Source organism: Brevibacillus gelatini (assembly GCF_003710935.1).
Lineage (GTDB): Bacteria > Bacillota > Bacilli > Brevibacillales > Brevibacillaceae > Brevibacillus > Brevibacillus gelatini.
On the sequence record NZ_RHHS01000033.1, the window covers coordinates 1 to 57671 of the forward strand.

General features: G+C 52.4%; 55 protein-coding genes and 2 riboswitches (1 of these 57 running past the window's edge). Of the genes, 43 read left to right on the top strand and 12 right to left on the bottom strand.

What is annotated here, in order from left to right; genetic code table 11:
- Positions 1-101: 101 nt before the first annotated feature.
- From EDM57_RS14235 to clpP, 3 genes are read left to right on the top strand one after another with little or no spacing between them, the layout of a single operon-like run.
- Entirely contained in the window at positions 102-695 is a 594-nt protein-coding gene (locus tag EDM57_RS14235) for a winged helix-turn-helix domain-containing protein (protein WP_122905403.1), read from the top strand.
- Positions 692-949: a hypothetical protein gene (locus EDM57_RS14240; RefSeq protein WP_122905404.1), complete on the top strand. Its 258-nt coding sequence runs from the start codon at positions 692-694 to the stop codon at positions 947-949. The genes EDM57_RS14235 and EDM57_RS14240 overlap by 4 nt, the downstream gene beginning before the upstream one ends.
- A 42-nt stretch (positions 950-991) precedes the next feature.
- The gene (clpP, locus tag EDM57_RS14245) at positions 992-1573 is read left to right on the top strand and encodes an ATP-dependent Clp endopeptidase proteolytic subunit ClpP (RefSeq protein WP_122905405.1); all 582 of its coding nucleotides are present in this window, start codon (positions 992-994) and stop codon (positions 1571-1573) included.
- Between the two features lie 92 nt (positions 1574-1665).
- On the opposite strand, the gene EDM57_RS14250 is transcribed toward clpP, so the two are convergent.
- Entirely contained in the window at positions 1666-2904 is a 1239-nt protein-coding gene (locus EDM57_RS14250; protein ID WP_246005815.1) for an MFS transporter, read from the bottom strand.
- Positions 2905-3014: 110 nt separating this feature from the next.
- Here EDM57_RS14250 and EDM57_RS14255 point away from each other — a divergent pair, with 110 nt between their 5' ends.
- Together EDM57_RS14255 and EDM57_RS14260 are read left to right on the top strand one after the other, a co-directional pair.
- Entirely contained in the window at positions 3015-4847 is a 1833-nt protein-coding gene (locus EDM57_RS14255; RefSeq protein ID WP_122905406.1) for an ABC transporter substrate-binding protein, read from the top strand.
- Positions 4848-5101: 254 nt separating this feature from the next.
- Positions 5102-5536 (top strand): metal-dependent hydrolase, encoded by a 435-nt coding sequence (locus EDM57_RS14260; RefSeq protein WP_122905407.1) that lies wholly within the window; start codon positions 5102-5104, stop codon positions 5534-5536.
- A gap of 54 nt (positions 5537-5590) precedes the next feature.
- On the opposite strand, the gene EDM57_RS14265 is transcribed toward EDM57_RS14260, so the two are convergent.
- On the bottom strand, positions 5591-7237 hold the full coding sequence (locus EDM57_RS14265; protein WP_122905408.1) for a DUF6583 family protein: 1647 nt from the start codon (positions 7235-7237) through the stop codon (positions 5591-5593).
- A gap of 289 nt (positions 7238-7526) precedes the next feature.
- Between EDM57_RS14265 and EDM57_RS14270 the strand changes: the two genes are divergently transcribed.
- The 3 genes from EDM57_RS14270 (at position 7527) to EDM57_RS14280 (ending at position 11056) form a co-directional block, all read left to right on the top strand.
- Positions 7527-8447: a LysR family transcriptional regulator gene (locus EDM57_RS14270; protein ID WP_122905409.1), complete on the top strand. Its 921-nt coding sequence runs from the start codon at positions 7527-7529 to the stop codon at positions 8445-8447.
- 122 nt (positions 8448-8569) lie between these two features.
- Entirely contained in the window at positions 8570-9673 is a 1104-nt protein-coding gene (locus tag EDM57_RS14275) for a citrate synthase/methylcitrate synthase (protein WP_122905410.1), read from the top strand.
- Positions 9674-10027: 354 nt separating this feature from the next.
- The gene (locus EDM57_RS14280; protein WP_122905411.1) at positions 10028-11056 is read left to right on the top strand and encodes an NADH:flavin oxidoreductase/NADH oxidase; all 1029 of its coding nucleotides are present in this window, start codon (positions 10028-10030) and stop codon (positions 11054-11056) included.
- 104 nt (positions 11057-11160) lie between these two features.
- On the opposite strand, the gene EDM57_RS14285 is transcribed toward EDM57_RS14280, so the two are convergent.
- From EDM57_RS14285 to EDM57_RS14310, 6 genes are all read right to left on the bottom strand, one after another.
- The gene (locus EDM57_RS14285) at positions 11161-12495 is read right to left on the bottom strand and encodes a DUF4129 domain-containing protein (RefSeq protein ID WP_122905412.1); all 1335 of its coding nucleotides are present in this window, start codon (positions 12493-12495) and stop codon (positions 11161-11163) included.
- A complete protein-coding gene (locus tag EDM57_RS14290) occupies positions 12492-13682 on the bottom strand; it encodes a DUF58 domain-containing protein (RefSeq protein WP_122905413.1) in 1191 nt (396 codons plus the stop codon). The genes EDM57_RS14285 and EDM57_RS14290 overlap by 4 nt, the downstream gene beginning before the upstream one ends.
- A gap of 4 nt (positions 13683-13686) precedes the next feature.
- Positions 13687-14625 (bottom strand): AAA family ATPase, encoded by a 939-nt coding sequence (locus EDM57_RS14295; RefSeq protein ID WP_122905414.1) that lies wholly within the window; start codon positions 14623-14625, stop codon positions 13687-13689.
- 52 nt (positions 14626-14677) lie between these two features.
- Positions 14678-15904, bottom strand: a complete 1227-nt coding sequence (locus tag EDM57_RS14300) for an MFS transporter (RefSeq protein ID WP_246005816.1) — start codon at positions 15902-15904, stop codon at positions 14678-14680.
- Entirely contained in the window at positions 15904-16959 is a 1056-nt protein-coding gene (locus EDM57_RS14305; RefSeq protein WP_122905416.1) for an ArsR/SmtB family transcription factor, read from the bottom strand. The genes EDM57_RS14300 and EDM57_RS14305 overlap by 1 nt, the downstream gene beginning before the upstream one ends.
- A 203-nt stretch (positions 16960-17162) precedes the next feature.
- A complete protein-coding gene (locus EDM57_RS14310; RefSeq protein ID WP_122905417.1) occupies positions 17163-18467 on the bottom strand; it encodes a homocysteine synthase in 1305 nt (434 codons plus the stop codon).
- A gap of 90 nt (positions 18468-18557) precedes the next feature.
- A riboswitch (SAM riboswitch) is annotated at positions 18558-18666 on the bottom strand.
- Positions 18667-18949: 283 nt separating this feature from the next.
- On the opposite strand from EDM57_RS14310, the gene EDM57_RS14315 reads away from it, so the two are divergent.
- Positions 18950-19261 (top strand): rhodanese-like domain-containing protein, encoded by a 312-nt coding sequence (locus tag EDM57_RS14315; protein WP_122905418.1) that lies wholly within the window; start codon positions 18950-18952, stop codon positions 19259-19261.
- A 115-nt stretch (positions 19262-19376) separates the two neighbouring features.
- A complete protein-coding gene (locus EDM57_RS14320) occupies positions 19377-20000 on the top strand; it encodes an SCO family protein (RefSeq protein WP_122905419.1) in 624 nt (207 codons plus the stop codon).
- A 1-nt stretch (position 20001) separates the two neighbouring features.
- Here the strand turns inward: EDM57_RS14320 and EDM57_RS14325 are convergent, their stop codons facing one another.
- Positions 20002-20340 carry a YqzG/YhdC family protein gene (locus EDM57_RS14325; protein ID WP_122905420.1) on the bottom strand — a complete coding sequence of 113 codons (339 nt, stop codon included), beginning with the start codon at positions 20338-20340 and terminating at the stop codon, positions 20002-20004.
- A gap of 356 nt (positions 20341-20696) precedes the next feature.
- Here EDM57_RS14325 and rnjA point away from each other — a divergent pair, with 356 nt between their 5' ends.
- From rnjA to pstB (EDM57_RS14425), 20 genes are all read left to right on the top strand, one after another.
- Positions 20697-22367: a ribonuclease J1 gene (gene rnjA, locus EDM57_RS14330; protein ID WP_122905477.1), complete on the top strand. Its 1671-nt coding sequence runs from the start codon at positions 20697-20699 to the stop codon at positions 22365-22367.
- A gap of 89 nt (positions 22368-22456) precedes the next feature.
- Positions 22457-22885 (top strand): BrxA/BrxB family bacilliredoxin, encoded by a 429-nt coding sequence (locus EDM57_RS14335; protein WP_122905421.1) that lies wholly within the window; start codon positions 22457-22459, stop codon positions 22883-22885.
- Between the two features lie 165 nt (positions 22886-23050).
- On the top strand, positions 23051-24055 hold the full coding sequence (locus EDM57_RS14340; RefSeq protein WP_122905422.1) for an LCP family protein: 1005 nt from the start codon (positions 23051-23053) through the stop codon (positions 24053-24055).
- A gap of 160 nt (positions 24056-24215) precedes the next feature.
- A riboswitch (SAM riboswitch) is annotated at positions 24216-24335 on the top strand.
- 109 nt (positions 24336-24444) lie between these two features.
- Entirely contained in the window at positions 24445-25458 is a 1014-nt protein-coding gene (locus tag EDM57_RS14345) for a methionine ABC transporter ATP-binding protein (protein WP_122905423.1), read from the top strand.
- Positions 25459-26124 (top strand): methionine ABC transporter permease, encoded by a 666-nt coding sequence (locus EDM57_RS14350; protein ID WP_122905424.1) that lies wholly within the window; start codon positions 25459-25461, stop codon positions 26122-26124.
- Positions 26125-26181: 57 nt separating this feature from the next.
- Positions 26182-27021, top strand: a complete 840-nt coding sequence (locus EDM57_RS14355) for a MetQ/NlpA family ABC transporter substrate-binding protein (RefSeq protein ID WP_122905425.1) — start codon at positions 26182-26184, stop codon at positions 27019-27021.
- A gap of 187 nt (positions 27022-27208) precedes the next feature.
- Entirely contained in the window at positions 27209-28852 is a 1644-nt protein-coding gene (locus tag EDM57_RS14360) for a peptide ABC transporter substrate-binding protein (RefSeq protein WP_122905426.1), read from the top strand.
- A 331-nt stretch (positions 28853-29183) separates the two neighbouring features.
- Entirely contained in the window at positions 29184-30809 is a 1626-nt protein-coding gene (locus tag EDM57_RS14365; RefSeq protein ID WP_122905427.1) for a peptide ABC transporter substrate-binding protein, read from the top strand.
- 226 nt (positions 30810-31035) lie between these two features.
- A complete protein-coding gene (locus EDM57_RS14370; RefSeq protein WP_122905428.1) occupies positions 31036-32679 on the top strand; it encodes a peptide ABC transporter substrate-binding protein in 1644 nt (547 codons plus the stop codon).
- 145 nt (positions 32680-32824) lie between these two features.
- Complete coding sequence (locus EDM57_RS14375; protein ID WP_122905429.1) at positions 32825-34420, top strand: peptide ABC transporter substrate-binding protein; 1596 nt, start codon at positions 32825-32827, stop codon at positions 34418-34420.
- Positions 34421-34561: 141 nt separating this feature from the next.
- Positions 34562-34819, top strand: a complete 258-nt coding sequence (locus EDM57_RS14380; protein WP_122905430.1) for a hypothetical protein — start codon at positions 34562-34564, stop codon at positions 34817-34819.
- Positions 34820-34912: 93 nt separating this feature from the next.
- Positions 34913-35332 carry a hypothetical protein gene (locus EDM57_RS14385; RefSeq protein WP_122905431.1) on the top strand — a complete coding sequence of 140 codons (420 nt, stop codon included), beginning with the start codon at positions 34913-34915 and terminating at the stop codon, positions 35330-35332.
- A 178-nt stretch (positions 35333-35510) separates the two neighbouring features.
- The gene (locus EDM57_RS14390) at positions 35511-37187 is read left to right on the top strand and encodes an N-acetylmuramoyl-L-alanine amidase (protein ID WP_122905432.1); all 1677 of its coding nucleotides are present in this window, start codon (positions 35511-35513) and stop codon (positions 37185-37187) included.
- 14 nt (positions 37188-37201) lie between these two features.
- Positions 37202-37753, top strand: a complete 552-nt coding sequence (locus EDM57_RS14395; protein ID WP_122905433.1) for a GerMN domain-containing protein — start codon at positions 37202-37204, stop codon at positions 37751-37753.
- A 154-nt stretch (positions 37754-37907) separates the two neighbouring features.
- On the top strand, positions 37908-38246 hold the full coding sequence (locus EDM57_RS14400) for an aspartyl-phosphate phosphatase Spo0E family protein (RefSeq protein WP_246005817.1): 339 nt from the start codon (positions 37908-37910) through the stop codon (positions 38244-38246).
- Positions 38247-38400: 154 nt separating this feature from the next.
- A complete protein-coding gene (locus EDM57_RS14405) occupies positions 38401-39723 on the top strand; it encodes a helix-turn-helix domain-containing protein (protein WP_122905434.1) in 1323 nt (440 codons plus the stop codon).
- Positions 39724-40145: 422 nt separating this feature from the next.
- The gene (locus tag EDM57_RS14410; RefSeq protein WP_122905435.1) at positions 40146-41093 is read left to right on the top strand and encodes a phosphate ABC transporter substrate-binding protein; all 948 of its coding nucleotides are present in this window, start codon (positions 40146-40148) and stop codon (positions 41091-41093) included.
- A gap of 94 nt (positions 41094-41187) precedes the next feature.
- Complete coding sequence (gene pstC / locus EDM57_RS14415; protein WP_122905436.1) at positions 41188-42135, top strand: phosphate ABC transporter permease subunit PstC; 948 nt, start codon at positions 41188-41190, stop codon at positions 42133-42135.
- Positions 42136-43026, top strand: a complete 891-nt coding sequence (gene pstA / locus EDM57_RS14420) for a phosphate ABC transporter permease PstA (RefSeq protein ID WP_122905437.1) — start codon at positions 42136-42138, stop codon at positions 43024-43026.
- 15 nt (positions 43027-43041) lie between these two features.
- On the top strand, positions 43042-43815 hold the full coding sequence (gene pstB, locus EDM57_RS14425) for a phosphate ABC transporter ATP-binding protein PstB (protein WP_122905438.1): 774 nt from the start codon (positions 43042-43044) through the stop codon (positions 43813-43815).
- A gap of 72 nt (positions 43816-43887) precedes the next feature.
- On the opposite strand, the gene EDM57_RS14430 is transcribed toward pstB (EDM57_RS14425), so the two are convergent.
- Positions 43888-44097, bottom strand: coding sequence for a hypothetical protein (locus tag EDM57_RS14430; RefSeq protein WP_211338250.1), 210 nt, complete (start codon positions 44095-44097; stop codon positions 43888-43890).
- A 13-nt stretch (positions 44098-44110) separates the two neighbouring features.
- Entirely contained in the window at positions 44111-46111 is a 2001-nt protein-coding gene (locus tag EDM57_RS14435; protein ID WP_122905439.1) for a methyl-accepting chemotaxis protein, read from the bottom strand.
- Between the two features lie 210 nt (positions 46112-46321).
- Between EDM57_RS14435 and pstB (EDM57_RS14440) the strand changes: the two genes are divergently transcribed.
- The 6 genes from pstB (EDM57_RS14440) (at position 46322) to EDM57_RS14465 (ending at position 51624) form a co-directional block, all read left to right on the top strand.
- Positions 46322-47074 (top strand): phosphate ABC transporter ATP-binding protein PstB, encoded by a 753-nt coding sequence (gene pstB / locus EDM57_RS14440; RefSeq protein ID WP_122905440.1) that lies wholly within the window; start codon positions 46322-46324, stop codon positions 47072-47074.
- A 76-nt stretch (positions 47075-47150) separates the two neighbouring features.
- A complete protein-coding gene (locus tag EDM57_RS14445; RefSeq protein ID WP_122905441.1) occupies positions 47151-48437 on the top strand; it encodes an arsenic transporter in 1287 nt (428 codons plus the stop codon).
- Between the two features lie 133 nt (positions 48438-48570).
- Positions 48571-48963 carry a hypothetical protein gene (locus tag EDM57_RS14450; protein WP_122905442.1) on the top strand — a complete coding sequence of 131 codons (393 nt, stop codon included), beginning with the start codon at positions 48571-48573 and terminating at the stop codon, positions 48961-48963.
- 6 nt (positions 48964-48969) lie between these two features.
- Positions 48970-49569, top strand: a complete 600-nt coding sequence (locus tag EDM57_RS14455) for a gluconate 2-dehydrogenase subunit 3 family protein (RefSeq protein ID WP_122905443.1) — start codon at positions 48970-48972, stop codon at positions 49567-49569.
- A gap of 49 nt (positions 49570-49618) precedes the next feature.
- Positions 49619-51193 (top strand): GMC family oxidoreductase, encoded by a 1575-nt coding sequence (locus EDM57_RS14460; RefSeq protein ID WP_122905479.1) that lies wholly within the window; start codon positions 49619-49621, stop codon positions 51191-51193.
- A 95-nt stretch (positions 51194-51288) separates the two neighbouring features.
- On the top strand, positions 51289-51624 hold the full coding sequence (locus tag EDM57_RS14465) for an ArsR/SmtB family transcription factor (RefSeq protein ID WP_122905444.1): 336 nt from the start codon (positions 51289-51291) through the stop codon (positions 51622-51624).
- A gap of 21 nt (positions 51625-51645) precedes the next feature.
- Here EDM57_RS14465 and EDM57_RS14470 read toward each other — a convergent pair whose 3' ends face one another.
- Positions 51646-51897: a glutaredoxin family protein gene (locus tag EDM57_RS14470; protein WP_122905445.1), complete on the bottom strand. Its 252-nt coding sequence runs from the start codon at positions 51895-51897 to the stop codon at positions 51646-51648.
- Between the two features lie 300 nt (positions 51898-52197).
- Between EDM57_RS14470 and EDM57_RS14475 the strand changes: the two genes are divergently transcribed.
- The 7 genes from EDM57_RS14475 to alr all read left to right on the top strand — a co-directional run.
- The gene (locus tag EDM57_RS14475; protein WP_122905446.1) at positions 52198-52815 is read left to right on the top strand and encodes an S-layer homology domain-containing protein; all 618 of its coding nucleotides are present in this window, start codon (positions 52198-52200) and stop codon (positions 52813-52815) included.
- A 382-nt stretch (positions 52816-53197) separates the two neighbouring features.
- Positions 53198-53365, top strand: a complete 168-nt coding sequence (locus EDM57_RS14480) for a gamma-type small acid-soluble spore protein (protein ID WP_122905447.1) — start codon at positions 53198-53200, stop codon at positions 53363-53365.
- 130 nt (positions 53366-53495) lie between these two features.
- A complete protein-coding gene (acpS, locus tag EDM57_RS14485) occupies positions 53496-53882 on the top strand; it encodes a holo-ACP synthase (protein ID WP_122905448.1) in 387 nt (128 codons plus the stop codon).
- A 240-nt stretch (positions 53883-54122) separates the two neighbouring features.
- Positions 54123-55160, top strand: a complete 1038-nt coding sequence (locus EDM57_RS14490) for an outer membrane lipoprotein-sorting protein (RefSeq protein WP_122905449.1) — start codon at positions 54123-54125, stop codon at positions 55158-55160.
- A 204-nt stretch (positions 55161-55364) separates the two neighbouring features.
- Positions 55365-56183 (top strand): hypothetical protein, encoded by an 819-nt coding sequence (locus EDM57_RS14495; protein WP_122905450.1) that lies wholly within the window; start codon positions 55365-55367, stop codon positions 56181-56183.
- A gap of 246 nt (positions 56184-56429) precedes the next feature.
- A complete protein-coding gene (locus tag EDM57_RS14500) occupies positions 56430-56870 on the top strand; it encodes a hypothetical protein (protein ID WP_122905451.1) in 441 nt (146 codons plus the stop codon).
- 2 nt (positions 56871-56872) lie between these two features.
- Positions 56873-57671, top strand: partial view of an alanine racemase gene (gene alr, locus EDM57_RS14505; RefSeq protein WP_122905452.1) — the 5' portion only. It continues 404 nt past the right edge of the window; only the first 799 of its 1203 coding nucleotides appear in the window; the start codon lies at positions 56873-56875; its stop codon lies beyond the right edge, outside the window.

Here is a 57671-nt window from a genome sequence, read left to right on the forward strand (position 1 = left end):
ACTATGGCTTGACTCACACCGGGCTTGCCCAGCATTTGACAAATGGAACCTCACGTAATAAACTATTTTTACGTAAATGTTGAATGTCATGAGGTGTTGTTGTGGCCCACGAACAACTGGAAACGTATGTCGTCGAGACGCCGGAACAGGCGATGGCGCTGTTGAATCCGCTCAGGGCGGAGATTTTGAGCCGACTGGTGGAGCCTGCGTCAGCGGCGGAAGTAGCGCGTGCAATCAATGAGATTCCGCAGCGCGTCAATTATCATCTGAAGGCTTTGGAAAAAGTCGGGCTGGTCAGGCGGGTGGGAAGCCGGCAGGTTCGCAATCTGGTCGAGGTGCTGTATTTGGCAATCGCCCGAACCTACGTGCTCTCGGAAGGGCTGAACTGGGCGAACGAAACGGTACAGCAGATGAAGGACCAGGGCGCCTTGTCGCATCTGATCCATACGGCTGAGCGGATCAAGCGCGATGCCCTGCTCTTGCTGGAGCGTTCGGATCAGGAAAAAGAAATTCCGAGCGCCACGCTCGATACCACCATTCGTCTCGCCAGTGAGGAAGAGCGGAGCGCTTTTGTCGAGGAATACGTGCAACTGGTGAATCAGTTGGTCCAAAAGTATCAGACGAAAGCGCAGGGACAGGAAACGTATCAGGTCATTCTCGCGGTGTATCCAAAAGAAGGAGGCGAGCAGTCATGAAGACGGAAGCTACAGTAGCAGGCCAACAAAGACCGGTCGTCGTATGGGAAAGTCGGCCCGAATCCAAGAGGGGCAATGTCATTGTGCTGCCTGCAAGAGACGGCCGCAGTGGCGCAGTGGACGGAGAAGCCACTGTTACCGCGTGGACAGTGGGACCAGCTGACAACCCGGCTGTCGTCACGCAAGTCTCCTCCGGGTTTGGCAAAAGCAAAGCGGCTGCACCGCAGGCCAGCAGCATGAGGCTGGCCGCGTAATCCAACCATTTTGTCCACGAACAAATAAAAGGAGGGTTTGGCATGAATCTGATTCCGGTAGTGGTGGAGCAGACGAGTTATGGAGAGCGTTCGTACGATATTTACTCCCGCTTGCTGAAAGACCGCATCATTTTTGTGGGCAGCGCCATTGATGACCAGGTTGCGAATGCGGTTGTGGCCCAGTTGCTGTTTCTGGCGGCGGAAGACCCGAAAAAAGATATTCATCTGTACATCAACTCGCCCGGCGGCTCTGTAACTGCGGGAATGGCGATCATCGACACGATGCAATTCGTCGCCCCGGACGTATCCACCATTTGCACGGGAATGGCGGCCTCCATGGGAGCGATGCTGCTGGTGGCAGGAGCACCAGGCAAACGCTACGCCCTGCCAAACGCGGAAATCATGATTCATCAGCCGTGGGGCGGCAGCCAAGGGCAGGCGAGCGACATCAAGATCGCCGCAGAACGAATCCTCAGACACCGCAGCATGCTCTACTCGATCATTTCAGAGCGCACGGGCAAGCCAGTCGAGAAGATCGAACAGGACGCCGACCGCGACTACTTCATGTCGGCAGCCGAAGCGCTTGACTACGGCTTGATCGACAAGGTAATCCAAAAGCTGTAACGAAACGAAAAGATCACCAGGCATACCACGCATCCGCGGACGGCTCCGCGGGTGCTCTTTCTCTTTAGGCAAAAGCAGGAGGATCGCTGCGATCACGCCAGCCGCCACAAGGACAGCCTGCGGTAGAGGAAAAAAATCAGTGCATTGCCGACGGCTGCGGCGAGAAATACCGCCCACGGGCCGAACGATACCGTCATGAAGCCGGAGCCGTAGATGGAAAAGACGATGCCCAGCTTGAAAATGGAGCCGGTAATGCCGCTGATCCGCCCGATCAGATGGGCCGGGGTAGTCTCCTGGCGAAACGTCCAGATACAAACGCTATTAATGGTAGAAAAAAGCCCGGTGAGAAACAGCGACAGACAGAGCATCCACGTACTGCTGGCAAAAACCATGAGCAGGTAAGAGAAGCCGAGCAACAAAATCGTCGTACCCATCAGCTGCCCAATCGGAAAGCGCCGCCGCAGGGAAGCGACCAGCGAACTGCCAACAAGGCCGCCGATCCCGGCTGCGGATAGCACCAGCCCGAGCGTAGACGTGTCCAGATGCAAATGGTCTTTGGCGAAAAAAATAATCATCGCGTCATACATGCCGGAAGTCGCGTTGAGAAAAATGACGAGCAGGCTGATCCGCCACAGGGCCTGATTGCGAAAAAGCTCGATCCACCCGGCTTTCAGATCCTGCCAGAAGCCTGCCTTCTGGACCGGGGGAGCATCGGCCTTTTCCAGAAAGGAGATGGCCACAAGAGCCAGCAAATAAGCAATACCAGTAATCAAAAGACCCGCGTGCAGGCTGGCGAGCAGCAGGACAAAGCCGGTAATCGCAGGCCCCATGATCTCGATGAACGTGCTCATGAAGGAAAAGTGGGCATTTGCCGAAGTGAGCAGCGGAGTAGGGACAACCTGCTTGAGCATGCTGACCCGGGCATTGTGGAAGCCGTAGTGCATGGCCATCAGAAAAAATCCGGCCACGTAGTAGTGAACGACCTGGGCTTGTCCCGCTGCTGACAAGCCGTACAGTAAAAACAGCAGCACCATTTGCCCGAACACCATCCATTGTGACCAGCGCTTTTTGGAAAAGCGGTCGACCCATACGCCAATGAACATGGCGAGCAGCAGATTAGGCAAAAACTCGATGCTTTTCATCGTCGTCATCGCCACAGGTGACTGCGTCATGTCGTACAAAATAAGCGGCAAGGCGAGCTCGTACACTTTGCTGCCGCAAGCAAGCAAAGTGGAGCTGCAAAACAGGATGAGAAACGGCCGATTGCGCCAGATCGAGGCGTGCTGGGGCACTTTTGCATTGGCCAGCGTTTTTGTTTGGTTGACCAGCATGGAAATCCATCCCTCCTTTTTGTACTCCATTGTAGTTGGAAAAAGGGGAAGAAAAAGGGTAGAGTGATAGAAAAGAGAGTTCCCCTTTTAAAGAGAAGAGTGAGTGGACGATGCAGATTGTTTATCATTACTTGCGCTTGCGCCAGCATTTTCCCGACAGGCCGGAGGGCGAGGCGCTGGAGATTACGTTGAGCGAGCTGGCCGGGATTTTTTGCTGTACGGTTCGCAATGTCAAAAAAATTTTGAAGCAGTTTTTGGAGCATGGCTGGATTGAGTGGCTGCCGGGCCGGGGGCGCGGGCGAGGATCGCGGCTCGTCTTTGTGCGCAGTGTGGAGCAGATCGTCGTTCCGCTCGCCAAGGCGCATATCCGGCGCGGTGATCTGGAACGGGCTATGCAGCTTCTCCATGAATCCCCGCTCTCTGCAAGCGGGCGGGAACGCTTTTTCAACTGGCTTTCCGGTCAGTTTGGCTTTCGCAGTCAGACGGTGGAACAGCGCACGCTGGATACGTTGCGCATGTCCTTTTACCGGACGATCCCTTTTCTCGACCCGGCGTTTGTCAACAGACGGACGGAATCGCACATGGTCAGGCAAATTTTCGATACGCTCATCCGGTACGACGAGAAGCAAAACACGTACAAGCCGCACGTGGCCCATTACTGGGAGACGAATGAGGACGGGACGAGCTGGACCTTTTATTTGCGAAAAGGGGTGTTGTTTCATCACGGGCGCGAGCTTACGGCTCACGATGTGATCTGGACGCTGCAGCGGGTAGCTGATCCACGGACGAAATCGCCGTATCGGTGGATGATGCAGGATGTCGTGCGAATGACTGCGCTGCGGGACACCGTACTGCAAATCGAGCTGCGACGGCCAAACCGTTTGCTGCCCGCCTATTTGGCCTCGGATCGGCTGTCCATCGTTCCTTGGGACGTGGTGCAGCAAAAAGGGGAAGCGTACAGCCGTCTGCCCGTCGGAAGCGGGCCTTTCCGTCTCGTGACAAATGATGAGCAGATGTTCGTGTTGGAGGCATTTCCAAATTATTTTCTCGGGAGGGCTCATCTGGACCGGGTGGAAATCTGGGTGGTGCCGCAATTCGACAAGCGCAGCGAAGAGTTTTTTGCCGCAGCCAAAGAGGTGCACTTCCAGACAGCGTGGAACATGCCGAAGCCGCTGGGCAGATGGCAGGAGCTAAAGCAGGTGGAGCGGGGAGCAGCTTATCTCGCCTTTAACCTGAATCGGCAAGGACCGCAGCAAATTCCCGCTTTCCGCCAGGCGCTTGATCGCATTCTTTCGCGCAGGCAAATGATCGCGGAACTGGGGTGGAACCGCTATGGGCGTGCTTTCAGTTTTTTTCCAGAAGTCGCGGGATTGGAGTCTGCGGCAGCCGAGGGGAGCAGTGCGGAAAAACGGGCCGTCGTCATGCAGAGCGGATACTGTGGCGAGTGTCTGAAGCTGTATACGTACGCGGGAGCGGGAAACGAAAACAACGCAGAGTGGGTCCAGCGGCATTTGGCGGAGTGCGGCGTCGTTGTCGAGGTAACGGTCGTGCCAGTCGAAGAGTTGAAAAAGCCGGACGTGTTGCGGCAAGCCGATCTCGTTTTGGCGGGGGAAGTTTTTGATGAACAGTGGATTTTGGGCATGGTCGAGTTTTTTCGTTCGGATCACAGCTTTGTGCGCCAACTGTGGAGTCCTGCCTTGCGCGAGCAAATCGACCGCGAGCTGGATCAGTTGATGATGGAGCAGTCCGGGGAGTGCCAGCAAAGGAGGCTGCGCGCTATCGAGCTATTGCTCGGGCAGCACTCGGCTCTCTTGTACCTGTACCATACGCGGCAGCATTCGGTCTACAACTCGGCGCTTGCCGGTGTTTCGTTAAATGCGCTCGGCCAGGCCAACTACAAAGACATCTGGTTCAAACAGGAGCATGCTGCAGGCGCTGATTGACGGAGCACTCATGTGCGCGGGCATAAAAAAGAGGAGGTGTATTGGCCAGTTCCTCCTGCTTCGATTATAACACAAAGCGGGGGGAAATCCGAGACTGTCCGCGAGGCGGCAATTGCGCTAAGATAGGGTTTCTGGAACCGAGTCGGCATGACGGCGATCATCATTGAAGGAGAGCGACTCGATCCGCAAAGCTTTTCACACCCATTGGGCAAAAGCGAACGAGAACATCTTGGAAAGTCGGTGTAAAACAGCAAATGACGTGGAAGACACACATGCTTCTGGGCGCAATCGCGGGCTACTGGGCGTACCCATCCTGGGAGGGCAGCGTGATTGGAGCGACGATGGCGCTGGTGCCGGATATCGATCAGGCGCGGAGCAAGCTGGGGCATCTTTTCGGCCCCTTTTCGAAAATGCTGCAAAGAGGACTGGGCCACCGGACGATCACCCACTCCTGGGTCATCCTGCTGCTGCCTGCCTTTTTTTGGGGCGATACGCCAGCGGGCTGGGCTGCTTTCTGTGGATTGCTGTCGCATCTGGCAAGCGATATGCTGGTGGGGCGGATTCAGCTTTTTTGGCCGCTGCGGACAGGGTGGATCGGCCTGCCGTTGCCAAAGACGCTCTATCGCACGGTCGACTGGCTCGTTTTTTACGTGGCGATCGGATATATCGTCTACACGGGATATTGGTAAAGAAAAAGACCCCTGCGTTGGAACAGGGGTCTTTGCCTATCACAGGTGCGATGCTTACGGCTGCATGAATTGCTGCACCAGTTCGGCGTTTTCCATCATGAATTTTTGGGCTGCGGTTCCTGCTTCCTGCTGGATTTCCATCATTTGCTCCTCTGTGAGGTTTGCGAGGTTGACAGAATTGTCCGCAGTCATTGCCGGAATCTCCAGCGCTTTTCCGAATTCCTGCTTGGATTTCAGCTTCAGGCTGAATCCTTTTGGCATGTCAGGGAGCGGATTGTCGAAGTTGACTTTCACGCTGCTATCAGAGTCGCGGCCGTTATCTGTTTTCGTTTCGGAAAAGGTGATGTTTCCGTTCAGAGCCATTGGCTGGTTGTATTTATCCGCCATGACCAGGGCGAAATCGTACTTGCCGCTTGATTTTTGGCCTTCCTTCACAGATTCAATTGTGGAAGTCAGATCAAAAGTAGGCTGTTCGTTGTTTTTTACCAACAGGCTCAGCTTGCCGTTTGTTTTGCCGTTTTGCTCGGTCGCCTTGAACGCGTAGGACACTTCGCCGTCTGCCGGGTCCTCCGGATTGTGGAGGGCGTAGCGATAGAGGCTGTCTGCGCCTTTTTGGTAAGTGATGCTGCTGAAGAACGGTTGCTCTTGCTTGTTGTCATTTCCGGTAAACATCAGCTTGCGCGACAGGATTTGGTGATCGCCGTCCACGAGCACGACCATTTTCAGTTGCTCCTTGCTGTCTGTGGCGGAGTCTTTGATTTCTTTCAACAGGTTGTCGAAGCTTTGTTCGTAGTTTTTCTTGAATTCTTCCTTGGAGATTTCTTCTACTTTATAGCCGCTGTCCGCCAGCAATGTCGCAACGTTGTGGTAGCGGGTGTAGATCAAGTCAAACAGCTTCTCGTCCGCCTTTGCTTTTTCGGCGAGCTTCGTTGCGAGGGCTTTCGCTTCTTCTTGTGTAAAGGTCACGGTGATTTCACGTGCGTTTTCCTGGAAGCCTTCCTCGGAGAAGGACACGCCCTTGTTCAGAGTCACCTGGCTGTCCTGGATCGAATCCGCGTAAATCAGCGCGTAAGGTGCCAGGACGCTTTTCACTTCATCCTGGCTGATTTGAACGGCCTTCATCAGGTCGCGATACGTCAGGAAGCGCTTCGGCAGCTCTTGGCCAAACTTTTCTTTGAACACATCGCGGTCTTTCAGGTCCATATAGCCATACTTGGAGTAAAATTCAGGCAAACGAAAACCGAGCTGTGTATCGTTCAGGAAAAATTCCATGGTAGCCAGCTTTTTGTCCTTGAGATGGACTTCGAGGTTGCCTTGCTGCTGATTTTTTTGCTCGTCGATGTTGCTTTGCACGACGATTTTTGCACTCTTCAACAGTTCAAGCACCTTCTGGGCTTGCGGGTCTGTGAGTGCCGCATCTACTGTAATGTCAGACAGCTCCGTTGTGGAGTGTACAGGTTTTTCCAGATAAGGCTTCATGTAGTCCTCGTATTCCCCATAAGCCTTGGAGATGTCAGATGAGAACTTCAACATGCTCTCTGCTTCGGATTGCAGATAAATGGTTTTTGGGCTTTTGAACAGGTCGAATTTGGCGTAGGCCGTTCCGAGCCCGCCCAAAACAACGACTGCAGCCGCTCCGGCAATCAATAGCGGTTTTTTCAAGCTTTTACGTGGCGGGTTCACGCTTGTTGTGGTTTCCATGAGTTCCTCCCCTTTTTGACTCTCTCTCTTTTAAGGTGCGAATGGCAAATGGTTTTTCGCACTCAATTTCGTATTGTACCATAAGGAGGAGGTTTGAAAGTGATTTCCAGTAAAATATTGCAAAAATGAGGAAGAAAGACCCAAAAATACAGGGGGTCTGTTAACTATTTTCTCGCTGAGGCCGATTTGTCAGATGATTTCTTTCTTTTCCCGCGTGAATCGACGAAAATGGATAGTACAAGCTGCTTTTTGTGCGAAAGAGACAAGGGATGGATAGGAGGAGAATCGCGTGGACTTTCGCGTGCTGCAAACGTTTCTGGTGGCGGCTACGACTGAAAATTTTCACCAGACCGCTGAGGCGTTGTTTATTGCCCAGCCCACTGTCAGCCAACATATCCGGCAATTGGAAAAGGAGCTGGGGATCAAGCTGTTTGAACGGGTCGGCAAACGGGTTCGGCTGACGGAAGCAGGCAAGCGCTACCTGCCGCATGCAAAAGGGCTTTTGGAACAGTGGCATCACAGCATGGAGGATTTGCAGGCGTGGCGCCAAGGATACCGGGCAAAGCTCCAGGTGGCTGTCTCGCCGATCATTGCCCGTGCCCGCTTCTCTCATTTGCTCCATCGTTTTACCAAGCTGTACCCTGATGTGGACATCTCGATCAAAATTGCCGACTCGGTCGATATTGGCCCGCTCGTGCAGAGTGGCCAGGCAGACCTGGGACTGACCCGGATGGTGCCCGGGGAGCTGCAACTGGACACGTACATGCTGTACGAAGATCCGGTTGTATTTGCGGTCCCGCACAACGGCGGAGACATGGACGCGCCGCTGCCCGATTGGGAGCAGGAGGTGCAGTCCAACCGTTTGCTGACGCACAATCACCCGGGCTACTGGGACGATCTGCTTTTGCTTTTGCGCCAGAGGGGACTGGCCTTGCGCACGATGGCTGTCTCGCAGGTGGACATTACCAAACGCTTCATCGAAGACGGGCTTGGCGTCTCATTTTTGCCGCGTTCGGCTGTGAGTCGGGATTTGTTCGAAAATCGCTTTATCGAGCTGCCGACGCCCGGACTCGTTTTGCCAAAGGTCGCCTCCTACCTGCTCGTGCCCAAAGCCGGCATCAGCGAGCCTGCGAAGCACTTCATGGAGATTTTGCAGGCGCTGTATCCGCCGATGCCGCAAGTAATGCCGGGTAGCAAAGGAGCGCCATAGCCTGGGCTGCGGTTATAACAAACGATTACGAAATGTGATTAATATTGATTTTTAATTCTATTTATCTTTCAAAGCGGTTCCCGATATACTGAAAGAAAAAGGATCAAAAAGGAGTGGCGATCATGGCAAAACACCATCCTTTGGCTATCGGTCTGGAGGGAATCGCGGTAGCAGAAACAGACCTGAGTCTGGTCGATGGCATAAACGGATTGCTTGTATACCGTGGGCATTGGGCACGCGATCTCGCAATTCATCACACATTTGAAGAAGTTGCGCACCTGCTCTGGTTCGGACATTTGCCAAGCGAGCAGGAGCTTGCCGAATTGAAGAACAAGCTCAAAGCAAACCGCGAATTGCCGGAACATGTAAAAAGCATCCTGAAGCTGATTCCGGCCGATGTCGATATGATGAGCGTGCTGCGTACCGGTGTTTCCGCTTTGGGCAGCTCTGCCCACGGCTTCCCGACGACGATGGATGAGGTTATTTCCCTTGTGGCGAAAATGCCGACGATTGTCGCGTACCGCTTCGCCTGTCTGGAAGGCCGTGAGCCGCTCGATCCGAATCCGGAGCTGGATCACACGGCAAACTACCTGTACATGCTAAAAGGCGAAAAGCCGAATCCTGCCCATGCGCGCGCGCTCGATGCCTATCTGATTTTGACGCAGGAGCACGGCATGAATGCTTCTACCTTTGCAGGACGCGTCGTCAGCTCTACAGAGTCTGACCTGATCTCCGCCATTACGGCAGCCATTGGCACCTTGAAAGGCCCTCTGCACGGCGGCGCTCCATCCGAAGTGACCGAGATGATCGAAGCAATCGGCACGAAGGAAAACGCCGAGCCGTGGCTGCGCAACAGGCTGGAAAACGGCGGCCGCCTGATGGGCTTCGGACACCGCGTCTACAAGACAGTCGACCCGCGGGCAACGGCCTTGCGCGTCGTCGCTTCCGAACTGTCTGCCAACGACCCGTGGTTTGATCTGGCGACACACGTGGAAAAGGTCGGCCTGCAACTGCTGGAAGAATACAAGCCAGGCCGCAAGCTCAATACAAACGTAGAGTTCTTCGCCGCAGCCGTCATGCGTGCAGTAGGGCTGGACGACAACCTGTTCACACCGACATTCGCCGTCAGCCGCGCGGTTGGCTGGACCGCTCATATTATGGAACAGGCAGCGAAAAACCGGATCATCCGTCCACAATCGAATTACATCGGCACCATGCCGGAATAATAGAGAAGGCGTCTTGTCTTTGGTTATGGAGAAAAGCTATCCGTTAGGGCGGGTGGCTTTTTTGCTGCTGAAAGAAGTGTGGGGCAAACTGGGAGCTGTGGCAGACCAGGCAGGGCTTGTGTTCCGAGCTTTCCTCGCCTCACCAAAAGCTCCGATAAACGGGCATTTTAAAACAGATCCTACCGCCGAACTCCATCAATCTCGTCTAATCCCACGTCCCAACAAAGACACAGACAAAGCAAAACCTGCTAACCTTTTTCAACCGCCCACAAGCCAATCCCCAAAGTGCAACCAAAGCTTGCAGACCATGCTAACTTTTGGCATGATAATGAAAAAAAGTAAGGAGTGGAACAAATGGCTTTGTTGTCTACCCCGTTTCAGTTCAAAGGATTGACCCTGAAAAATCGTGTAGTCATGCCGCCAATGTGCCAGTACTCCGTGGAAGCGCAGGACGGTACGCCGACAGACTGGCACTTCGTTCATTACGTGTCCCGCGCAGTAGGAGGCACAGGCCTCATCATCGTTGAGATGACAGACGTAGAGCCGGACGGCCGCATTTCCAACTACGACCTTGGGCTGTGGTCCGACGAGCAGATTCCGGCGTACAAGCGCATCGTCTCAGAAGTCCACAAGTACGGCGCGAAAATCGGCATCCAAATCGGGCACGCTGGCCGCAAAGCGGAAGACGCGGAAGTTCCCGTATCCGCATCTGCAATTGCTTTTCCAGGCTCCCGCTACAAAACCCCGCGGGCTCTGACAACAGAAGAAGTCAAAGCGATGGTCGTCAAGTTTAAGGAAGCGGCAAGACGCGCGGTGGAAGCAGGCATGGACACAATCGAGATTCACGGCGCACACGGCTACCTGATCCACCAGTTCCACTCCCCATTTACAAACGTGCGGGAAGATGAGTACGGACGCGACAAAGCTCTGTTTGGCGTGGAAATCATTTCCGCCATCAAGGAAGTGATTCCAGAAGACATGCCGCTCATCATGCGCATCTCTGCCGTGGAATACGTGGATGGCGGTTACGGGCTGGACTACAGCACCGAGCTGTGCCGCAGGTACAAGGAAGCAGGCGTGGACATTTTCCATCTGTCGAGTGGCGGAGAGGGCCCAATCGGCTCCGGCGGACGTCCGGGAATCCATCCTGGCTATCAGCTTCCGTATGCACGGGCGATCAAGCAGGCACTGAACGTTCCCGTCATCGCGGTAGGGAACCTCGACGATCCGAAGCTGGCGGAAGCGTCGCTTGGCAACGGCGACACCGATCTGGTCGCAGTAGGACGCGGCATGCTGCGCGATCCTTACTGGGCCCTGCATGCGATCCAAGAGCTGTCGGCGGACGAAGTCCAACCGCCGAAGCAGTATGTGCGTGCATTCTAATTGCATTTTTTGGTAAGTAGGAGGGGCAACCTTCCATGCCGCGCTATGGCGGACATGGGGGAAGCCCCTTTTTTGTGTAAAAGTTTACATAATAATAGGGAGTTTTATCCACCTGGATCGCTTGTCTGCCCATAGGCCACCAGCGCTTGCACAGCCTGCTGCATCTCCGCAAGCTCCTGCTGCGACAAGGGACGCTCCAGGTAACGATACTGCTCGTAGAAGGCAGTGATTTTGCCTGCCAGCTCCAGCTGTACCGCTGTCAGTGCAGGATGCTTTTGCAGCCGCTGCAAAAACTCTTGTGTCGTCTCATGCGGGTGAATCGTGACCCCTTGCTTGTCCATCGTCTGCAAAAAACGGAAGTAGGCGTAGCGGGTTGCGTCATCCGTTGGGCCAAACGGTTTTTGGAACCATTTGGAGACATCCCATTCGGCCGCCGCTTCGCCCTCAGTAGAGGGAGGCAGCGGGGCCAGATCCATCGCGGGGGCTGCTGCTTTTTGCTCCGCCTGCCCTTGACGATTGCGCCTTTTCCACATGTACCTGCCCAACAGAAACAGCGATACGACGACGGCAATCCCAATCAGATAAGGCTCCAGCAAGGAAAAGAGCGGCTCGCCCTGGCTGACAGGGTCCAGGGGAAGATTGCCGCCTTGCCCATCGTTGTTTAATGCATGATGAACACGCTGGTCTTTGTCCAATACTTGCGACAGCCCGGAAAACCACTCTGTCAGCTGCTGCAGGACAGGCTCGATCAGCATGTAAAGCCCGGTGCCAAGCGGTCCCTTCACCCAGGACCAGAGCAGGGCCAAAATACCGAGCAGGGCAGAGGCAGCCGCCACATAGCCAACCGTCAAAAGCAGACGGGTTGTAAGCACCTGACCTGCGAGCAGAAGACGGAGGCGGGCAGGCAGGCGGATGGGGAGAGCTTCCTCCCGCAGCAGGTAGGCTCCGATTGCGATCAGCACGTAGCTTCCGGTAACAAGGGCGAGCATGCCGAAGTAAGGGGCAGGCGAAAACGTGTCGGGATGAACGGCTGTTCCATACAGAGCCGCGACAACAAGCTGGAGCAGGCAGACCATGAAGGCCAGGACGAACCGCCGCAGCAGGCTGACATGGCTGATGCCATTTGCCGCCGCTCCTTGTATGCGCCAAAAAAAGACGCCTGCCAGAGCGAGGGCGATCAGCCACGAGCCGTACAGAACAAAGCTGAGCACCCCCACGCCAAGCACAAACGGATAAAGCAGCAGATGCAGCACGGTATGTCGGCCGCCGTGGTGATACAGCCAGCTTCCCGCGATCAGGAGCAGACAGCCGGCGAGGCAAAAGAACAGCAGCGCACCAAAACCTGCCGTCATCCAGCCAAGCATCATCAGCGATGCGCCAACAAGCAGCGTTTCCAGCCAAAACGTAAGCGTCCAGCGGCCCACGAGGGAAAAGCTCATCGTGCGATCACGCTCCTTTTTTCCAGATGTGACCGTTCATACTGCCTGACCGTCACCTGTTCCCCGGATACGTCGAGCACGGCAATGCTGTGTCCACGCCGTACCAGCCGCTCCACAGTCGTCTGGGGCAATTCCTCTGGCCGCGCCGTTACGAGGATGATCGCTGCCTTTGCCGGACTTTCCTCCAGACGGCGAAGTAGACTGGCAAGCGGTGTGGTCACGTAATGGTGCATTTGCGCGAGCTGGGTCATGACGTGCAGATGGTGCGTCTTGCCGCTGCCAGCAGGCATATGAAAATGCTCGCGACCGCGCTGCCTGACGGTGAGAAGCAGTTCGTAGCCAATCGACATTTTGCGGCACAGCATGGACAGCGCGGCAAGACTGGAGATGACCCGTTCATTGACCTCGTCGTTATGCCGCTGCTGCATCGGTTCATACGATGGCAAAATATGACCGACGATCCGCCAGTTTGGATGGGCGGTGTGCTCGAAAAGTCTTGTTTCGAGCGTGCCCGACCTGGCAGTCGTTTTCCAATGAATATGCTTGAGCCGATCTCCCGGCATATACGGCCGCGTTCCCCGCAAAAAGGTGACATCCTCCTGTTGCCGTTGGCGCGAGAGCCTGCTTCCGTTCGGCTGCGTCTCTTCCAGTGACAGCGGAGGAAGCGGGAGCGGCAACGGGTAGACGAGCAGGGAAAATGACAGCGACAACGGCAACGAAGTGGCTTCCCCGGCGAACAGCGGCATTGTCTCCGATTGAATCTCCGTCAGCCAGACGGTGCCGCGTTTGTGGGGGGTAAGCGTCAAGGTTCGGGTGGCACTTCGGCGCATGGGCAAGTCGAAGCGCAGCCGCACTACCGTCCGCTGGTTGCTTGTGTTTACCTCGTCGCCGCCGTCGACCGTGACGTGCTCAGGCAAGGAAAAACGTACCCATGTAGAGGGCAACGGCAGCCAGGAGCGATTGTGCAGGCGGACAGTAATCGTCACAGGCGTGCCAGGCATGACGCGGGTTTGGTCGCTTGTCCACTCCAGCTTGAGCCATTTGGATAGCGACCTGGCCCACCACTTTTGGGCGGCTGGCATGAAAAAGAAAAAACCGCCAAGCAGCCAAAGAAACCAACTGCCGGAAAACAGCGCGAAAAGCAGAAGGAGAAAGCCAATCACATGAAAGGTTTGCTTCGTATCCATCCGGCTACACGCTTTCCTCGACAGGGGCGGGCACGCTCGACAGGATCTGCGCCACCACTTCCTCTTCGGTAACATGCAGCTCCGCTTCCATGGACAGGCGGATGCGATGGGCGGCAAGGCTCGGGAAAACAGCCTTCACGTCGTCTGGCAATACATAAGTGCGGCCAGAGACAAAAGCGTATGCCTGGGCTGCGCGCAGCAGGGCGAGCATGGCGCGCGGACTGATGCCGACATCGACGGAGCGGTGGCTGCGCGTCGCTTCCGTCAGGTCGATGACGTAATCTTCCACCGCCTGACTGACATGGACGGCTGTTACTTCTTTTTGCAGGGCGGCGATTTGTTCCACAGACATCACAGGCTGCACGGTCTCCAAAGGAGAGGTGCTGCGGAATCTGCGGAGTATTTCTTTTGCATCCTCGCGCGTGCCATAGCCGAGCGACAGACGGAACAAAAAGCGGTCCAACTGGGCTTCGGGCAGGGGATAGGTCCCTTCAGATTCAAGCGGGTTTTGCGTGGCGATCACCAGCAGCGTCGAGGGCAGCGGCAGCGTGATACCTTCGATTGTGACCTGGCGTTCTTCCATGCATTCGAGCAGGCCGGATTGTGTGCGCGGCGTTGCGCGGTTGATTTCGTCCGCGAGCAAAACGTCCGCGAACACAGGTCCTTTGCGCAGCTCAAACTCGTTCGTCCGCTGGTTGAACACGTGCAGTCCGACTACATCGGAAGGCAGCAGGTCAGCGGTGAACTGCAGGCGGTTGTATGTCCCGCCGATGGCCTGCGCCAACGTTTTGGCGAGCACGGTCTTGCCCATGCCAGGCAAGTCCTCCAGCAGCACATGCCCGCGCGCCAACAGAGCAGTCACCAGCAGGCGCACCTGCTCTGCTTTTCCTACGATTACGCGGTTGACAGAAGATAAAAGGCTATCCAGAGCGGGATGGGTCATGGAAAATCTCCTTTATTATAGATAGGATTGAAAGGCAGTTGATCGGATTTTATTATACAGGGAATATCCTGTATTTTACAAATTTTCGCAAACTGATTCCGCTGACGGCGGCGACGACGATGAGCGCTCCGATGGCGATGTAGAGGGGCCGGATGCCGAAGCTGTCGCTGAGTGTACCGCCCAGCCAGATGCCTGCGGGCATGGTCGTGCGGACGATCAGCAGGCGCACGGAGAAGACGCGCCCCATCATGGCGGACGGGACGTGGAGCTGAAAGAGACGTGTACTGTGCAACTGGAAAAACGGCGCGGCGACACCCGCCAGCACTTCGAGCAAAATCGCCAGCCCGATCATGTGGGTAAACCCTAACGCGATGAAGCTCGCCCCGCCCATGAGCAGAGAGCCTAGCATGATGAGCGGCTGCTCGCGTCCATTGTGCAGCCGCGGCACGAGAAACGTCCCAAGCAAGTAGCCGAACGGATAGCTGGCCAAAAACACCCCGACGTGAAAAGCAGTTCCGCGCAGCTCTCCCGCCACAAACGGAAGGTTGAGCACGAGTGTGACCCCTACCGCAAACTGCACGAGAGCCGAATACAGGCTCAGGTAGAGAAGCAACTGCTTTTCCCGAAAAATCGCGAGGCCGGCTTTGAACATGGAAAACCACGATTCGGTCAACCGGGCAGGGAAGACAGGAGCATTTTTGCATGGGAGAAGAAAAGCTCCGCTGAGCGCATAGCCGACGGCGACCAATGCCAGCACCAAATCGCCGCCGATGCTGGCGACGAGAATCCCGCCCAGCGACGGACCTGCGATCATGGCGATGCGCAGCGCGCTGTCCAGATAGGCGTTGGCTTGCAGCAACTGGTCTTTTGGGACGAGAGCAGGAAGCAGCGACTGGCTTGCCGGGACGTACAGCGGTTGGACGAGGCCGTTCACGAGAGCGGTCAAGTAGAGCGGCCACAAGGAGCCGGGCGTGGTCGCAATCGCAGCGAAGGAACAACCGAACGCGATGCTGCGCATCCATTGCGAAAACAGCATGACGTGTTTTTTGTCATAGCGGTCGAGATACGGTCCGGCCAAAAGCTGCACGACCAGCGAAGGTACAAAGTAGAGCAGCCACATCTGCCCGACGGCTACCTGCGAGCCGGTCACCTGATAGATGATCCAGCTATTGGCAAGCGTGCCGAGCGAGGCGCCCAGCTCGGAGGTGAGTTGGCCAAGTAGGATGTAGCGGTACGAACGTTTTTTCCAGAGGGCGGATGTGCTTGTGGCTACTGACATCATTTGTCCCTGTCGAGAAACTGTCCGAGCAGCAGCGGAAGTTGTGAGAGCGCCTGGCTGCGCAGGCGATAGCGGGTTCCGTTCGTCTCGACCAGCCGGGCTGCGCGCAGCAACGTCAAGTGATGATGCACCGTCGATTTGGCCATCTGGAGCGCCTCTGTCAGTTCTTGCAGCGTCAGCTCCTGTTTTGCGAGCATTTTCGCCATGCGGAGCCGCTGTTCATCTCCGAGCGCCTTGAAGGATTGGACAAGCATCTGCGGCGGCTGATACGGGTCGATTTGCTCGCGCAAGTTTTCATCGGCGACCGGGTAGTAAAAAATTTTGCAGCCTGCGTCATCGGCCTGCACCGTCCATGGTCGATAAACCGCCTGGGGGATCAGCAGGACGCGGGTGACAGTCGGCTCAGGCGGATAGCTTGCTCCGGTCGCCCATTCCACTAGCGCTTCCGGGTCGAGCTTGTCTTGCATGGCGCGCTTTTGCTTAATCTCCCGTTCGAGCATGCGGCAAATGCGTTCCTCCTGCGGCGCGATGTGGACCTGATACCAGCCTTCCATCAGCGTGAGCAGGTGCTGGCGCAATTCTTCCGAGTCTACGGAAGTAATATGAGCGATGTATGGTTCGAAAAAGAGGTGGCTGCGACAGGCTGCCTGCAGCAGCTCGCGATCAGCGCTGCTTCCTTGCGCGGCTTTTCGCCGGGAAGCTTGCCGCGCTTCGCCCAAAAAGGGCAGTGCCTGATAGCGCAGCTCTTCCTCCGGCAATTGCCTGACGTAGTCAAGAAACGCTTCCAGCTTGGTAAAAGGCTGCTGACGGTACCGGTGAAGCAGATGTAAAAGCGTCTTCCATGTATTGTGCGCCTTGGCGTAAGCGACCTCGCGCTGAACAGCAGGAGGCAGCGTCTCAATCAGCTCGCGCCAGTGGGCGGGCGGCTGCTCCAGCGTGTGATGAATCTGCTCATAAGTGGCAACGGCGATGCCTAGCGCTGCTTCAAAAAGCGGCGAAAAGTCGAATTGTACCTCGTAGGTCGTGCGTTCGCTCCCGATGTTCCATACTTTCAAAAGGCGATCATCCTTCCAGTATTTGTAGTATGTCCCATTCTAAATGTTTCGAATCTTAAATTCAATATTTTTCGTATATCGGGTTAGATAGATTTCGGACTGGAATCGATGAGCGGGGCAGGAAGGGGCCGAGCACCCAAAAAAATAAAGCGACACGCAACCCCCATAAGAGATGCGTGCCGCTTTTTACGATATAAGCAAACCTAGTTAACAGCAGAAGCCTGAACAGCCCGTTGCAGTGCCTGCTCCAGATCGCCGATGATGTCGTCGATCGCTTCTGTGCCCACCGACAGCCGGATCAGTCCTGGCGTTACCCCGGCCGCTGCCTGTTCTTCCTCCGTCAGTTGCTGGTGCGTCGTGCTGGCCGGATGGATGATGAGCGACTTGGAATCGCCGACGTTTGCCAGGTGGGAGAACAGCTTCACGGATTCGATCAGTTTTTTGCCTGCCTCCACACCGCCGCGAATGCCGAAGGTGAGGATGGCGCCTGCGCCTTTTGGCAAATATTTTTGTGCAAGGGCGTAGTGGGCGTCACCTTCCAGGCCAGGGTAGCTGACCCACTCGACCGCTGGATGCGCGGCGAGGAATTGGGCTACGGCCAGGGCGTTCTGGCTGTGGCGCTCCATGCGCAGGTGCAGCGTCTCCAGACCTTGCAGGAACAGGAAGGAGTTGATCGGGGCGACGGCTGCGCCGATGTCGCGCTGCAGTTGGACGCGCGCCTTGATGATGTAGGCGAGCGGTCCGACTGCTTCCGTATAGACGACGCCGTGATAGCTCGGGTCTGGTGTCGTCAGGCCCGGGAATTTGCCGTTGTTCCAGTCGAATTTGCCGGAATCGACGATGATGCCGCCGATGGCTGTGCCGTGTCCGCCGATGAATTTGGTCGTGGAGTGCACCACGATGTCCGCGCCATGCTCGAATGGACGGCACAGGATCGGCGAAGCAAACGTGTTGTCCACGATCAGCGGAATGCCGTTTTCGTGGGCGATGTCCGCGATTGCCTGCAAGTCCGCTACGTCAATGCGAGGGTTGCCGATCGTCTCGCAGAAGACCGCCTTTGTTTTTTCATTGATGAACGCCCGGAAGTTTTCCGGATTGGACTGATCCACAAAGTGAACCTTGATGCCAAATCGCGGGAGCGTGTGCGCAAAAAGGTTGTACGTACCGCCGTACAGGCTGCTGGATGCGACAATTTCATCCCCGGCCTGCGCGATGTTCAGGATGGAAAAGGTGATCGCTGCCTGACCGGAGGAAGTTGCCAGAGCACCGACGCCGCCTTCGAGAAGGGCCACGCGCTTTTCAAAGGCATCCTGGGTCGGATTCATGATGCGGGTGTAAATATTGCCGAACTCTTTCAAGGCAAACAGGTTGGCGGCGTGCTCCGTGTCGCGGAAGACGTAGGAAGTCGTCTGGTAGATCGGAACGGCGCGCGAGCCTGTTACGGGGTCTACTTCTTGTCCGCCATGGACAGCGAGGGTTTCCGGTTTCCATTGTTGCTGGTCAGACATGCTTATCTCTCCTTCATATATGGGGATTGGGGATAAAAAAACGGAGCCGTCCTCTGAGTAGAAGAAGGCCCCGGATTATACACGGGAGTGCACTCATCTCTCAGAATCTATGGATTCTGCAGGAATTGGCACCGCGCAAGGCTTGCTTGCTGGTTGCCGGGTTTCATAGGGCCAGTCCCTCCACCGCTCTTGATGAACTTGCTTCAATTGTTGTCATAATTGTATGAAAAGCTTATGGAGCTGTCAATATTCAATTATAAGTTTTCAGGTTGGATTTTCATGATTTTCCTCATGCCCACCCGTGGCAGGCGCCCGCCAGCACCGCTTTTTGCCCAAAAACAAACCTGTCACAAATTTGTCCCTATATCCCGGCGCTTTCGTTGCCCTCGTCGTTAGAAAATGGCATGCCCCTATGATATGATGGGAGTGGCAGAAAACGACGAAACGATTGTACATATTGTACATACAGGAGGAAAAACGCGATGAGTCATGGCGTGAAGGAAATGACACCGCAGGAGCTCTTGGAAAAGCTTGCTGCAAATGAAAAGCTCCAGGTGATTGATGTGCGTGAGGTGGAGGAGTGGAACGAAGGCCATATCAAAGAGGCCAAGCTGATCCCGCTCGGCTTTTTGCCGCACCGCATCGACGAGCTGGACAAGGATCTCCCGGTGGTCTTGGTATGTCGCAGCGGTGCGCGCAGCCACAGAGCGACCGAATATTTGTCTGAACTGGGCTTTGACGCTGCCAATATGGTCGGCGGCATGCTGGCCTGGCCCGGCGAGAAAGAAGTGTAAGCCGGATACGGTTGCGACCGAACTGGCAATGCGGATGTTTTCACCCAAAAAGAAACATGCGCCTTTTCGCGGTATTGCAGCGGGCGCATGAGAAAAGCAGGGGAGGAAGAAATGCGTGAGTGAGGGAGCACAGAAGCACGGGTCCGCGCTGCAGCGCCATTGGTTTACGGTGCTCGCAGGTGTGATTATCCTTGCGATTGTAGGCGTGTTGGGCTACAAATACATGGCAAAAGAGCCGATTCCCGTGATGAAGCCGATTGCCGATTTTACGCTGGACAACAGTGACGGCACGACGTATACGTTCTCCGAAGGAAAAGGCAAGGTGCGGCTGGTCGAGTTCATGTTTACCAACTGCCCTGACATTTGCCCGGCGACGACGTACAACATGTCCAAGCTGCAAGAGCAGCTCAAGGAGAAAAAGCTGTTTGGCGACAAGGTTGAGTTTATTTCCATCACCTTTGACCCGGATTTTGACACGCCAGAGGTGTTGCAGCAGTATGCGGCGAAGTTCAAGGCGGATCAGAGCGGCTGGAAGTTTTTGCGCGGCGATGCCCAGACGGTGGAAAAGGTGACGAAGGATTTCGGAGTCGCGGTATTGAAGCAGCCTGACGGTTCCTTTGCCCATACCGCCCGCATGTTCCTCGTCGACGGCGACGGAAACATGCGCCGCGCCTACGGCATGGCAGCCGACATGGACATGGAGCAAATGATGAAGGAAATGGAGCAGCTTGCAGACTGAATCAGGCTGATTCCTCGAATGTAATCTGCACGACATGCTCGGTCTGATTTTCAAATTCAATATGCACAAGAAGCGCCCACCTGCGATTGCCCTCCTGGAGCAAGAGCTTGAACGTCTCTTCCGACGTGGTGGGCGTTTTTGCTGTGCGCCCGACGTGCAGGTAGTCGACGATCTGCGCATGCGGATATTTTTTCATCGTCTCCTGCATCGCCAATCTGCCCCATTTGGCATACGGCGGTTGGGCGCAGGCAGGGTCGTACTGGAAGAAGAAAAGCAGCAGGCTTGCCAGGAGAGTAGTCAGGACGCGCCGGGCAAAGAGCGAGGTGACAAAGGCTGGCATGGCGTAAAACCCCCTTTTTGCGGGTGAACAAGTTTGCCATCTATTTTGAGGCCATTTTCGGATGTCATTCGTGGGAAATCTTTGCAATTCGGAAAGCGTGCGGAGGGCAAGCTCACCCTGCCGATTTTTACGCTGCAATCGCGGCCGATAGCCGATATGTCCAAGAAGCTGCCCACATGGAACAATTTTTCCGGGAGCGGAACAAACGAGAGAGTAGCCGCGATGGCGTATCAGTTTTCGGTTATTGACCGAAGATGAATGTGTGGATTTGACAAGACTGGGTGAAACGAACGCCTTGCGTTGTGTTACAATAAGAATGGCATGCTTGGTTCGGGTTTCCAAAATCATGCACGATGATGTTAGGAGGAAAGAGTTTGAGCGACGTTAAGATATTCGCGATGGGCGGACTCGGCGAGATCGGAAAAAACATGTATTGCGTCGAGTATGAGGACGAAATTATCATCATTGACTGCGGGGTGAAGTTCCCCGAGAATGAAATGTTCGGTATCGATCTGGTCATCCCCGATATTTCCTATTTGGTGGACAACCAGCACAAGATTAAAGCACTTTTGTTAACGCACGGACATGAGGATCACATTGGAGCGATTCCTTATATTTTCAAACAAATCAATGTGCCGATCTACGGCGGCCGTCTGACCCTGGGCTTGGTCAAGGCGAAGCTGGAAGAGCATCGCATGCAAAACGATGTGAAGATGATTCCAATCTCGGAAGATACGGAAATTCCGTTCAACCGCTTGAAGGCGACCTTTTTCCGCACCAATCACAGCATCCCGGATTCGCTCGGGGTTGTGATTCATACACCGGAAGGAATGGTCATCCATACAGGTGACTTCAAATTCGACATGACGCCAGTCGGACAGACGACCGAGTACGGCAAGATTGCCAGAATCGGGGCGAGCGGTGACGTTTTGGCGCTGCTCTCGGACAGTACGAACAGTGAGCGCTACGGCTTCACCATGTCGGAGCGCACCGTTGGCGAAGGGATTCTCGACGTGGTGCGCAAAGCGCGCGGCCGGATCATCCTGGCGACATTCGCGTCCAATGTGCATCGTCTGCAGCAGGTGGTAGACGCTGCCGAGCAGTGCAATCGCAAAGTAGCGGTGATCGGCCGCAGTATGGAAAAAGTGTTCATGATTGGACAAGAACTGGGTTACATTCAGATGCCGGAGGGCATGCTGATTGACATCAAGCACATTGACAACTACGCCGACAACCAGGTGCTGATTATTTGCACGGGTAGCCAGGGCGAGCCGATGGCGGCACTGACCCGAATCGCTTCCGGATCGCACCGCAACGTGTCGATCTATCCAGAGGACACCGTCATCATTTCGGCTTCCCCGATTCCGGGCAACACGATTAATGTAAGCCGGACGATCGACAAGCTGTACCGCGCAGGTGCGAACGTCGTGCTCAGTCACGTGTTTGACATTCACGCGTCCGGTCACGGCAGCAGCGAAGAGTTGATGCTCATGCTCAGCTTTATTCGTCCCAAGTACTTTATCCCGATTCACGGGGAGTACCGGATGCTGAAAACGCACGCGAAACTGGCGCAGCAGGTAGGCATTGACGAGAGCAACATTTTCATCATGGACAACGGCGAGGTGCTGAACTGCAACCGCGAAAAGGCATGGCTCAGCAAGGTTCACGCCGGCATCGTGCTGATCGACGGCAGCGGCATCGGCGACGTAGGCAACATCGTCCTGCGCGACCGCAAGCATCTGGCAGAGGATGGCCTGATGGTCGTCGTCGTCAGTCTCGACATGAAAAACTTCAAGATTCTCACCGGACCAGACATCGTCAGCCGCGGCTTTGTATATGTGCGCGGTTCGGAATCGCTCATCCAGGAAGCGACGCTGCTTGTTCGCCAGCGACTCCAGGAAGCGTTGGACAAGAAGATCAAGGAATGGTCGGAGTTGAAGTCCCAGATCAACGAAGTCATCAAGCCGTTTATTTATGAAAAGACCGGCCGCAATCCGATGATTCTCACCATTTTGATGGAAGTGTAGGATGGGAGCACTTCTTCGTTCTCCCGGACACTTGATCGGGTTATAATACTACGTATATGGAAACGTGATACAAAAGGAGAGGTTGCCCCATGATGTCTTATGAAGCATATATGAGCCAGGTCATTCAGCCGATGCGCGACGAGCTGACTCGCAACGGATTTGTAGAACTGCGCACAGCAGAAGAGGTTGAGCAGACGCTGCCAAATGCAAAAGGTCTGACTTTGGTCGTCGTAAACTCTGTTTGTGGCTGCGCGGCAGGATTGGCTCGGCCGGCAGTGGTTCATTCCTTGAACCATCCTTCCAAGCCAGACAACCTCTACACCGTATTTGCAGGTCAAGACAAGGAAGCAACAGCAAAAGCACGCGAGTATTTCGAAGGCTACGCGCCATCGTCCCCGTCTTTTGCGATCATGAAGGACGGCAAAATCATGACGATGATCGAGCGCCATCAGATCGAGAACAATGATCTGCAAACGATCGCAAACCTGTTGACTACCGCTTACGACACGTACAAATAAGCAAAAACGACCATGACGAGACGCTCGGGAACGGGCGTCTTGTTTTATATTTTCAGCAAGATCCACCAAATAAAGGCTGCTCCATAACGGAAAGATTCGAGTATACTAAACAAGTGGTGGGATGTGCCCATGTGATACCGAGAACAAAAGGTGGAGTCATTTTTTATGCGAATGTGGAAACGGGTGTTGCTCCTGATGCTCGTCGTGGTTGCCGCGACAGCAGGTTACTACGGATACTCTTTTTATCAATTTGCTCAAGATATTCAAGAGCCCAATGTCATTACGCCTGCCCTTGATGGAGGGGCCTCGACGAAAGCGGCCGAGATTCCCGAATGGGACGGCGAAGAGCGGGTGAACATCCTCTTGATGGGGGTGGACCGCAGGGGAATGAAAAACAACGGGCTTCCCCGTTCGGACTCGATGATGCTGGTCAGCATCGACCCCGTCTCCAAGCGTTACGATGTATTTTCCATTTTGCGAGATACGTACGTGGACATTCCGGGGCACGGCAGCTCGCGCATCAACTCCGCGATTGTGGACGGAGGACCGGAGCTGGCGATGAAGACCGTCAGCCAGTTTACAGGACTTCCTGTGGACCGCTACGTCATCACAGATTTTGAAGGCTTCAAGGCATTGATCGACTCCGTTGGCGGCGTCGAGATTGATGTGGAAAAAAATATGTATTACCATGACCCGACAGATAAAGGCGTCTACGATATTAATTTGAAAAAGGGCCTGCAGCAACTGGATGGAGACAAGGCTCTGCAATACGTACGTTTCCGTCATGACGCAACATCCGACTACACGCGTACAGAGCGTCAACGCAAGCTGCTGACGGCTGTAGTTAGCCAGATGAAGAGCGGCGCGACACTGATGCAGTTGCCGTCGATCCTCAAAGAAGTGACGCCGTATATCCAGACAAACATCAGTTCCATGGATATGCTGAAACTGTCTGCGCTTGGGCTGAAACTGAACACCGTGGAGCCAGGCAACTACCAACTGCCGCCTATGGGAATGTTTCGTGAATCCCATCGGGCAGGCGCGGTACTCATTCCCGATGTCGATCAGGTTCAGTCCTTCATTCAGGAAAAATTGCAGCCGCCGACAGAAGCGTCGGTTTCGCAAACGAATGGCACGACAGAAAGCAACGAAAACAGCACGCCAGATTGAGTGTGCTGTTTTTTTGATGCGGTTTCGGGCAGATGTTTTACAAAAAGTAGATCAAAAAAGTTTTTCCTGTGATTGCTATTGACGGGATATTTTCAAAAGGGATATAATCCGGTTTGTATCATCAAAATTGAAAAACCGAACATCATATACGTAGAAATCTTTCTTATCAAGAGAGGCGGAGGGACAGGCCCTATGAAGCCCGGCAACCGGTTCATTTTTTGGAAAATGGACGTCGCGGTGCCAATTCCTACAAGATTGGTTGGATCTTGATAGATGAGAAGGGTGGATGCGAACGTATACATGCGTTGCAGCCCCTTTTTCGTTTGTGAAAAAAGGGGTTTTCTATTTTTCACAAGGGATGTATACAGATTTGCCAGGAGGTGGATGCGTTGATTCAATTACAAAATTTGCATAAAAGCTATCAGGTGCAGGGCAAGACGATTCCTGCATTGCTCGGAATTGACCTTTCCATTGAGAAAGGAGAAATTTACGGGATTATCGGCCATTCCGGCGCAGGGAAAAGTACCCTGATCCGCTGCATCAACCTGCTGGAACGTCCCACGTCGGGACAGGTCATCGTCGACGGGGTGGATTTGACCAAGCTTGACGACGCCAAGCTGCAGGAAAAACGTCGGGAGATCGGGATGATTTTCCAGCATTTTAACCTGCTGTCCTCGGCGACCGTTGGCGAAAATGTCGCGTTTCCGCTCAAGCTGGCCAAGCGTCCCAAGGCGGAGATTCAGAAAAAGGTGGACGACTTGCTCAAGCTGGTAGGGCTGGAAGCGCATCGGGACAAATACCCGTCGCAACTGTCCGGCGGTCAGAAGCAGCGCGTCGGCATCGCGCGGGCGTTGGCGAACGATCCGAAAGTGCTGCTGTGCGACGAAGCGACTTCCGCGCTCGATCCGCAGACGACCAACTCGATTCTGGCCCTGCTTTTGGACATCAACCGCAAGCTGGGATTGACCATCGTGCTGATTACGCACGAGATGCACGTGATCCGCTCGATTTGCGACCGCGTAGGCGTGATCGATGGCGGAAAAATCGTCGAGTCGGGCAAGGTGCTGGATGTGTTTCTCAAGCCGCAGCATCCGACGACACAGGAATTTGTCGAGCAAGTGGCCGATTCCACCGAGCTGCGCGAAGCAGTTGCGCACGAAAAAGCAGCGGGGAACCGCACGATTGCACGTGTCACTTTCCTGGGCGAAAAGACGTACCAGCCGATTTTGTTCCAGACGATGCAGGAGACAGGCACTGTGTTCAGTATTTTGCAGGGAACGATTTCTCGCATGAAGGATACGCCGTACGGCCAACTGGTCGTCGAACTGGAAGGCGATGTTCGCCAAAACGAAAAAACCATCGAGACGTTGCGTCAGCGTGGCTTGGAAGTAGAGGTGATATAGATGGACTGGACAATGGAAAATGTGGATTGGTCGGAGATTGCGGAGGGTACACTAGATACACTGACGATGCTTGGCTTCTCCACGCTGTTTACGATTTTGATCGGCTTGCCGCTGGGAATCATCCTATTCCTTACTTCGCGTGGACAGTTGCTGCAAAACAAGGCATTCTACACGGTTGCCTCATTCATCGTCAACGTGCTGCGTTCCGTACCGTTCATCATCCTGATGATCTTGCTGATTCCGGTTACGAAGCTGATTGTGGGAACTTCGCTCGGCGTACTCGGATCGATTCCGCCGCTCGTGATCGGTGCTGCTCCATTCTTTGCGCGGCTGGTGGAAACCTCTCTGCGCGAGGTAGATCGCGGGGTCATTGAAGCGGCTCAGTCAATGGGAGCGTCCAATTGGCAAATCATCTGGAACGTCCTGTTGCCAGAGTCTCGTCCGGGACTGGTTGCCGGAATTACGATCACAACCGTTGCCCTCGTGTCCTATACCGCCATGTCCGGGGTAATCGGTGGCGGCGGTCTGGGGGATTTGGCCATCCGTTACGGCTATCAACGCTTCCAGACGGATGTCATGATTGTCACTGTCGTCATTTTGCTTGTGTTGGTTCAGATCTTACAGTCGCTGGGTGATCGCCTCGTATTGCGCTTCAGCCGCAAGTAAGGTCTTTCCCATAGAAGTTGCAAGGACAAAAATCAAAGAAGTAGGGGGAAATCATTTATGAAAAAGCTGGTTGTATCTGTACTTTCTACTGTATTGGCATTTTCTCTGGCAGCGTGCGGAAGCAAATCCGAAACAGCTCCGGCTCCAGCTGAAGGCGGCGCTCAAGGCGGACAACAAGAAGTGACACTGAAAGTAGGCGCTTCTCCGGTTCCACACGCAGCAATCCTGAAGCACATTGCACCAAAACTGAAAGAACAAGGCGTAAACCTGGAAGTACAAGAGTTCACCGATTACGTACAACCAAACGTACAGCTCAACGAAAAACAACTGGATGCAAACTTTTTCCAACACAAACCTTACCTGGAAGACTTCAATAAAGGACAAAACATGGATCTGCAACCTGTAGTGGCTGTACACATCGAGCCGTTTGGCGCTTACAGCAAAAAGGTGAAATCCGTTGACGAACTGGCGGATGGCGCTACAATCGCGCTGCCAAACGACCCGACCAACAGCGGCCGCGCCCTCGCTCTCCTGGAGAAAAACGGCGTTATCAAGCTCAAAGAAGGCGCTGGCATCAGCGGAACAGTAAAAGACATTGTAGAAAACAAGAAAAACCTGCAATTCAAAGAGGTTGAAGCAGCAATGCTGCCACGCGTTCTGGAAGAAGTAGACCTGGCGCTGATTAACACCAACTACGCGCTCGAAGCGAAGCTCGTGCCAACGAAAGACGCTCTGTTCATCGAAGACAAAGAATCTCCATATGCGAACTACCTGGTAGCTCGTCCTGACAACAAAGATTCCGAAGCGATCCAAAAGCTGGCGAAAGAACTGAACTCTCCTGAAGTGAAAAAATTCATCGAGGATGAATACAAAGGTTCCATCGTTCCAGCGTTCTAAAAAAAGTGATGGATGGTTCAACAAATAGACCCAATGAGCCCGAGTGGCTGGTTGGGTTTATTTTTGTTTATTAAAGATTAAATATTCATAAAATTTGATTAAAACTAACTACACCCCATTTTCAAACATTTTTTCTTGTCGTATATTGTGGTTGCGATAGAAAAAAATTTATCAGGGGGAAATTCCGATGAAGAGAAATGTTAAACTTTTTATCGCCATGTCATTGGCCGCAGGAAATATTTTGGCAGGCTGTGGAGGAAGCACGCCTTCGGATGAACCTGCAAAACAGCAGGCGGGAGAAGCAGCACCTGCGACTGCCAGCAACAAGCCGCAAGTGTTCCGGGCGAATCTGACCAGCGAGCCTTCGACAGCAGACCCTGGACTGGCCAAGGATGCTACCTCAGGGGCGATCGTCCGTGCGGCTTTTGACGGCTTGACGAGGCTGGACAAAGACGCGAAGCCGATGAACTCGGTTGCGTCCGATGTGAAAATTTCCGAAGACAAGCGCGTATATACGTTTACCATTCGCGACTCCAAGTGGAGCAACGGCGACCCGGTGACGGCGCACGACTTTGAATACGCCTGGAAACGCGTCCTGGATCCAAAGTTTGGAGCTGAATACGCGTATCAGCTCTACTACATCAAAAACGCAGAAAAAGTACACGCAGGCCAGGCGAAACCTGAGGAGCTGGGTGTAAAAGCCCTTGATGACAAAACACTGGAAGTCACGTTGGAAAACCCGACACCGTTCTTCCTGGAACTGACCGCATTTTACACGTATTATCCTGTAGACAAAAAGGTCGTAGAGGCAAATCCGAACTGGGCGCATGAGGCAGCAACTCACGTGGGCAACGGGCCATTCAAGATGACAGCCTGGGAGCACAAGAGCAAGATCGTTTTTGAGAAGAACGAAAACTATTGGGACAAAGACGCAGTCAAGCTGGACCGGATCGAGTTTGTGATGATTGAGGATGATAATACAGCGCTGTCCATGTTTGAAAACGGCGAGCTCGACTGGGCGGGGCAACCGCTTGGCGGCCTGCCAACCGATGCGATTCCGGCACTGAAAGAATCCGGAAAACTCGTCGTTCATCCAAAGGCGACCATGTACTGGTACAAAATCAACACCACCAAAGGAGTGCTGAAAAACGAAAAAATTCGCAAGGCACTTGCTTATGCGATTGATCGACAAAGCATCGTGGACAACATCACACAGGTCGGCCAGGTGCCTACGATGGGAATGCTGCCGCAATCTATGGCGATCAAGCCGGAGGGCTACTTCCGCGACAACGACGTGGAGACAGCGAAAAAGCTGCTGGCAGAAGGCATGCAGGAACTGGGGCTGAGCCAGCTTCCGACCATCACCTTGTCGTATAACACGACAGACCGCCACAAAAAAATCGCCGAAGCGATGCAGGATCAGTGGAAGCGCAACCTGGGCATCGACGTGAAGCTGATGAATAAAGAATTCAAGGTGCATTTGCAAGACTTGCATGAACTGAACTACGAGATTGGCCGTTTGGGCTGGAATGCCGATTTCAACGATCCGATCAACTACCTGGAAATGTTCCGCGATGCGAACACCGGAACCAACGACACCGGCTGGGAGAACGAGCGCTACAAGGAGTTGTTGAAGCAGTCTGCCCTGGAAACCGATCCGGAGAAGCGCAAGCAGCTGTTTGCAGAAGCTGAGCAAATTTTCATGGATGCCATGCCTGTCATTCCACTGTTTACGGACGTGGATGTATGGGTACAAAACGATAAAGTAAAAGGCGTGCAAGTAGACGGACTGGGCTTTATTGATCTGAAGTGGGCGGAAATGGTCGAGTAACAGCTGAAAACCCCCACAGGCAGTTCGCTGCTGGAGAGAATCACCGGAAAATCCAAACTTTATCATTGTAAATCAAGTCCCCTGTGACATCGCTTTTTCGCGATGGAAGGGGACTTTTGTTTTGCCTGGGCTTCCAGGATTCGCATAGTTTTTCTTGGACGAGGAAAACTTCATGTGACAAACGATCAATTTATTTCCTTTCATACAATTTGATCTTTGGATAAAAGAAAATTAATCTTGCTTAAATTACCTTTAATATTGTTGAAAATGCAGTATATTTATGGAAGCAGCTTCCAAGGAGTGTTACACGTATCAAAGGGGGTCAATTTGAATGAAAAAAAGCGTATTTGCTGCGATGAGCTCCATCCTGGTCCTGAGTGCAGCGCTGGCTGGATGTGGCGGCGGCGAGCAAGCAGGAAAGCAAGGAAATTCTGCTGAAAGTGAACAAACAAGCGGTCCAAAAATTTTGCGCATGAATATGAAGACTGAGCCGCCAACGGCTGATCCTGGTTTAGCGGAGGATTCCATATCCGGTGCGATCATGCGTGCGACTTTTGATGGACTGACGCGTATCGGTGAAGATGGCAAGCCGCATGAATCCGTAGCGGAAAAAATTGAGGTCTCTGAAGATGGACTTACCTATACATTCCACTTGCGCGACAGCAAATGGAGCAACGGCGACCCGGTAACGGCGAAAGACTTTGAATTCGCGTGGAAGCGAGTGCTCGATCCGAAACTCGGTTCTACATATGCTTACCAGTTGTACTATCTGAAAAACGCGGAGGAGTACAACCTTGGCAAAGCGAAAGCAGAAGATGTAGGTGTCAAAGCAACCGATGACAAAACACTGGTTGTTACCTTGAAAAACCCGACTCCATTCTTCCTGGAGCTGACGGCTTTCTACACCTACTTCCCAGTGAACCAAAAGGTAGTCGAATCCACACAAAACTGGGCGGGTGACGCCAAAACCCACGTAGGAAACGGCCCGTTCAAGATCGAGACCTGGGAGCACAAGAGCAAGCTCGTTCTCGTGAAAAACGAGAACTACTGGGATAAAGACGTTGTAAAACTGGACAAGATCGACTTCTCCATGGTAGAGGATGAAAACACCGAGCTGTCCATGTTTGACAATGGCGATCTGGATTGGGCAGGTGCTCCGATCAGCGCACTCCCGACAGATGCGATTCCGGCGTTGAAAGAGGCCGGCAAAATGCAAACCCGTGCAATTGCTGGTACGTACCTGTACAAATTCAACACCGAGCAGCCGCCATTCAACAACGCGAAAATTCGCAAAGCGTTCGCTTATGCGATTGACCGGAAAACAATCATCGACAACGTGACACAAGCGAACCAGGAGCCGGCAATGGGTCTGGTGCCTCCAACCATGGCAGTAGCAACTGGCCCGTACTTCAAGGACGGCGATGTGGAAACTGCGAAAAAGCTGCTGGAGGAAGGGATGAAGGAGGAAGGCATCACCAAGCTGCCAACTGTGACTCTTTCCTATAATACTTCCGAAGCGCACAAGAAAATTGCCGAAGCAATCCAGGACCAATGGAAAAAAGCGCTCGGCGTAGAAGTGAAGCTTGAAAACAAAGAGTGGAAAGTATTCCTGGACGACCTGCACCAAGGCAAATTCCAGATCGCTCGCTCCAGCTGGACTGGCGACTACAACGATCCATACACGTTCCTGGATCTGTTCAGGCTGAAAAAAGGCAGCAACAACGATACCAACTGGGAAAATCCGAAGTATCAACAGCTGCTGAACCAATCTTTGGTTGAAAAAGATCCGGAAAAACGCAAACAGATTCTGGCAGAAGCAGAAGCTCTGTTCATGGACGAAATGCCAGCGGCGCCAATCTACTTCTACACCCATTCCTATGTGAAGAGCGACAAAGTACAAGGCGTTGTTCTCGACGGTCTCGGCTTCGTAGACTGGAAATGGGCGGACATCAAATAAGAAAAAACAATCGACAGAAAAAATGCGGGAAGGGCGGATAGCCCTTCCTTTTTTTGCGGAAAATAAAGGGGCAGACGAGCAGAGTTTCGTTCGCCCATAATTCTTTATAAAACATTAACTATTTTTATAAATAAATAAAATTTTATTAAATCATTCTAAAACATATTTAATAATAATATACAATCGTGTATATTGATAAAAGATTTAGAAAAGGGGGATTACTTGTATGAAAAAGAATGTTTTTGTAGCAATGAGTTCCATCCTCGTTCTTGGTGCGGCACTCGCAGGATGCGGCGGCAACCAGGCAGCGCCAGCAGATAACAATACAGCAGGCAATAATACGGAAACCTCTGCACCAGCAGCGGGACCGAAAGTGTTGAAATTGAACCTGCACTCCGAGCCCCCAACAGCAGACCCAGGTATCGCGGAAGACACTACTTCCGGTACTATCATCCTTGCTACCTTCGAAGGTCTGACTCGTGTAGGCAAAGACAACAAAGTGCAAGAAGCAGCAGCAGAAAGCTATACCGTATCGGAAGACGGTAAAAAATATACATTCAAAATTCGCGATGCAAAATGGAGCAACGGCGATCCTGTAACCGCGAAAGATTTCGAATTCGCCTGGAAGCGCGCGCTCAATCCGAAAACAGCTTCCAACTACGCGTACCAACTGTACTATGTGAAGGGTGCGGAAGCATACAACAAAGGTACTGGTAAAGTAGAAGACGTTGGTGTAAGAGCGCTCGACGACAAGACTCTGGAAGTGGAACTGGAAAACCCGACTCCGTTCTTCCTGGAGCTGGTAGCGTTCAGAACCTACTTCCCTGTTCACCAAAAAACAGTGGAAGCCAACGACAAGTGGGCTAGTGACGCGAAAACCATCGTGGGTAACGGTCCGTTCAAAATGGAAACCTGGGAACACAAGAGCAAGCTGGTTGTCGTGAAAAACGAAAACTACTGGGATAAAGACAACGTAAAACTGGACAAAATCGAGTTCTCCATGGTAGAAGATGAGAACACGGAGCTGTCCATGTTTGAAAACGGCGAGCTGGATTGGGCAGGTGCTCCAACTTCCGCATTGCCAACTGACGCGATTCCTGCTCTGAAAGACTCTGGAAAAATGATTACCCAACCAATCGCGGGTACTTATTTCTACCGCTTCAACACAGAAAAAGCGCCATTTAACAACGTGAAAATCCGTAAAGCGTTTGCTTACGCGATCGACCGTCAAAGCCTGATCGACAACATCCTGCAGGCTGGTCAGTTGCCGGCAACTGGTTATGTACCACCAAGCATGTCTGTGAAAGCAGATGGCTACTTCAAGGACAACGACATCGAAACCGCGAAGAAAATGCTGGAAGAAGGTATGAAAGAAGCTGGCATCAGCAAGCTGCCAACTTTGACTCTGTCCTACAACACTTCCGAAGCTCACAAAAAGATCGCAGAGGCAATTCAAGACCAATGGAAGAAAAACCTCGGCGTAGACGTGAAGCTGGAAAACAAAGAGTGGAAAGTATACCTGGATGACGTACACCAAGGTAAATACCAGGTAGCTCGCGCTGGTTGGCTGGGTGACTTCAACGATCCAATCAACTTCCTGGAAATGTTCAAGGATAAAGACGGCGGAAACAACGACACTCGCTGGGAAAATCCGAAGTACAAAGAGCTGCTGAACCAATCCGCTCTGGAAACAGATCCGGACAAACGTAAAGCGATCCTGGCTGAAGCTGAGCAAATCCTGATGGATGAAATGCCAATCATGCCAATCTACTACTACACGCAATCCTGGGTGAAAAACGACAAGGTTGACGGCGTAATCATCGACGGTCTGGGTGCTGTTGACTACAAATTCGCTGACATCAAGCAATAATAGAAGAAATGCAGCCGATTTAAGGAAGAGAGGCGTTCTTGACGCTTCTCTTCTTTTTGGTTCGAGCGAAAAGCAAAATAAGCCAAAACTGACTTTTTCTTGTATACTGATGCTAGAAGTGTATATAAAAAAGAGGTGCTTGATCGTGAAGAAGAATGTTTTTGCAGCTGCTTTTGCCATGCTGCTTCTCGGCGGGAGTCTGGCAGGATATGCGGAGGTCGGGCAGGCGGCGGAGCCAAAAGCAAAAGTATTAAGGATGAACCTGTCTTTCCATCTCTTAACCGTAGACCCGGGCATTGCCGAAGACACGACGTCCGCTACCATCAGCAGGGCAATTTTCGAAGGATTGACCCGTTTGGACAAAGACGGAAAAATACATGCAGCAGCGGCGGAAAGTTATACGGTTTCGGCTGACGGCAAGACCTATACATTCAAAATTCGCCCTGCCAAATGGAGCAATGGCGATCCGGTAACCGCCCATGATTTCGAATACGCCTGGAAACGTGCGCTAAGCCCCAAGACAGCATCGGGTTACGCCTACCAGCTCTACTATATAAAAGGAGCGGAAGCGTACAACAAGGGGACCGGGACAGCGAGTGACGTTGGTGTCAAAGCCGTCGACGCAAAAACATTGGTTGTGGAGCTGACCAACCCGACCCCGTTTTTCACGGAGTTGACAGCTTTTCACACCTATTATCCGCTTAACAAAAAAGTCGTGGAAGCCGACAAGGAATGGGCGAGCAATCCCAAGACAATAGTAGGGAACGGTCCTTTTCAAATCGAGACTTGGAAGCCCAAGCAGCAGCTCGTTCTGACGAAAAACCAGAACTACTGGGACAAACAGCATGTAAAATTGGACAAGATTGAATTTTCCATGATTGATGACGGGTATATAGAGCTGGAGATGTTTCGCAACGGTGATCTGGATTGGGCAGGCGCCCCTTTCTCTGACGTCCCGATGGATTTCGAGCTTGCCTCGGAGTCGCCAGCTCTGTTTCATACGCATCCCATCGCGGGCACTTACTTCTATCGCTTCAACACAGAGCAAGCGCCTTTTCACAATGCCAAAATCCGTAAAGCTTTTGCCTATGCCCTGGATCGTCAAGCTTTGGTGGAAGCCATGACGGCTAACAACCTTCCCGCAACAGGTTTTGTGCCGCCGACCATGGCTGTTAGCTCCGGCGGCTACTTTACAGACAATGACACAGAAGCGGCCAAAAAGCTGCTCCAGGAGGGGATGAAGGAAGCGGGAATCGCAAAACTGCCTCCAATCACGATCACCTATAACACGGGGATTGCTCATAAAGTGATTGCGGAAGAAATCAGGGACCAGTGGAAGAAAAAGCTCGGAGTAGACGTGAAGCTGGAGAACAAAGAGTGGAGAGCATTTCTGGAAGACGTACACCAAGGGAAATACCAGATTTCGCGTATGGGTTGGCTCGGCGACTTTAACGATCCGTTCAACTTTTTGGAAATGTTCAAGGACAAAAACGGCGGAAACAACGACACGGGCTGGGAACATCCCAAATACAAAGAGCTCTTGAATCAATCTGCATTGGAGCAGGACCCGGAAAAACGGAAAGCGCTTCTGGCCCAGGCGGAGCAAATTTTAATGGACGAAATGCCGATTATGCCGATTTACTACTATGCCCAGAGTTGGCTGCAAAACGAGAAAGTTGACGGTGTGATTTTGGACGGACTTGGCATGCTGGACTTCAAATACATCGAAATCAAGCCGTAATCTTATATGAGGAAATGATTCAAAGAAGAAGGGATGCGCTGCCCTTCTTCTTTTTTTCTCCGGCATGGACAAATGACCAATCCATTGTGCTCCCGGCTACATAGAGTAAAAAGGAACAAACTGCAACCAGGGGGGAACGCTGTGGATATTGGCAAACTGCTCAATATGGTAAGGTCCATTCCCAAGGATAAGCTGAAGACGGATGCAGGCTTGAAGGAAGTCATCCGCGATTTGGGCAAAAAAGTCGGCAAAAACTTCACGGATAAGGAACTGAACGGATATGTGGAGAAGTTTCGGCATATGTCCAGGACTGAAAATGTCGGTAGCCTGCTGAACAAGCTTTCCAAAAAGGGTGTCAGCGCAAAAGACATCGACAGCCTGAAAAAGCGCTTCAAGTAAAGGGGGGCTTACCAGGAGGGAGGTGGGATTATCGCTGCCAGGACCAGAAAGAGAAAGAAGCAGGCTAACGCTCAGGGACAACTGCTGGAGACGATGCACAAACTGGCGGATGCGCACAATGAGAGCAATGCCCAGATGATGCGCGAGATGAACCAGATGAAGCAAGATTTGCAGGACATGAAGGATACGCTCGGAAGGCTGAAGGCCGCTTCCAGTCAGCAACCGCGGCGCAGCATTCTGTTTGGAGCGCGTCGGCGTCCGATTCATGTGCAGCCCGTCCAGGAGAAACCAAAGCCTGCGATTTCGCTCGAAGATTTGCTGCCGCTGTTGCCGCATCTGAGCGGGGCGATCCCGCAACTGAAAAATCCGAAGGTGGCCGATTCCATCAAAGTGCTGTCCAATCCGGCCGTCCTGTCCATGATTCAGCAGTTCATCTCCAACGGAGGCTTGAACATGCTGAAAGGGCCTGTAGAAGAAGTAAGCCGAAGAGAACGGCGCGGGTTGTTCCGGTAATCGACAGCTTTTTCGCTTGCATGTACTGCCTCTTTGTCAAAAGGGGCAGTCTTTTGTCTTTTTGGTACGAAAAGACTATAAACTTTACAGATCATGAAGCGTCTAATAGAATGGTGAACGTTGCGCTTGGGCTTACACCACATCACAGAACAGAACAGACATCACGGAGGAGGTCAGGATGAAAAGACGATTTTACCCTCTGCTTCTGGCGCTGCTGGTCCTGCTGCTTATCCCCGGTTGGGCGGCTGCGGCAAGTAGTGCAACTGAGGAAGCCGTCAACCTGATGATCGGTGGACAAGCAGTTACCCCGGATGTGCCACCAGTAATCAAGAGCGGGCGGACACTGGTTCCCGTGCGTGTCATCGCAGAAGGTCTGGGCGCGGATGTCGCCTGGAACGAAGCGAAGCGGACAGCGGTGATTACACGAGGAACGACGCAGCTTTCCCTCACATTGGACTCGCGCACAGCGACGCTGAACGGCAAGCAGGTCAAGCTGGATACGCCGCCTGTTATCGCCCAGCAGCGTATGCTGCTCCCTCTGCGGTTTGTCGGGGAATCGCTCGGGATTACGGTAGGGTGGGACAACAGCTCCCGCACTGTCATTGCAAACGAAACGCCGCAAGTTACGTTGAACGGTCGTGCGCCTGAAAAAGCGATCAAGCTGTATCACGTGTCGGACACCATGTATGTGTCTGCTGATGCGGTCGCTGAGCAGGTCGGGCAAAAAGGATTTGTCTGGAATCGCCCGGAACGCGGCATGACCATCGACAGCGAGCTTGTTCTTCCCATCGAGCAGGTAGAGGACGAGCTTGGTGGTTCCATTGTCTGGAACAAGAAAAAGAATCTGGTTGAAATCGAAAGACTCAATCGGCTGACAGGGGTTACACAGGATGGGGATCGCGTACAGATTAATATGAAGCTGCCTGTGCAGGCAAATTCTTTTGTGCTCACCGGACCCCATCGTATCGTGCTGGACCTCCCGCAAACTGCATTGGCAGACAATCTGGTGGAAGAGTTGAAAGCAAAAGAAGAAAACGGCAGAAGCGAAGTGTCAGAGGATCGCAAGCAAGCTGCTTCCGCTGAGGATGAGGACGATGAGCGGGATGCGGAAGAAACCGACTTCCTGGACGAGCAGCAGGCAGCAGCCAGCGAGCCAAAAGAAGAGCCGCTGATCGCCAACCTGCGGTACAGCCAGTACAGTGCTTCGCCAGAGACTGTGCGCGTCGTGATTGAGTTGAATCAGAAGAGCGAGTATAATCTGGCATATACCAAAGACGGCATTGAAGTAAAGCTGACGCCAAAGCCGAAGAAAACAGGATACCTCATTGTAATCGACGCAGGTCATGGCGGAAAAGACCCTGGTACGTTGGGAGTGGCGGGCAACCACGAAAAAGACTACAATCTGGCCGTCGCCAACAAGGTAGTCGCTTTGCTGAAGCAATATCCGGAGTTTCAAGTAGTGCCTGTGCGCACGACAGATGTGTTCTACGAACTGTCCGAGCGTGTGGCGATCGCAAATGAGCTGGAAGCGGACCTGTTTTTGTCCATTCACGCCAACGCCTTCCCGAAACCGACCACAGGCGGTACGGAAACCTTCTATTATCATGCAAACAGCAAGACATTCGCGCAAATTGTACACAAGCATTTGCAAGGGGCAACGCAGTTCCCGGATCGGGGAGTCAAGGTGAGCGGTTTTTACGTTATCAAGAACACCACAATGCCTGCTGTTTTGACAGAGACAGGCTTCCTGTCCAATCCGCAAGAAAATGCGCTGCTGACTTCACCTGCATTCCAGGACAAAATCGCGAAAGCCCTCGTTGCGGCGATCCGTGAATACTATCAGTCTTATCAGTAAGGGAGGCTTTCACGATGAAAAAAAGTCGGATGATCTGGGTGGCTGCTCTGGCTGTGCTGCTAATGGCCGGTTGCGGACAAAATACGGCTCCCGCACCGCAGCCTACGGCACCTGTTGAACAACCATCTGGCGCAAACACTGACCCATCGACAGCAGAGCCGACACTGAACAAACAGGTCGTTACCGTTTACTACTCCGATAGTGACCTGATGGAGCTGCAAGCAGAGGAACAGGAAATCACTTTTGCAGAGGACATCGAAAAGTACAAGAAAACCCTCTCGCTTCTGGAGAAGCCGACAAAAGCAGAAGCTCATTTTCCGCTTTGGAAAGACTTCCACTATCATGACGTCACATTTGCGGATGGCACGCTGACGATTGATGCGGACAGCAAAAACCAGTACAACCTGGGTTCAAGCGGCGAAGGGATGGCGCTGGATGCGTTGAAGAAAACCTTCTTCCAGTTCCCGGAGGTAAAGCAAATCGTCATTCTGGAGGACGGCAAAAAAGCCGAATCGTTGATGGGGCATGTTGATGTTTCGGAGCCATTGACGCGGGACAACGAATAGCTTTGCCTCACGATTCACGAAAGGGGGGCGGGTATCCGCCTCGCTACTTTCCAGCAAAAAACAAAAAAGTTGGACGGGAAACATTGTTTTCCTGCCCAACTTTTTTTGTTTTCCCCATTTTTCTAAGGGCGGTTTTTTAGGGGATTGCTGTATAGTGAATATTGTCCTTATTTGTAAAAAAAAGGGGGCGTTATTCATAGGAGCGATAAGGTGTGAGCAGGACGTTTCAGCCCCTCGCCAGGTCAAAGGAACGTCCATAGGAGGAAAAGTTTCCACTCCTATCAATAAATGTATCACGCAATCTTTAGAGCAGGAAGGGGGAGATTTTCAGGAAACAGACGATCTACTCAAAACTGTAGAACACTTGCGTGAGCAGCTGGTTCGACTGTTTTTGGAAAAGGGTGATTTTTTGCACGATGAGGTTGTGTCGCTCAGTCAGCAGTTGGATACATACCTCTTGCAAATTCAGATGAAAATGATGCAAAAACCATAGTTTTCTCCATGTACGCAAATAAGCCCTCGGTTGGGAGTCTCAGATTACGTCCAGCATGTCCGCGTTGTTAATACAAGATTGAGGAAAAGATTTACTATATATATAAAAAATTGTAAAATATAGATAGGATTATTTTAAGGAAAGGGGGAGTTTCATGGAGCTACAAGAGACCATGCAGCGGTCGTTGCGGTCTGAGATTCAAAAAAGCTTGAAGGAGAACGGGTATACACTTAGCAAACTCAGTGAATTGAGCGGTATTGGCACGGGACATTTGAGTGAGATGCTAAATAACAATCCGTCGCGTGCCATTACAGTGAACCAGTTGGATGCGATGGCCAAGGCTTTTGGACATGCTCCTGGATGGCTGTATGAATTGTATCCGGAAGAGTGTTTATCCGAAGGGAAAATTTCACGTCCGCGATTAGTACCGTATTTGGTTCGGTGTGCAGAGATCGGGCGGGAGGATTGTATTAAAGCGATTGTTTCTAACCTGCTAGAGAATCCCAAAAACACTTCGATTCTCTTTTCTGTGGCAGAACAGTTATTTCAGAGCGGCAAACAGAAGGAGTCGGTGCTTTTTTATGAGTTGGTCATTGATAACGAGAAAGATAGTTATTCCGACCAATTTGTGATGAGTCAATACCGATTATTTCGGGCGGTGCAAGGAACAAATACTGAAGAAAACTGGAAGGCTGTTATTCGTTTTGATTCGTATTGGAAACGACTTCCCGAGAATGTCCAACTGGATGCGCTGTTACAGTTAGCAAACGTATGTTTCATGATGTGCAGGTGGAAAGATGTCGAGAAATATGCTGATGAGTTACGGAATTTAGCCACGATCGTCTACGAAAACGAATTGCGTAGACGGACAAGCTCTAAAGCTAATGATTTACCCAAAACGGAACGTCATTTAGTTGTGTACTATGGGCAAGGATTTCTTCTCAAGGCGGCAGCGTTGAAAAAACAACGGCTGTATGAAGAGGCTAAGAAGTATATACAAGGTTATGCTGATTTAGGATGGTTTGAGTTTCTTGATGAGACGGGAAAACAAGAGGTAGAAAAGTTTCGAGTTTGGGCAAAAATTAATTCATATACCCTTGATATGCTGTTGGGCAATTACGAAATTTTACCTGAGTGTATAAACTTCCTTGCTGATTATCCAGAAGAAATATTTCCTGCATTAGTAACGATCATGGAATGTGCAAACAAATACGGATTTTGTATTGATGAGGTATTAGAGCGTTTTTCAGAATATACCAGCTACAGGGAAGATGACCTTAACGGATTAAGTGCTAGCCGACATTTCCGTTTTCGCTATCAGAAAGCGATTTATGAACTCCAAAGAGAGAGATTTGCTATCGGGATTGACGAAACTTTACGTTGTCTTGCTTTAGCCGATAAAATGAAACTGTATATCCCGGCCCATCATGTGACTCGTGTGATTGACGAGATGATTGAGGCCATTCCAGACAAGTAAAATGGCCAACTGAAACTGGGGTACAAAGTATAACTGGCGAAGGAAAACCAGTTCTTTTATTCTACAGTCTGCACCAACGCTCTACGGATACGCAGTTTCATCCTCCATTCGGAGTGTAGCAGCGGCTTTTTTGCCTACCAAAACAGTGATTGCCGATGCGGTAATGGCAGCGAAGAGAATGACTCCCAAAAGAAAAAGTTGGGCGGAAAAACATTGCTTTTCCCGCCCAACTTTTTTCTTTTTGGAGAGGCAGCCGCGGCATCTTCTTTGCTGTTAACAGCCCGCTTTCATTTCATCCAGAATTGACCCCATCTTTAAAAAAGCTTAACAATCGCAAAACAATCCAACAACATTCGGTCTGTATAGTTTGTACTTGTAAGAAACAAAAACAAACCGAACCTGTTAAGGAGGATTTTCATCCAATGAAAAAACTCGGCAAACTGTTTATGGCGCTGACATTTGCAGGAGCACTGCTCGCCGGATGCGGCAGCAACAGTGCGGCTCCATCCCAACAAACAGCGCAACAACCGGCGCAGCAACAATCAGCTACTCCAGCTCCGGAAAGCAACTCTGGTTCGACAACAACATCCGGTGAACCGATCACAGCAGTTGGTTCTACCGCTTTGCAGCCTCTGGTCGAGCAAGCGGCCAAAGACTTTATGGCGAAAAATCAAGGTGTACAAATCCAGGTACAAGGCGGAGGAAGCGGAACAGGGCTGAGCCAGGTAGCAAGCGGCGCAGCAACAATCGGCAACTCTGATATTTTTGCAGAAGAGAAAAAAGGCATTCCGGCAAACGAGCTGGTTGACCATAAAGTAGCCGTTGTCGGAATGGCAGCAGCCGTTAGTCCGCAAGTAAAAGTAGACAACCTGACCAAACAGCAACTGATCGACATCTTCACTGGAAAAATCACCAACTGGAAAGAAGTTGGCGGCGATGACATGAAAATCACGCTGGTGAACCGCCCGAAATCTTCCGGTACGCGTGCAACATTCAGCAAATTCGCACTGGACGGAAAAGAAGAAGCAGAAGGCATCACAGAAGATTCTTCCGGTACTGTCCGCAAAATCATTGCCGAGACACCGGGCGCAATCGGCTATCTGGCTCTGTCCTACTTCAATGACTCCGTAAAAGCATTGAAACTGGATGGCGTGGAAGCAAACGCAGAAAACATCGCAACGAACAAATACCCAGTGTGGGCATATGAGCACATGTACACAAAAGGCGAGCCTACTGGCAGCGCAAAAGCTTTCCTGGATTTCGTCCTGTCGGAAGAAGTGCAAAAGAAGACCGTTACCGATCTGGGCTTCTTGCCGATCACAGACATGAAAGTAGAGCGCGACGCTGAAGGGAAAGTAACACAAAAATAAGATACGCACGGGTCAACAGCAAAATAGAGGGGTGGGGGGGCCTTACCCCTCATTTTGCTTGCGCGAAAGCCGTTTTCTTTCTAGGAGGGAGAACATGAACCATCGGATTGAAGGGGTCGGGACAAATCGCCAATCGCTGATTGCGCGAAAAATGCTGACATATAACAAACGGCAATTTACAGAGAACATGACGGGGCGAACGATTGCCATGCTCTGTGCGGCCTTGCTGGTTATCGTTGTTTTGTCGATAACGTACTTCATCGCTTCCAAAGGGTTGTCCACCTTTTTTGTCGACGGCGTCAGTATCAGCGAATTTTTAACACAGGTGAAATGGGACCCGGAGGGCGAGCCCGCACTCTACGGTGTGTTCCCATTCATTCTCGGATCGTTTTTGGTAACGGCTTTGGCTGCGGTGATCGCGGCACCGCTCGGGATCGGGGCGGCGATTTTCATGACGGAAATCTTCCCCGGCTTCGGCAAAAAAGTGTTGAAGCCGGTGATCGAGCTTTTGGTTGGCATTCCATCGGTAGTGTACGGATATGTAGGTCTGACGCTTTTGGTTCCTTTTATTCGCGAACAGTTTGACGTTCTTGGCTTCAGTCTTTTGGCAGGGGGACTGGTGCTTGCCTTGATGATTTTGCCGACGATCACCAGCGTGGCGACAGATGCTATTGAGGCAGTACCGCAAGACTTGCGCAACGCATCTCTCGCTTTGGGCGCCACACGCTGGCAGACGATCTGGAATGTGGTGCTGCATTCTGCGCTTCCAGGCTGCCTGACCGCGGTCGTATTGGGGATGGCCCGCGCCTTTGGCGAAGCGCTCGCTGTGCAGATGGTCATCGGGAACACGACGAAGCTTCCGGGCAGTCTGTTGGATCCGATCAGTACATTGACAAGCGGCATCACGCTGAACATGGGGAACACCATTCAGGGAACACCGTACAACAATGCGCTCTGGTCCATGGCGCTTCTGCTGCTTCTGATGTCGTTCGTCTTTATTATGATCTTGCGCTTTTTGGGCAGAAAGAGGCTGGTGAAGTAGATGAGAGCGAGACTGATGGATCGCGTTGCTACGATTGTTTTGACGTTGATTGCCGTTTTGATTGTCGGTACGCTCATTGGCTTGCTTGGCTTCATTTTGACGCAAGGCTGGCACAAGCTGAATCTCGACTTTTTGACCTCGCCGCCCGACATCGTCAACGCAGGGGGCGGGATTGGTCCGCAGTTGTTCAACTCGATTTATTTGCTGGTTTTGACCATGCTGATCGCCTTGCCGATTGGCATCGGAGCAGGCATTTATATGGCGGAATACGCGCCGGATAACAAGTTTACACAGTTTATTCGCATGAGTATAGAAGTGCTGTCTTCCTTGCCGTCCATCGTCGTTGGCTTGTTTGGCTTGCTCGTCTTCGTCAACATGACAGGCTGGGGCTACACGCTGTTCTCCGGCGCTCTTGCGCTGACCGTCTTCAACCTGCCGCTGCTCGTGCGTGTGACAGAGGATGCGCTGCGCAACGTGCCGCGCAGCCAAAAAGAAGCGAGTCTGGCGCTTGGCATCACCAAGTGGCGGACAATTGTCTCCGTCATCCTTCCGGCGGCCTTGCCTGGGATCATTACCGGGGCGATTCTCGCATCCGGCCGTGTCTTCGGGGAAGCGGCTGCCTTGCTGTTTACCGCAGGGATGTCTTCACCAAACCTGAACTTTGCGGATTTCTCACTGAATAGCCCGACTTCGCCGCTGAATCCGTTCCGCCCGGCCGAGACGCTGGCCGTGCATATCTGGAAAGTGAACAGTGAGGGGCTTGTGCCAGACGCGCGCGACGTGGCGGATGGCGCTGCCGCCGTGCTGATTATTGCCGTGCTGCTCTTTAATGTCTCGGCCCGCTGGTTCGGGACGTGGGTGTACAAAAAGATGACGTCAGGTTCCAACTAAGGAGAGGTGATCGCCATGTCCGTACTCACCATGCAAGATACGATTATTAAGACGAACAATGTCTCGGTATACTACGGGGAAAAGCAAGCGGTAAAAAATATTTCGATGGACATTGAACGAAACTCGGTCACGGCCTTTATCGGGCCGTCCGGCTGTGGAAAATCAACGCTGTTGCGCAGCCTGAACCGGATGAACGATCTCGTGCCTTCTTGCCGCGTCACAGGCTCCATCGTCGTCGACGGTATCGACATCAATAGCGAGCAGGTCAACATCGAGAGCTTGCGGCAAATCGTCGGAATGGTGTTTCAACGCGCCAATCCGTTTTTTAAATCCATCTATGAAAATATCGCCTTCGCTCCGCGCTTTCACGGAATGACGGACCGCCGCGAGCTGGATGAGCTGGTGGAGACAAGCTTGCGCAAAGCGGCGCTGTGGGACGAAGTGAAAGACCGTCTGCGCGATTCGGCGCTCTCCTTGTCAGGCGGGCAGCAGCAGCGGCTGTGCATTGCACGGGCTATCGCCATGCAGCCGACGATTTTGCTGCTGGACGAACCGGCTTCCGCGCTCGACCCGATTTCGACGATGAAGATTGAAGAACTGGTCATGCAATTGAAGGAAGAGTATACCATCGTGATCGTGACACACAACTTGCATCAGGCTGCCCGCATCTCGGACAAAACGGCGTTCTTTTTGCTCGGGGAGCTGATTGAGATGGACGAGACAGGGAAAATTTTCACCTCGCCGGAAAATGACAAGACCGAAGCGTATATTAGTGGGCGTTTTGGTTGAACTGCACATGTAAAAGCCTTCCGTTGCGTTCACCGCGCAAGGAAGGCTTTTTGACTTTTAACAAGGCTTCACCTAATCCATATACTCAGCTTCTGGGTAATAGCGTTTAATAATATCCATGGCTGTATTCTCGTTACGAGCGTGGATAAATCTTGCATAGATTTCAGTTCCATCAGTGAGTTCGTCGTCATTGAGTTCAAAAGTATGCAAAATTCTCACAAACTGAACCTTAATGGAAACACCATATGCGTTCAAGTATTCATGCTCACCTTTTTTGGGCATCCTGCCCTTTCTTCTACACAGAAGGCTTCTCTACTACCCGGAAAAAGCGAATTTCCTGCTCCAAATCTTCCACGATACCTGCCAGCCGCTCGGAATCTTGCAGGAACTGCTCCGAGAGGGAGAGGCTTTCCTGGGTGGCGGCGACGGCTTGCTGTGTGCCCGAGACGACTTCCTGGGCGGAGTCGGTCAGGCTGTCCACGCGGATAGAGATGGTCTGGCTTTGATGCGCAATCGATTCGGCCAACTGTCTGATCGTTTCAAACTGCGCGGTGAGCGCTTCGCTGATGGCGAAGGTTTGTTGAAAAGTATCCGTTGCCTGATGCAGCGTCGAAATGCCGTTGATGGTTGCGTGATCGGTCGTTTCCAGACATGCTGCCACATGCTCCATCCGGTTTTCCCCCGAGGCGATGACCTGCTGGATGCGGGCGGTCGCTTCTTCGGTTTGTTCGGACAGCAGGCGGATTTCGTCTGCGACGACGCCGAAGCCGAGTCCGGCCTGACCGGCTCGCGATGCCTCGATGCGGGCGTTGAACGATAATAGCCGGGTGCGCTGGGAGATGGAAGAGATCCAGCCGACAATCTCCCGAATGTCGTCCATGCTCTCGCGCATCGAGCTCATCGCCTGGAGGGAGGCTTTCATGTCTGCCGAGATATTCTGCATGTTATCCTTTAGCAGATCAATGGAGGTAGCGGTTTTGACGCTCTGCTCCCGCGACTTTTCGTTTTGCAGGATGGCTGTTTCCATGGACTGCGTAATCCGGGACATTTCTTCTGTAATGCCTGCTATTGTGACGTGGATGTCGTCGATCTGCCCTTGCTGGTTGTCCATTTCCTGCGCCAGCCGCTCGGTGACGGAGACGACCTCTGTCTGCATGGCGTGAGAGTGGCGTGAGCCTTTCCCCACATGCTCGGCCACCTGCTTGACGTCGGCGATTACGTGCTGGATTTTCCCGATGATGGTGCGGATTTGCCCGCTCATCCGATTGAAGCTGTCGGCGAGCTGGCGGATTTCGTCTCTCGTCTGGACGTGCATCGTCTGAAACAGATCGCCTTCGCTGAATGCCGTCATTTTTTGCTGCACCTCTTTGACGGGCTTGATAATCTTGCGGACGTACAAGTAGAGCAGCAATGCCAGCGAGCCTAATCCACCGAGGGAGACAACAAGTATCGTCAACTGCAGGCGGCGCACCTCCTGTTTGACCTCGGATACAGATTGCACGACGATCAGGCCCCATTTGAGCGCAGGGTCGAATTTGTAGGCGGCAAAGGCGTCCATGCCGTTAATCCGAAATGATTCAAAGCCTGATTGACCCGCAATGACATTGGCGACCACAGGCAGTTCGGTCAGGAGCGGACGCTGCAGGGCGTAGGCTTTATCCGGGTGAGCGAGCAGCTTTCCTTGCTGGTCGACAATCATGGCATATCCGGTTTGACCCAGCTTGATTTGACCGATTGATTCACTAAGCTTCGGCACAGAGACGAAGGCCACGACGACGCCGACAGGCTCTTCCTCTTCGTTGCGTAAAGCCATGGAGACGGCGATCTTCGGAAACTCCGTGGCAGAAAACTGAAAGACATCTGAGACGAAGGCGTTTGGCTTGTCCCAGGCGCCCTTGTACCAGTCGGCTGTTCGCGGATCGTAGGAGCTGTCCAGCGGCGAGCCGGGGAAGGTCAAATAGCGCCCGTCTGCCGTCGCGACTTGTATTTCGGAAATGGTTGGGTTGTTGTTCACCATGTCGCTAAAAATGCCGAAGCTTTGACTGTTTGTGACCTTGCTGTTTTTGTATGTGGAAGCATAGGAAGACAAGGCGGTGATAATGGACTGGACGCGGCTGTTCACTTCCTGCAAGGCGGCACTCGAAGCATCGTGGAGCTGCTGCTTTGTCTTTTCGTTGAGCGTACTCTCGGATTGATAGCTGATAAAAAAAGCGGCGATGGCCATCATGCTGACGACCATGGTGAGAATCCCGAAAAACAATCTGGTGAAGATGGAACGGTGTATTTTTCTCGGCATTGCATGCTCTCCCCTTATTCGACAAAACGTTCAGCTTTATTGTAGAAGGGACTATGGGGAGCGTATATGGTTTACCAGAAAGCTTTACCATATCTTTACCTGGCGTTAAAACTTTAAGGAAAATTAATATAGTTCACATCAAAGTATAACATTCGCACGCTATAGTGGTTGCGAGAACAGATGCTACAACCGCGAAGGGGCGAAGGAAGCATGAGTGTTATTTCGGTGAGGGAGTTAAATCTCTTCTACGGGAACAAACAAGCTCTCTACAATATAAATCTCGATGTTGACGCGAATTCCATTACCGCGCTGATCGGACCGTCCGGCTGTGGGAAGTCCACGTTTTTGCGAACGCTGAACCGGATGAACGATTCGGTGCCGAACACGAAAATTACAGGTGTGGTCAAGGTATTTGATGAAGACATTTACGGTTCCGGCGTGGAAGTCGAACGGTTGCGCAAACATATCGGAATGGTGTTTCAGCACCCGAATCCGTTTCCGAAAAGCATCTACGACAATGTCACGTACGGACCGCGCCTGCACGGCATGACGGACCGCCACCAGCTCGACGAGATCGTGGAGAAAAGTCTCAAGGCCGCAGCCTTGTGGGACGAGGTCAAGGACGTTTTGAAAAAGCCTGCGACCGGGTTGTCCGGCGGGCAGCAGCAACGGCTCTGTATCGCCCGGGCGCTCGCGGTCCAGCCGCAGGTGATCTTGATGGATGAACCAACATCCGCTCTCGACCCGATCTCCACAGCCAAAATTGAGGAACTGCTGGAAGAGTTGAAGGACACATACACGATTGTCATCGTTACGCACAACATGCAGCAGGCGGCGCGCATCTCCGACAAAACAGCGTTTTTCCTAAACGGAGAGCTTGTCGAGTTTGACCAGACGCCGACGATTTTTCAAAATCCCCGCGACAAACGGACAGAAGACTACATTACTGGACGTTTCGGATAATAGCAGTTTGTAGTAAGGTAGAGGAGCGGCCTGCTTGCGGGTTCGCTCTTTTTTACGTGGAGGGGAGACATACTCGGTGGTCTGGATTTCATTATTGATTTTTATCGTAACACTGACCTTGGTCATCTGGCAGCCCAGAGGCTTGTCGATTGGCTATCCGGCGGTAGGCGGTGCAATTCTGGCATTGCTGACAGGCGTGGTATCGCTAGACGATGTGGCCGAGGTGACGTTGATAGTTTGGAACGCCACATTTGCGCTGGTCGGGATTATCATCATTTCACTCATTCTCGATGAGATCGGCTTTTTTGAATGGGCTGCCTTGCACATGGCCCGTTTGGCAAAAGGAAACGGGCGGCTGATGTTCACCTACGTCATCTTGCTCGGGACATTGGTGTCGGCTCTGTTTACCAATGACGGAACAGCGCTAATTTTGACTCCGATTGTACTCGCACAGGTGCGGGCACTCAAGCTGGAAGCGGGCATGGTCGTGGCGTTTGTCATGGCAAGCGGCTTTATCGCGGATACCAGTTCGTTGCCGTTTGTCGTAAGCAACCTCGTCAATATCGTATCTGCCGACTATTTTGACATCGGCTTTGCCGAGTACGCAATGCGGATGGTTTTGCCTACCTTGTTTTCCGTAGCGGGGAGCCTGTTGGTCTTATTTCTTTATTATCGCAAAAGCATTCCGCGTCAGGTAGACTTGTCCCACCTGAAACAACCCGGTGAAGCGATCCGCGATGCAAGACTGTTCCGCCTGGCATGGCCCATCCTCGCTGTCCTGCTGCTCGGCTTTTTTGCCAGCGAGTCCATCCATGTTCCGGTGTCGTTCATCATTGCTGCTGCTGCTCTTATCTTCTGTCTTGCTGCCCGAAAAAGCAAGGTGATTGCCATGGGCAGAATCTTGAAGGAGGCTCCGTGGGTCGTCGTCATTTTTTCCATCGGGATGTACGTGGTGGTCTGGGGCTTGCACAATGCCAGACTCACCGATCTCGTAAAAGCGGCGCTCGATACGCTGATGGAGTACGGTCTACTCGCGACAACGCTCGGGACGGGATTGATTGCGGCTGTGTTGTCTTCGGTAATGAACAACCTGCCTACGGTGATGTTCAATGCGTTGGCGATTGGCAGTACACAGGCGGAAGGGGTCCTGCGCGAAGCGATGATCTATGGCAATGTCATCGGAAGCGATCTGGGGCCGAAAATTACGCCGATTGGCTCGCTTGCCACGTTGCTCTGGCTGCACGTACTGGGCCGAAAAGATGTCAAAATTACGTGGGGACAATATTTCCGGACAGGGATTGTGCTGACGATACCGACCTTGTTGATCGCTTTGCTCGGGTTGTACCTGGCGCTGGTTTGGTGAAAAGAGGAGTGACAAAAAAGCTTGCTGATGCTGCAACAGATGCGATCAGCAGGCTTTTTCTTTTTTTGTGGAATAGGACGGTAGCGGCGAGGGGAAAAATAGGCGCAACGTATGTAAAAAGGAGGATGTTTCCATGTGGCAGGGCTGGCCGATAGAGCGTGTGCTCATTTTGTTTACGGGACTGGCGTTCATCCTGATTGCCGTGCAAGTCACCCTTTTTCATTCCAGGCAAAACTTTCGCCATTGGGCGATGTGGGTGCCAGTCATTGAACTGCCTGTTTTTGCGGTTACGGCTATTGTTTTATCGTTTGTGAATGCAGGGTGGCTGCGGTGGTTGTTTGCCTTGATGATGCTCGTCGGGATGGGTGGCGGCGTGTACGGGGCCTACTTGCATACCGCCGGAGTCAAGCAGCGGGTAGGTGGCTTTTCACAATCGCAAAATTTTCTCGTCGGCCCACCTGTCATTTTGCCTCTGCTCATTACTGCCATCGCGGCTTTAGGGCTACTGGCCCTTTTCTGGGGGTGAACACAGATGGCCAAGCATAGTCGTTACCCTTCCTATGACGTCTGGGAGCAGCACCAAAACTGGGACGTCCATACGAGACAAGTGGTCGGTGCCAGAAAAATGCCGCAAATTGCCCACCGTTATTTGCAGCAGGCGGAAGCGTTGCTGCTGCAGGCAATCGTGAGCGTCCTCGTCGACGACCATCGGCTGGAGGTGCTGACCTTTGTTGTTGCCCACCTGGATGACTCGCTGGCGAGCACGATCGGGGAGTCACAGCGCAAGGTTGGGGTTCCGCCAAAAAAAGAGCTGTACCGTCTGGGACTGGCAGGCGTGGAAGCGGAGAGCCACGCTCTGTACAAGACGGAATTTGCGGCGCTTACTGCCGAACAGCAGCAGGAGGTTCTGAGGCAAATTTCCACTGGCAACGTTACAGATGCAGAGGCATGGAGCCAGGTCGCTCCCGTTGATTTTTTCAAAAAGCTGCTGCATGACACCGTGCAGGCGTATTATTCCCATCCGATTGTTTGGTCAGATATTGGCTACGGCGGGCCTGCTTACCCGCGCGGTTATGTGCGCGTAGAAAAAGGACTGACGGACCCATGGGAGGCGAGGGCAAATGTCGAATAAAGAACAGGCACAGCGTGCAGGCGCTGGTCAGGAACGCGGCACGCAGCAGATGGCAAACAGGAAATACGCAGACGGAGCCGATGTGTGCATCGTCGGTGCAGGCGCGGCAGGAGGTGTGCTGGCGTACGAGCTGGCAAAAGCGGGCTTGCGCGTCGTCGTGCTGGAGGCAGGGCCTTTTTGGGACCCGCAGCGAGACTTTGCCAGTGACGAGCTGGAGATGCAGCGTCTGGCCTGGCAGGAGACCAGACTGGTGGCGGGAAAAGACCCTCTGCGTCTTGGCCACAACAACTCCGGCCGGGGAGTCGGCGGTGGAACGGTGCATTTTACCGGGGTATTTTTGCGCTTCCACGAGAGTGACTTCATGACCAAAACGATAGACGGTGTAGGAGAAGACTGGCCGATCACCTATCAGGATTTGGCTCCGTACTACGACAAGATCGAGCGGGAAATTGCCGTTTCCGGCCCCAGTTACTTCCCGTGGGGCGCTTTTCACGGACCGTACCCTTACCCGGTCCGCGAGCCGATCAGCGCAAATGCCCAGTTGTTCCGGGAAGGCTGCGAAAAGCTGGGAATCGAGAGCGTAGTTGCTCCGCTGGCGATTTTGTCCGCTCCGTTCGATGGACGGCCGCCCTGTATCAACCGTGGCTTTTGCAACCAGGGATGCATGCCCAATGCCAAGTACAGCGGCCTGATTCACCATATCCCGAAGGCCATCGCGGAAGGGGCCGAGGTGCTGTCAGACTGTATGGTCACGGAAATTCTCATGGCGGGCGACCGGGTAAGCGGCGTCTTGTTCTCGCACAATGGGCTCATGCATCGGCAAATGGCGCGGGTCGTCATCCTTGCCGGCTTTGTCGTGGAGACACCTCGGCTGCTCCTGAATTCCGCGACTTCGCGGTTTCCCGATGGGCTGGCCAACTCCAGCGGCTGGGTAGGCAAGGCGATCATGCCGCATTCCAGCCATGACGTCTACGGCCGCTTCCCGGAAGAAGTGCGCCTGTACAAAGGGACGCCTGTGCTTGCCCTGACCCAGCATTTTTATGAGACAGACCGGGAACGCGGCTTTGCCAGAGGGTACACCTTGAGCGCACACGGGTCAAGACCTGTTTCCATGGCGGGGGCCATCGCAACAGAGCGGGAAGACCAGACCTTTTTATGGGGAAAACAACTGCGGGAAACGATGCTCGACTACAACATGTACGCGCGAATCACGCTCGTCGGAGAGGTGCTTCCTCACCCGGACAATGCTGTGACGCTCAGCGAGGAAAAAGACGAGTACGGAATGCCGGTGGCCAAGGTCACTTTCAGTTATCAGGAAAACGATCGCAAGCTCTACCAGCATGCCATCGGGCAAATGAAGCGGATTATGGAAGCCATGGGCGGCAAGCCGGAGCACGTCGTTTCCGATACCGCGCATTTGATGGGCGGCTGCCGAATGGGCAACGACCCCGGACAATCGGTTGTGAATGAATTCGGGCAGTCGCACGACATCCCCAATCTTTTCATCGCGGGCGCTTCCACGTTCGTGACATCGAGCGGCAGCAACCCGACCAATACCGTGATGGCCCTGGCCGCGCGCACCGCGGACAAGCTGATCGAAGCGATGCGGCAACGTGAAGTTTAAGAAGTGTTCAAGGAACTTTTACGTTCATATCTTCCCCATCATATAAGCCGTATAGTATACTGGGAAACAGATATGCAAGGCAAAGGTGGGTTCGTATGGAAGCGGATTTGATGCAGGTATTGTTTTTGTCCGAGGTTTACAAACTGCTTGGTGATAAGACGCGCTTGACGATCATGGCTCTACTGCAAGTGCAATCATTATGTGTCCGTGATCTCGTGGAGATTCTGCAAACTTCCCAACCCTCAGTTTCCCAGCACCTGGCTAAGCTAAAGACACATGGTTTGGTCAAAGAACGGCGCAAGGGACCATGGGTTTTTTACTCCGTCAATACAGAATGCCCTCCTGCAGTCAAGCAAATCTTGTCACACTTGCCGGATATGTCGTCGATTGTCAAACAAAAAGCAGCCGAAAGCACACCTACCTTCGGCTGATCGGGCTTAAAAAGCGTTGGATTAATGAAGATCCAACGCTTTTTTTAGTTCTTCCTTGTCGAAGCCGTGAATGACGATCTGTTCCCCGTCTTCCTTTTGAATCAAAGTAACAGGTGTCATGCTGGCACCAAGGTTGATTGCTTCCTGAAAATACGCATCGTTTTTGCGAATATCTCTGTCTTCAAAAGCGACGTTTTGGGATGCCAGCCACATTTTTTCTTCCTGGCAAGGGCCGCACGTAGCTTGCGTATAGACAATAACAGTTCGAGCCATACAGATGCTCCTCTCAAAAGTAGTCGAACAACATAATTCGCGGTTGTTGGCGAATTTCCTGCGCAGCAAAGCAGTTATAGGATACCCCCTTCATACATGGAAATGTTCGATGAAATAAAGTCCAGGACTGGCTGATCTAAAACTTGAAAACCGTTTGTCGTCGAGGGCATCAGCTTGAATAGACGGTAATTAACAATATATGTATACTGAGAAAAATAATGCGTAATCAGTTTGGCTTGAAAAACAAAGCAATGCACAATCTTATAAGCGAAATTTTCTGCTACAAGGAGGTCACAAAATATGAGGAAATCTTTGCTTTTTCTTTCGCTCATCATTTCATTATTATTTACTCATCCTGTTCTTGCTTCGCCACATTTCAAAGATGTAGATCATGTGAAACACGCCTATGCTATACCTTCCATCAACTTCATGGTCGAAAAGGGAGTCCTCAGCGGATACGGTGACGGTACTTTCCAACCAGACCGGTACGTGGATAAGGCGGAGTTTACAGTTATGATCTACAACCTCTTTGACAAACTTCGTCGTTCATCAAGTCCATGTTTAGATCCAAACAATGATTTTATATACGCTGATGTTCCTACGTGGCATTGGGCGTACAAACAAATTTCGGAAGTATATGGGAGGGGCGGAAGTGGAATTTTTCAATTTTATGAATATAATCCGGATAATCTGCGACTGTATTTTCGCCCAGATAGCCAGATAACTCGATGGAATGCATTAAATATGATGGGATATGTTCTAAAGGGAACGAGCAGTTTCGAGGGTACTGAAAGTCAGGTCTTGGAAACTGTAAAAAATCTCAAACTCAAGGACATAAAACTCGTAGAAATTGAACGCGATGATCCAAATACATGGCCTAGTGACTTCCTTGACGGATACGACAATTTATTACAATGATCCCTCAGATTTTCCTGCGTTAAGCTGTGGCGCCTATGGTCAGCAATACGACAGCATAGCACATATAGCTTACCTGGTAGGAAATAAAATAATGGGTACCTGGAACGGGGAATTGGAAGTCAATGACAAGGTTACCCGTGCCCAGGCAACAGTGATGCTGCACAGATTGTATAATCAGTTAAAGGCCGATGGGTACCTGGACATGGTCTCCAGCAAGTAGATATTGACAGGTTCGATAACCGCCCTTTGTTTTAGCAAATGGCGGTTTTTTGCTTTTTTGCATAGCCATCATGTAATGCTTTGTCTGGAAAAATCAGGGCGAATAGCAGAGCCGGTATCGGTACAAATTATATTCAGTGACGTCGAGGAGGTGAATGGAACGATGCCTAAACAAAACAAGCAAAACGCTATGAACAAAACAAACCAAGCAGCTCAGGCGCAAAACACTGCGACTGAATTCGCAAGCGAAACAAACGTAGCGGAAGTTCGTCGCCAAAACCAGCAATCCGCTCAAAAATCCGCCCAACAAGCAGGTCAAGCTACTGAGTAGTAGCTGGTAGCTATGGACAACGCCCCCGCCAAATGCGGGGGTTTTTTGGCTTTTCCATTTGCGCTTGCAAAAGGGCAGAGGAGGATGGTACTGTGACAGCAGAATCTACAAGCGGGGAGGGCTGAGGCCCATGATTATTGGCATAGGCGTGGACATCGTCGAGATTGAGCGGATCGCCGTCCTGATGAAGCGACAGGAAAAGGCGATTAGCCGCTTTCTGACCGAAGCAGAACAGAAGCAGCTGGTTGGAAAAACAGAATCGAGACAAGCGGAAATAGTCGCAGGCAGGTTCGCGGCAAAGGAAGCTGGAGCGAAAGCGCTCGGGACAGGCATCGGTCATGCACTAAGCTTTTTGGATATGGAAATTACCCCGAGTGAGACGGGAAAACCGATGATGCGAGTAAATGGCGACGTGTTGACCAAGCTCGGTTTGGACCCGCAACGCGTTCGTGTACACGTGAGCATTTCCCACAGCCAGACACATGCCATGGCACAGGTAGTTGTGGAAGAATTGTAAACTTGTCTGCATATTGGGACGAGGATGGACATACATTTATATCGCGTAGATCAGGAGGGACTACCTGCTCTTACAGGAAGGGTAAGTCTTCAGCCGATCAAGCGATTCGCGTCCTTTTGTACCCAGTACAGCCTTTTGACACGATGAGCGAGACCAGAGGCGAAAGACTGACAGATTTCCCAGGAAATAGACAGGGGTGCCCTTCTTTGTCGAAAAAGTTGACAAGGAGGAGTTCATGGAATGAAGAGGGCAGCTTTACCACTGGTGTTATTGTTGGTCTTTACGTTGCTGCTCGGCGGTTGCTTCGGTCAGAAAACACCGGAAGATGTGGTGAGTGATCTGAACGGGACGCTGGGAAAAATGAGCGGGTACAAGTCTCAGGCAGTATTGACCATGCACACAGGCTCTACTCCTATGGAGTACGACGTTCAGGTCTGGTATGAAAAGCCTGCCAACTATCGGGTAGCTCTCACTTCCAAGCAGCGCGGGATCACGCAGATCATTTTGCGCAACAACGAGGGAGTCTTTGTACTGACTCCGCATCTGAACAAGAGCTTCCGCTTCCAGAGCGGTTGGCCGGAAAACAACGGCCCGCTGTATTTGTACGAGACGCTGGCGAAGAGCATCATCGACGATACGGAACGCCAGATGAAGGTGGAGGAAAAGCAGTACGTATTTGAGGTGAAAGCCAATTACACCGGCAATCGCTCTCTGACCAAGCAAAAAATTTGGCTGACAGAAGACTTCAAGCCTACGCATGCGGAGATCATGGATTCGAGTATGAAGCCGCTGGTGAAAATCGATTTCACCGAATTTTCGTTCAACCCGACGTTTGACAAGGATGCCTTTGACAAGGATCGCAACATGGCGACCAGCTCATTGACGGCGATTCCGACCATGGCAGGGGTGAATGGACAGGTTGCCCAGCAGCCGAGCAGCCAGTTTGGCGTCATCGTCCCAACGTATGTGCCGGAAGGAGTCAAACAGGGCGATATTGAGCCGGTCACACGTGACGGTGTGAGAACGGTCATCCTCAATTACAAGGGAGCTTACAACTACAAGCTGATCGAAGCCCGTCCGACAGAAGCATCCGTTTCGTATGAACAAGGCATGCCTGTCAACCTCGGCTTCACGGTTGGGGTACTGGCGCAAACGGGTGAAAACACACGACTTCTGACGTGGGAGCTGGACGGAGTAGAATTTACAATCGCCGGCGATTTGCCGGAAGAAGAGATGGTGAAAGTTGCCCAGTCGACATACGGTATCGGCGGGAAATAAAGAAAATACGGGAGAGGGGACGGGTCGTGACCGTCCTCTATTTTTGTGCCTGGGGGAAGCTTTTTGGCTCTTACCAATACTCCTAGACTTTCCCGCAAGTTTTCCATTTTTCTCAAACAATAATCTAAAAAAGCCCTTGTACACTTGGAGCTGTACCAGGGAGATGCGGTACATAACCACTGAAAATGAAAGGATGGAGCAAATATGTTTAGCAAAGCAAAACTGGGTATGCTTTTGGGCACGATGGCAGCGGTTTTGAGTATCGGAAGCTTGGGAAGCGCCTTGGCAGCAGATACAGCGCAAACAGAGGCGCAAGCACAGAAAGCGAACAAACCGGCAGAGGTGAAGTTCGCCTTCAACAAGCAGGGGCACCCTGGCGGATTTGCGAAAGGAATCTTCTTCAAAGAAAACAATGAGCTTTTGTCCTTGCTCAAGCTGGATGCCGCCAAGCTGCAGGAAGAGCTGAAAGCAGGCAAGACCTTGGCAGCCGTAGCAGAAGCGCAAGGCGTATCCGTGGATGATGTGGTAGCCTTGCTGGTAAAAGAGCAGGAAGCCAAATTGAAAGAAGCAGTGGAAGCAGGCAAGCTGACACAGGAGCAAGCCGATAAAATGAACGAAAACGCCGCAGAGCGCGTAAAACAAATGGTGCAAAACACGCATCCGGGCAAAGGACCAGGCAGAGGCTTCGGATTCGGCTTCGACAAAAACGAAGCACTGCTGTCCTTGCTGAAACTCGACGCCGCCAAGCTGCAAGAAGAACTGAAAGCAGGCAAGACCTTGGCAGCCGTAGCAGAAGCACAAGGCGTATCCGTGGATGATGTGGTAGCGCTGCTGGTAAAAGAGCAGGAAGCCAAATTGAAAGAAGCAGTAGAAGCAGGCAAGCTGACGCAGGAGCAAGCGGACAAGCGCAGCGAGGAACTGGCTTCCCGGGTGCAAAAAATGGTAGAAGGCAGCTTTGCGAAATTCGCCATCATGAAACACAACCTGAAAAAAGAAGAGCAAGGTACAGCGAACGAGCAATAACAGCGCTGCTTAACAGTCAGGCGGGAGCCCATCTCGCCTGGCTTTTTGCGTCTCCGCTTCCCACTGCGCACGAAGAAATATCTTTCGCCACGCAAAATATCGCTCCGGGATTGCGAGCAGTCGGCCGATTTGCCCCTGTACACCCGTGTTTGCAAGAGGAAAAAGGACCATACCCGAATTGACACGCACCGGGCAAACACGATACATTCAAGGTAACTTATACCGTAATGAGGTGCATACTGTAAGATGAAAAAACCGTCTACCGAAGTTTTGTACCAGGAGGAGTCGGCCTACAAGGACATGCTGCTGCGAAAAAGCTGGCGCATGCGCATTGGGGAGACTGTCGCCTTCGTTTTGGGCATGATGATTCTCTCCCAGTTTTTCCCCAGCAATGACACGACCTTCAAAGTGCTTGCCTTCGCGATTGCAATTGCGGTCGTCGGTCTGTCGCCGTTCCTGTACAAGGCGATGCTGCGTCCTGTGTACAAGCTGACGAAGACTCACCTGATTGTCAGCATCTCTGGAAAAGAAACCAGCTACCCGCTGTCAGAAGTGGAGCAGATTTACGAAGGCCGCCATTTCTACCGCCTGGGGGGCAAAAAAGAATCGCTGATGGTTTCCAGACAGTTTCTCAGCCATTTGAATGAGCGCTTGTTTTACTACCGAAAAGGGAACAAGAGGAGATAGATATGAAACCGTTTTCTCGTGACACTTGGGTTGAGGTTGATTTGAACGCCATCCGGGCCAATGTCGAGACGTTCCGCGGCCATCTGCCGAAAAGCACAGGCATTATGGCAGTCGTCAAGGCAGACGGCTACGGTCATGGCGCTGTGCATGTCGCCAGGGAGGCGCTGGCGAGCGGTGCCGATTCTCTGGCAGTAGCCATGCTCGATGAAGCGGTCATCTTGCGTACAGCAGGCATTGACGCGCCGATTCTGGTGCTCGGGTACACCCCGGCAGATTCGGTCGAGACGGCCAGCAGACTGAATGTAGAACTGACGGCGTACAGCACGGAATGGATTGTTTCAGCGAATCAGAGACTGGAGCAGGCCGAGCTTCGCCCTGTTGGTGTGCATGTCAAAACCGACACAGGCATGGGACGTCTGGGGGTTCGGACGACAGCAGATTTGCTGGAAGTGGTAGCAGCGCTTGAAAACAGCGCCAAACTCGAATGGACAGGCATTTTCACGCACTTCGCCTGCGCGGATGAACCGGATACGACCCATGTGCGAGGACAACATGAGATGTTTCAATCCTTTTTGCAGGCGCTGCGCGAGCAAGGCAAAAAGCTGCCGAAAGTTCACTGCTGCAATACAGCGGCAGCAATCGCTTTTCCTGATTGGGGGTATGATACGATCCGTTTAGGCATAGGTTTATACGGATTGTATCCTTCGCCGTACATGAAAGAGCGCGCAGACGTCCGCCTTGTCCCTGCCCTCTCCCTGAAAACCAAAATTGCCCATGTAAAAACCGCCGTAGAGCCGTTTA

Bases quoted from the DNA above. Each gene is read 5' to 3' on its own strand.
- EDM57_RS14390 (WP_122905432.1), top strand. From the start codon at position 35,511: ATGAAAAGACGATTTTACCCTCTGCTTCTGGCGCTGCTGGTCCTGCTG.
- EDM57_RS14335 (WP_122905421.1), top strand. From the start codon at position 22,457: ATGATGTCTTATGAAGCATATATGAGCCAGGTCATTCAGCCGATGCGC.
- pstC (WP_122905436.1), top strand. From the start codon at position 41,188: ATGAACCATCGGATTGAAGGGGTCGGGACAAATCGCCAATCGCTGATT.
- EDM57_RS14260 (WP_122905407.1), top strand. From the start codon at position 5,102: ATGACGTGGAAGACACACATGCTTCTGGGCGCAATCGCGGGCTACTGG.
- EDM57_RS14240 (WP_122905404.1), top strand. From the start codon at position 692: ATGAAGACGGAAGCTACAGTAGCAGGCCAACAAAGACCGGTCGTCGTA.
- pstB (WP_122905440.1), top strand. From the start codon at position 46,322: ATGAGTGTTATTTCGGTGAGGGAGTTAAATCTCTTCTACGGGAACAAA.
- EDM57_RS14385 (WP_122905431.1), top strand. From the start codon at position 34,913: ATGCACAAACTGGCGGATGCGCACAATGAGAGCAATGCCCAGATGATG.
- EDM57_RS14290 (WP_122905413.1), bottom strand. From the start codon at position 13,682: ATGGATACGAAGCAAACCTTTCATGTGATTGGCTTTCTCCTTCTGCTT.
- EDM57_RS14465 (WP_122905444.1), top strand. From the start codon at position 51,289: ATGGAAGCGGATTTGATGCAGGTATTGTTTTTGTCCGAGGTTTACAAA.
- EDM57_RS14490 (WP_122905449.1), top strand. From the start codon at position 54,123: ATGAAGAGGGCAGCTTTACCACTGGTGTTATTGTTGGTCTTTACGTTG.
- EDM57_RS14460 (WP_122905479.1), top strand. From the start codon at position 49,619: ATGGCAAACAGGAAATACGCAGACGGAGCCGATGTGTGCATCGTCGGT.
- EDM57_RS14325 (WP_122905420.1), bottom strand. From the start codon at position 20,340: ATGCCAGCCTTTGTCACCTCGCTCTTTGCCCGGCGCGTCCTGACTACT.
- pstA (WP_122905437.1), top strand. From the start codon at position 42,136: ATGAGAGCGAGACTGATGGATCGCGTTGCTACGATTGTTTTGACGTTG.
- EDM57_RS14410 (WP_122905435.1), top strand. From the start codon at position 40,146: ATGAAAAAACTCGGCAAACTGTTTATGGCGCTGACATTTGCAGGAGCA.
- EDM57_RS14315 (WP_122905418.1), top strand. From the start codon at position 18,950: ATGAGTCATGGCGTGAAGGAAATGACACCGCAGGAGCTCTTGGAAAAG.
- EDM57_RS14285 (WP_122905412.1), bottom strand. From the start codon at position 12,495: ATGAGCTTTTCCCTCGTGGGCCGCTGGACGCTTACGTTTTGGCTGGAA.
- EDM57_RS14300 (WP_246005816.1), bottom strand. From the start codon at position 15,904: ATGTCAGTAGCCACAAGCACATCCGCCCTCTGGAAAAAACGTTCGTAC.
- EDM57_RS14435 (WP_122905439.1), bottom strand. From the start codon at position 46,111: ATGCCGAGAAAAATACACCGTTCCATCTTCACCAGATTGTTTTTCGGG.
- EDM57_RS14350 (WP_122905424.1), top strand. From the start codon at position 25,459: ATGGACTGGACAATGGAAAATGTGGATTGGTCGGAGATTGCGGAGGGT.
- EDM57_RS14340 (WP_122905422.1), top strand. From the start codon at position 23,051: ATGCGAATGTGGAAACGGGTGTTGCTCCTGATGCTCGTCGTGGTTGCC.
- EDM57_RS14360 (WP_122905426.1), top strand. From the start codon at position 27,209: ATGAAGAGAAATGTTAAACTTTTTATCGCCATGTCATTGGCCGCAGGA.
- EDM57_RS14310 (WP_122905417.1), bottom strand. From the start codon at position 18,467: ATGTCTGACCAGCAACAATGGAAACCGGAAACCCTCGCTGTCCATGGC.
- EDM57_RS14370 (WP_122905428.1), top strand. From the start codon at position 31,036: ATGAAAAAGAATGTTTTTGTAGCAATGAGTTCCATCCTCGTTCTTGGT.
- pstB (WP_122905438.1), top strand. From the start codon at position 43,042: ATGTCCGTACTCACCATGCAAGATACGATTATTAAGACGAACAATGTC.
- EDM57_RS14430 (WP_211338250.1), bottom strand. From the start codon at position 44,097: ATGCCCAAAAAAGGTGAGCATGAATACTTGAACGCATATGGTGTTTCC.
- EDM57_RS14455 (WP_122905443.1), top strand. From the start codon at position 48,970: ATGGCCAAGCATAGTCGTTACCCTTCCTATGACGTCTGGGAGCAGCAC.
- EDM57_RS14500 (WP_122905451.1), top strand. From the start codon at position 56,430: ATGAAAAAACCGTCTACCGAAGTTTTGTACCAGGAGGAGTCGGCCTAC.
- EDM57_RS14280 (WP_122905411.1), top strand. From the start codon at position 10,028: ATGGCTTTGTTGTCTACCCCGTTTCAGTTCAAAGGATTGACCCTGAAA.
- EDM57_RS14295 (WP_122905414.1), bottom strand. From the start codon at position 14,625: ATGACCCATCCCGCTCTGGATAGCCTTTTATCTTCTGTCAACCGCGTA.
- EDM57_RS14475 (WP_122905446.1), top strand. From the start codon at position 52,198: ATGAGGAAATCTTTGCTTTTTCTTTCGCTCATCATTTCATTATTATTT.
- EDM57_RS14275 (WP_122905410.1), top strand. From the start codon at position 8,570: ATGGCAAAACACCATCCTTTGGCTATCGGTCTGGAGGGAATCGCGGTA.
- EDM57_RS14480 (WP_122905447.1), top strand. From the start codon at position 53,198: ATGCCTAAACAAAACAAGCAAAACGCTATGAACAAAACAAACCAAGCA.
- rnjA (WP_122905477.1), top strand. From the start codon at position 20,697: ATGTTAGGAGGAAAGAGTTTGAGCGACGTTAAGATATTCGCGATGGGC.
- EDM57_RS14470 (WP_122905445.1), bottom strand. From the start codon at position 51,897: ATGGCTCGAACTGTTATTGTCTATACGCAAGCTACGTGCGGCCCTTGC.
- EDM57_RS14250 (WP_246005815.1), bottom strand. From the start codon at position 2,904: ATGCTGGTCAACCAAACAAAAACGCTGGCCAATGCAAAAGTGCCCCAG.
- acpS (WP_122905448.1), top strand. From the start codon at position 53,496: ATGATTATTGGCATAGGCGTGGACATCGTCGAGATTGAGCGGATCGCC.
- EDM57_RS14495 (WP_122905450.1), top strand. From the start codon at position 55,365: ATGTTTAGCAAAGCAAAACTGGGTATGCTTTTGGGCACGATGGCAGCG.
- EDM57_RS14450 (WP_122905442.1), top strand. From the start codon at position 48,571: ATGTGGCAGGGCTGGCCGATAGAGCGTGTGCTCATTTTGTTTACGGGA.
- EDM57_RS14255 (WP_122905406.1), top strand. From the start codon at position 3,015: ATGCAGATTGTTTATCATTACTTGCGCTTGCGCCAGCATTTTCCCGAC.
- EDM57_RS14265 (WP_122905408.1), bottom strand. From the start codon at position 7,237: ATGGAAACCACAACAAGCGTGAACCCGCCACGTAAAAGCTTGAAAAAA.
- EDM57_RS14395 (WP_122905433.1), top strand. From the start codon at position 37,202: ATGAAAAAAAGTCGGATGATCTGGGTGGCTGCTCTGGCTGTGCTGCTA.
- EDM57_RS14405 (WP_122905434.1), top strand. From the start codon at position 38,401: ATGGAGCTACAAGAGACCATGCAGCGGTCGTTGCGGTCTGAGATTCAA.
- clpP (WP_122905405.1), top strand. From the start codon at position 992: ATGAATCTGATTCCGGTAGTGGTGGAGCAGACGAGTTATGGAGAGCGT.
- EDM57_RS14365 (WP_122905427.1), top strand. From the start codon at position 29,184: ATGAAAAAAAGCGTATTTGCTGCGATGAGCTCCATCCTGGTCCTGAGT.
- EDM57_RS14355 (WP_122905425.1), top strand. From the start codon at position 26,182: ATGAAAAAGCTGGTTGTATCTGTACTTTCTACTGTATTGGCATTTTCT.